This is a genomic window from Streptomyces sp. WZ-12 (assembly GCF_028898845.1).
Classification (GTDB): domain Bacteria; phylum Actinomycetota; class Actinomycetes; order Streptomycetales; family Streptomycetaceae; genus Streptomyces.
In genome coordinates this window covers 3,376,560-3,433,314 of sequence record NZ_CP118574.1, presented here as the reverse complement: position 1 = coordinate 3,433,314, position 56,755 = coordinate 3,376,560, and the positions used below count along the sequence as shown (strand labels likewise).

At 74.0% G+C, this 56,755-nt stretch carries 53 protein-coding genes (2 of these 53 only partly in view); 34 read left to right on the top strand and 19 right to left on the bottom strand.

What is annotated here, in order from left to right; translation table 11 throughout:
• Positions 1-215, top strand: partial view of a succinyldiaminopimelate transaminase gene (gene dapC, locus PV796_RS14390; RefSeq protein WP_274913492.1) — the end only. Its footprint begins 904 nt before the window's first position; only the last 215 of its 1,119 coding nucleotides appear in the window; its start codon lies beyond the left edge, outside the window; it ends in the stop codon at positions 213-215.
• Positions 216-303: 88 nt separating this feature from the next.
• Here the strand turns inward: dapC and PV796_RS14385 are convergent, their stop codons facing one another.
• Together PV796_RS14385 and PV796_RS14380 are read right to left on the bottom strand one after the other, a co-directional pair.
• The gene (locus tag PV796_RS14385) at positions 304-765 is read right to left on the bottom strand and encodes an ATP-binding protein (protein ID WP_274913490.1); all 462 of its coding nucleotides are present in this window, start codon (positions 763-765) and stop codon (positions 304-306) included.
• A gap of 307 nt (positions 766-1,072) precedes the next feature.
• Entirely contained in the window at positions 1,073-2,008 is a 936-nt protein-coding gene (locus PV796_RS14380) for a heavy metal transporter (protein ID WP_274913488.1), read from the bottom strand.
• A gap of 41 nt (positions 2,009-2,049) precedes the next feature.
• Here PV796_RS14380 and dapE point away from each other — a divergent pair, with 41 nt between their 5' ends.
• Positions 2,050-3,150: a succinyl-diaminopimelate desuccinylase gene (dapE, locus tag PV796_RS14375; RefSeq protein ID WP_274913487.1), complete on the top strand. Its 1,101-nt coding sequence runs from the start codon at positions 2,050-2,052 to the stop codon at positions 3,148-3,150.
• 153 nt (positions 3,151-3,303) lie between these two features.
• Positions 3,304-4,056, top strand: a complete 753-nt coding sequence (locus tag PV796_RS14370) for an LOG family protein (RefSeq protein ID WP_274913485.1) — start codon at positions 3,304-3,306, stop codon at positions 4,054-4,056.
• A gap of 166 nt (positions 4,057-4,222) precedes the next feature.
• Here PV796_RS14370 and folP read toward each other — a convergent pair whose 3' ends face one another.
• Positions 4,223-5,083: a dihydropteroate synthase gene (gene folP, locus PV796_RS14365; RefSeq protein WP_274913483.1), complete on the bottom strand. Its 861-nt coding sequence runs from the start codon at positions 5,081-5,083 to the stop codon at positions 4,223-4,225.
• Positions 5,084-5,177: 94 nt separating this feature from the next.
• Here folP and PV796_RS14360 point away from each other — a divergent pair, with 94 nt between their 5' ends.
• Both PV796_RS14360 and PV796_RS14355 read left to right on the top strand, forming a co-directional pair.
• Positions 5,178-5,669, top strand: coding sequence for a DivIVA domain-containing protein (locus PV796_RS14360; protein WP_274913481.1), 492 nt, complete (start codon positions 5,178-5,180; stop codon positions 5,667-5,669).
• The gene (locus PV796_RS14355) at positions 5,666-6,271 is read left to right on the top strand and encodes a DNA-3-methyladenine glycosylase I (protein ID WP_274913480.1); all 606 of its coding nucleotides are present in this window, start codon (positions 5,666-5,668) and stop codon (positions 6,269-6,271) included. The genes PV796_RS14360 and PV796_RS14355 overlap by 4 nt, the downstream gene beginning before the upstream one ends.
• Positions 6,272-6,314: 43 nt before the next feature.
• Here the strand turns inward: PV796_RS14355 and chcB are convergent, their stop codons facing one another.
• Entirely contained in the window at positions 6,315-7,115 is an 801-nt protein-coding gene (gene chcB, locus PV796_RS14350) for a 2-cyclohexenylcarbonyl CoA isomerase (RefSeq protein WP_274913479.1), read from the bottom strand.
• Positions 7,116-7,440: 325 nt separating this feature from the next.
• On the opposite strand from chcB, the gene PV796_RS14345 reads away from it, so the two are divergent.
• Entirely contained in the window at positions 7,441-7,608 is a 168-nt protein-coding gene (locus tag PV796_RS14345) for a DUF3117 domain-containing protein (protein ID WP_003985072.1), read from the top strand.
• A gap of 169 nt (positions 7,609-7,777) precedes the next feature.
• Here PV796_RS14345 and PV796_RS14340 read toward each other — a convergent pair whose 3' ends face one another.
• Entirely contained in the window at positions 7,778-8,461 is a 684-nt protein-coding gene (locus tag PV796_RS14340) for an O-methyltransferase (RefSeq protein WP_274913477.1), read from the bottom strand.
• Positions 8,462-8,760: 299 nt separating this feature from the next.
• Here PV796_RS14340 and sigE point away from each other — a divergent pair, with 299 nt between their 5' ends.
• The 5 genes from sigE (at position 8,761) to PV796_RS14315 (ending at position 14,100) form a co-directional block, all read left to right on the top strand.
• Positions 8,761-9,459 (top strand): RNA polymerase sigma factor SigE, encoded by a 699-nt coding sequence (sigE, locus tag PV796_RS14335; RefSeq protein WP_376568931.1) that lies wholly within the window; start codon positions 8,761-8,763, stop codon positions 9,457-9,459.
• On the top strand, positions 9,456-10,400 hold the full coding sequence (locus PV796_RS14330; RefSeq protein ID WP_274913475.1) for a zf-HC2 domain-containing protein: 945 nt from the start codon (positions 9,456-9,458) through the stop codon (positions 10,398-10,400). Before sigE ends, PV796_RS14330 begins: the two co-directional genes overlap by 4 nt.
• A 143-nt stretch (positions 10,401-10,543) precedes the next feature.
• Complete coding sequence (locus PV796_RS14325; protein ID WP_274913474.1) at positions 10,544-12,721, top strand: S1C family serine protease; 2,178 nt, start codon at positions 10,544-10,546, stop codon at positions 12,719-12,721.
• Between the two features lie 116 nt (positions 12,722-12,837).
• The gene (locus PV796_RS14320) at positions 12,838-13,326 is read left to right on the top strand and encodes a sec-independent translocase (RefSeq protein ID WP_274913473.1); all 489 of its coding nucleotides are present in this window, start codon (positions 12,838-12,840) and stop codon (positions 13,324-13,326) included.
• Positions 13,327-13,443: 117 nt separating this feature from the next.
• A complete protein-coding gene (locus PV796_RS14315) occupies positions 13,444-14,100 on the top strand; it encodes a hypothetical protein (protein WP_274913472.1) in 657 nt (218 codons plus the stop codon).
• 137 nt (positions 14,101-14,237) lie between these two features.
• On the opposite strand, the gene PV796_RS14310 is transcribed toward PV796_RS14315, so the two are convergent.
• From PV796_RS14310 to PV796_RS14300, 3 genes are all read right to left on the bottom strand, one after another.
• Complete coding sequence (locus tag PV796_RS14310; RefSeq protein WP_274913471.1) at positions 14,238-15,404, bottom strand: Mrp/NBP35 family ATP-binding protein; 1,167 nt, start codon at positions 15,402-15,404, stop codon at positions 14,238-14,240.
• 110 nt (positions 15,405-15,514) lie between these two features.
• Positions 15,515-16,126, bottom strand: coding sequence for a DUF1003 domain-containing protein (locus PV796_RS14305; RefSeq protein ID WP_274913470.1), 612 nt, complete (start codon positions 16,124-16,126; stop codon positions 15,515-15,517).
• Complete coding sequence (locus tag PV796_RS14300) at positions 16,116-17,423, bottom strand: magnesium transporter MgtE N-terminal domain-containing protein (protein ID WP_274913468.1); 1,308 nt, start codon at positions 17,421-17,423, stop codon at positions 16,116-16,118. Before PV796_RS14300 ends, PV796_RS14305 begins: the two co-directional genes overlap by 11 nt.
• A 216-nt stretch (positions 17,424-17,639) precedes the next feature.
• Here PV796_RS14300 and PV796_RS14295 point away from each other — a divergent pair, with 216 nt between their 5' ends.
• Positions 17,640-18,407, top strand: coding sequence for a hypothetical protein (locus PV796_RS14295; RefSeq protein ID WP_274913466.1), 768 nt, complete (start codon positions 17,640-17,642; stop codon positions 18,405-18,407).
• Positions 18,408-18,425: 18 nt separating this feature from the next.
• On the opposite strand, the gene PV796_RS14290 is transcribed toward PV796_RS14295, so the two are convergent.
• On the bottom strand, positions 18,426-18,989 hold the full coding sequence (locus PV796_RS14290; RefSeq protein WP_274913465.1) for a hypothetical protein: 564 nt from the start codon (positions 18,987-18,989) through the stop codon (positions 18,426-18,428).
• 44 nt (positions 18,990-19,033) lie between these two features.
• Positions 19,034-20,161 (bottom strand): magnesium and cobalt transport protein CorA, encoded by a 1,128-nt coding sequence (locus PV796_RS14285; protein ID WP_274913464.1) that lies wholly within the window; start codon positions 20,159-20,161, stop codon positions 19,034-19,036.
• A 516-nt stretch (positions 20,162-20,677) separates the two neighbouring features.
• Between PV796_RS14285 and PV796_RS14280 the strand changes: the two genes are divergently transcribed.
• Positions 20,678-21,280, top strand: coding sequence for a suppressor of fused domain protein (locus PV796_RS14280; RefSeq protein WP_274913462.1), 603 nt, complete (start codon positions 20,678-20,680; stop codon positions 21,278-21,280).
• A 65-nt stretch (positions 21,281-21,345) separates the two neighbouring features.
• Here PV796_RS14280 and PV796_RS14275 read toward each other — a convergent pair whose 3' ends face one another.
• Complete coding sequence (locus PV796_RS14275; RefSeq protein ID WP_274913460.1) at positions 21,346-22,605, bottom strand: MFS transporter; 1,260 nt, start codon at positions 22,603-22,605, stop codon at positions 21,346-21,348.
• 222 nt (positions 22,606-22,827) lie between these two features.
• Between PV796_RS14275 and PV796_RS14270 the strand changes: the two genes are divergently transcribed.
• The 3 genes from PV796_RS14270 to PV796_RS14260 all read left to right on the top strand — a co-directional run bounded on the left by PV796_RS14270 (position 22,828) and on the right by PV796_RS14260 (position 25,303).
• Positions 22,828-23,466 (top strand): DUF6758 family protein, encoded by a 639-nt coding sequence (locus PV796_RS14270; RefSeq protein WP_274913459.1) that lies wholly within the window; start codon positions 22,828-22,830, stop codon positions 23,464-23,466.
• A gap of 199 nt (positions 23,467-23,665) precedes the next feature.
• Positions 23,666-24,520, top strand: a complete 855-nt coding sequence (locus tag PV796_RS14265) for a PHP domain-containing protein (protein WP_274913457.1) — start codon at positions 23,666-23,668, stop codon at positions 24,518-24,520.
• Positions 24,521-24,697: 177 nt separating this feature from the next.
• On the top strand, positions 24,698-25,303 hold the full coding sequence (locus PV796_RS14260; protein ID WP_274913455.1) for a MarC family protein: 606 nt from the start codon (positions 24,698-24,700) through the stop codon (positions 25,301-25,303).
• A gap of 111 nt (positions 25,304-25,414) precedes the next feature.
• Here the strand turns inward: PV796_RS14260 and PV796_RS14255 are convergent, their stop codons facing one another.
• Positions 25,415-25,570, bottom strand: coding sequence for a hypothetical protein (locus PV796_RS14255; RefSeq protein WP_274913454.1), 156 nt, complete (start codon positions 25,568-25,570; stop codon positions 25,415-25,417).
• Positions 25,571-25,789: 219 nt separating this feature from the next.
• Between PV796_RS14255 and PV796_RS14250 the strand changes: the two genes are divergently transcribed.
• Positions 25,790-26,719: an NYN domain-containing protein gene (locus tag PV796_RS14250; RefSeq protein ID WP_274913452.1), complete on the top strand. Its 930-nt coding sequence runs from the start codon at positions 25,790-25,792 to the stop codon at positions 26,717-26,719.
• Between the two features lie 21 nt (positions 26,720-26,740).
• Here the strand turns inward: PV796_RS14250 and PV796_RS14245 are convergent, their stop codons facing one another.
• Both PV796_RS14245 and PV796_RS14240 read right to left on the bottom strand, forming a co-directional pair.
• Positions 26,741-27,637 (bottom strand): alpha/beta fold hydrolase, encoded by an 897-nt coding sequence (locus PV796_RS14245; protein ID WP_274913451.1) that lies wholly within the window; start codon positions 27,635-27,637, stop codon positions 26,741-26,743.
• Positions 27,638-27,783: 146 nt separating this feature from the next.
• Positions 27,784-30,123, bottom strand: a complete 2,340-nt coding sequence (locus PV796_RS14240) for a DEAD/DEAH box helicase (protein WP_446750594.1) — start codon at positions 30,121-30,123, stop codon at positions 27,784-27,786.
• Positions 30,124-30,437: 314 nt separating this feature from the next.
• Here PV796_RS14240 and PV796_RS14235 point away from each other — a divergent pair, with 314 nt between their 5' ends.
• A complete protein-coding gene (locus PV796_RS14235; protein ID WP_274913450.1) occupies positions 30,438-31,175 on the top strand; it encodes a ferritin-like fold-containing protein in 738 nt (245 codons plus the stop codon).
• Positions 31,176-31,203: 28 nt separating this feature from the next.
• On the opposite strand, the gene PV796_RS14230 is transcribed toward PV796_RS14235, so the two are convergent.
• The 4 genes from PV796_RS14230 to PV796_RS14215 form a co-directional block, all read right to left on the bottom strand.
• The gene (locus tag PV796_RS14230) at positions 31,204-31,497 is read right to left on the bottom strand and encodes a hypothetical protein (protein ID WP_274913449.1); all 294 of its coding nucleotides are present in this window, start codon (positions 31,495-31,497) and stop codon (positions 31,204-31,206) included.
• Positions 31,498-31,749: 252 nt separating this feature from the next.
• The gene (locus PV796_RS14225; protein WP_274913448.1) at positions 31,750-31,977 is read right to left on the bottom strand and encodes a DUF3107 domain-containing protein; all 228 of its coding nucleotides are present in this window, start codon (positions 31,975-31,977) and stop codon (positions 31,750-31,752) included.
• Between the two features lie 142 nt (positions 31,978-32,119).
• Positions 32,120-32,761, bottom strand: coding sequence for a TetR/AcrR family transcriptional regulator (locus tag PV796_RS14220; protein ID WP_274913447.1), 642 nt, complete (start codon positions 32,759-32,761; stop codon positions 32,120-32,122).
• A 148-nt stretch (positions 32,762-32,909) separates the two neighbouring features.
• Positions 32,910-33,134, bottom strand: coding sequence for a hypothetical protein (locus tag PV796_RS14215; RefSeq protein WP_274913446.1), 225 nt, complete (start codon positions 33,132-33,134; stop codon positions 32,910-32,912).
• A gap of 149 nt (positions 33,135-33,283) precedes the next feature.
• Between PV796_RS14215 and PV796_RS14210 the strand changes: the two genes are divergently transcribed.
• The 13 genes from PV796_RS14210 (at position 33,284) to moeZ (ending at position 48,256) form a co-directional block, all read left to right on the top strand.
• Entirely contained in the window at positions 33,284-34,294 is a 1,011-nt protein-coding gene (locus tag PV796_RS14210) for an alpha/beta fold hydrolase (RefSeq protein ID WP_274913445.1), read from the top strand.
• 7 nt (positions 34,295-34,301) lie between these two features.
• Positions 34,302-35,597: a DUF3152 domain-containing protein gene (locus PV796_RS14205; protein WP_274913444.1), complete on the top strand. Its 1,296-nt coding sequence runs from the start codon at positions 34,302-34,304 to the stop codon at positions 35,595-35,597.
• A gap of 84 nt (positions 35,598-35,681) precedes the next feature.
• Positions 35,682-35,774 carry an Ms4533A family Cys-rich leader peptide gene (locus tag PV796_RS42055; protein ID WP_342456910.1) on the top strand — a complete coding sequence of 31 codons (93 nt, stop codon included), beginning with the start codon at positions 35,682-35,684 and terminating at the stop codon, positions 35,772-35,774.
• 182 nt (positions 35,775-35,956) lie between these two features.
• Positions 35,957-37,696 (top strand): ABC transporter substrate-binding protein, encoded by a 1,740-nt coding sequence (locus tag PV796_RS14200; protein WP_274913442.1) that lies wholly within the window; start codon positions 35,957-35,959, stop codon positions 37,694-37,696.
• Positions 37,693-38,652 (top strand): ABC transporter permease, encoded by a 960-nt coding sequence (locus PV796_RS14195; RefSeq protein WP_274913441.1) that lies wholly within the window; start codon positions 37,693-37,695, stop codon positions 38,650-38,652. The genes PV796_RS14200 and PV796_RS14195 overlap by 4 nt, the downstream gene beginning before the upstream one ends.
• A complete protein-coding gene (locus tag PV796_RS14190) occupies positions 38,649-39,638 on the top strand; it encodes an ABC transporter permease (protein WP_274913439.1) in 990 nt (329 codons plus the stop codon). Before PV796_RS14195 ends, PV796_RS14190 begins: the two co-directional genes overlap by 4 nt.
• On the top strand, positions 39,635-41,320 hold the full coding sequence (locus PV796_RS14185) for an ABC transporter ATP-binding protein (RefSeq protein ID WP_342456909.1): 1,686 nt from the start codon (positions 39,635-39,637) through the stop codon (positions 41,318-41,320). Before PV796_RS14190 ends, PV796_RS14185 begins: the two co-directional genes overlap by 4 nt.
• A 217-nt stretch (positions 41,321-41,537) precedes the next feature.
• Positions 41,538-43,292: a DUF3492 domain-containing protein gene (locus PV796_RS14175; protein WP_274913438.1), complete on the top strand. Its 1,755-nt coding sequence runs from the start codon at positions 41,538-41,540 to the stop codon at positions 43,290-43,292.
• A 17-nt stretch (positions 43,293-43,309) separates the two neighbouring features.
• A complete protein-coding gene (locus PV796_RS14170) occupies positions 43,310-43,525 on the top strand; it encodes a hypothetical protein (protein ID WP_274913437.1) in 216 nt (71 codons plus the stop codon).
• Positions 43,522-44,901 carry a hypothetical protein gene (locus PV796_RS14165; protein WP_274913435.1) on the top strand — a complete coding sequence of 460 codons (1,380 nt, stop codon included), beginning with the start codon at positions 43,522-43,524 and terminating at the stop codon, positions 44,899-44,901. Before PV796_RS14170 ends, PV796_RS14165 begins: the two co-directional genes overlap by 4 nt.
• A 250-nt stretch (positions 44,902-45,151) precedes the next feature.
• Positions 45,152-46,111 (top strand): NAD-dependent epimerase/dehydratase family protein, encoded by a 960-nt coding sequence (locus PV796_RS14160; protein WP_274913434.1) that lies wholly within the window; start codon positions 45,152-45,154, stop codon positions 46,109-46,111.
• Positions 46,099-46,980 carry a spherulation-specific family 4 protein gene (locus PV796_RS14155; protein ID WP_274913432.1) on the top strand — a complete coding sequence of 294 codons (882 nt, stop codon included), beginning with the start codon at positions 46,099-46,101 and terminating at the stop codon, positions 46,978-46,980. Before PV796_RS14160 ends, PV796_RS14155 begins: the two co-directional genes overlap by 13 nt.
• 97 nt (positions 46,981-47,077) lie before the next feature.
• Positions 47,078-48,256, top strand: coding sequence for an adenylyltransferase/sulfurtransferase MoeZ (gene moeZ, locus PV796_RS14150; RefSeq protein ID WP_274913431.1), 1,179 nt, complete (start codon positions 47,078-47,080; stop codon positions 48,254-48,256).
• Between the two features lie 96 nt (positions 48,257-48,352).
• Here the strand turns inward: moeZ and PV796_RS14145 are convergent, their stop codons facing one another.
• Positions 48,353-51,370 carry a lysylphosphatidylglycerol synthase transmembrane domain-containing protein gene (locus PV796_RS14145; protein ID WP_274913430.1) on the bottom strand — a complete coding sequence of 1,006 codons (3,018 nt, stop codon included), beginning with the start codon at positions 51,368-51,370 and terminating at the stop codon, positions 48,353-48,355.
• 186 nt (positions 51,371-51,556) lie between these two features.
• Here PV796_RS14145 and PV796_RS14140 point away from each other — a divergent pair, with 186 nt between their 5' ends.
• The 3 genes from PV796_RS14140 to PV796_RS14130 form a co-directional block, all read left to right on the top strand.
• Positions 51,557-51,985, top strand: a complete 429-nt coding sequence (locus tag PV796_RS14140) for an MGMT family protein (protein ID WP_274913428.1) — start codon at positions 51,557-51,559, stop codon at positions 51,983-51,985.
• 184 nt (positions 51,986-52,169) lie between these two features.
• A complete protein-coding gene (locus tag PV796_RS14135; protein WP_274913426.1) occupies positions 52,170-55,592 on the top strand; it encodes an ATP-dependent helicase in 3,423 nt (1,140 codons plus the stop codon).
• Positions 55,593-55,681: 89 nt separating this feature from the next.
• Positions 55,682-56,755 carry the start of an ATP-dependent DNA helicase gene (locus PV796_RS14130; protein WP_274913424.1) on the top strand. It continues 2,535 nt past the right edge of the window, so only the first 1,074 of its 3,609 coding nucleotides appear in the window; its start codon is at positions 55,682-55,684; the stop codon falls past the right edge of the window.

Genomic DNA, 56,755 nt, shown 5'->3' with positions numbered 1-56,755 from the left:
CGGGCTTCCGCATCGAGCACAGCGAGGCGTCGCTCTACCTCTGGGCGACCCGCGACGAGCCCTGCTGGGACACCGTCGGCGACCTCGCCAAGCGCGGCATCCTGGTCGCCCCCGGCGAGTTCTACGGCGCCGCGGGCGGGCGCTTCGTCCGGATCGCCTTCACCGCCACCGACGAGCGCGTGGCGGCCGCGGTGCGCCGGCTGTCCGGGAGTTGAGCCGGTGACGCGCTGAACGCACGGGGGCCCGGGGAGGCGTTCTCCCCGGGCCCCCGCGGCGTCGCGCGGTGTGTGGTGGAGCGATTGCTCACCGGCCGCCGAGCGGCAGCCCGCCGAGCAGGCCGGCGGCCGGCTTGAGCAGCCCGTCGGGCGAGTCCAGCAGACGCTTGGCCACCTCGGCGGCGAGCGCGTCGGTCGAGACCCCGTCCCTCACGACCGGGCGGGCCACGTCCCCCGCCTTGTGGGCGGTGTCCTTGGTGACCGGGGCGGCCTGCTCGACGACCGGACCCAGGGTCTTCACCAGCGCCGGCGCGAGGGTGCGCGCGGCCTCGTTGCCCGTCGCGTTGACCACGCCGACGCCGGTCCGGGCGGTGTTGTCCAGAGTCTTGCTGGTGTTCGCGGAGTCCAGCGTGCTCAGTCCGCCCAGCTCGTTGCCCTTGGGCGGCAGGTCCACGGCGCTCGCGGATCCGGCCGCAGTGACCACGGGAGCGGCGCCCGCTGCGACCAGCAGGGCGGCTCGGGCGATCCGACGCGTAACGGGGAGGGACATGGTGCTCCTTTTACGGAGAAGGACTCGTACTTCTGACAGATGTGCCATGTCCGCAGGGCGGACGGACGCCCTGATTACCGCGTCAGGTGCCCGAAGGTTGCGGCGAACACCGGTAAAGAGTTGGCAACGTGTCACATAATCCGCCCTCGTTAAAGAGCGGCAATATGCATGCGTGCCGATGCCGTGCGGAAACGTCACGGACCGTAAAACGCACGGGAATTGGCTGGGGATACGGTCGCGGGCAGGTGAAATTCCGTGCGGGGAAAAAGGATTGCCGGTCGAGCCCGTGCGACCGGGCCCAACACCCCTAGCGCGCGGTGACGATCCGCACCGACTCCGCCGCGCCGTCGGGCGCCGCCGGGCCCTGCCAGCCCTTGCCCGAGTCGGCCGCCGTCCACGTCCGCCCGGCATAGGAGATCTGCTCGATGTGCAGGTCGGTGGCGTGCGCCAGCGCCCAGTTCGCCAACTGCCAGCCGCGCTGCACGGTGTCGCCCTCGGCCGCCGTGCGGAACCCGTCGGGCTGCACCGGCACCGTCACGCTCCGCCCCGACGTCGCGGACCGCCCACCGGCGCCCACCGTCCGCGGCAGCACCTCGGGCCCGAATTCCCGCACCAGCTTCTCCCTGACCTTCGCCGCGCCGTCCGGCCCCGGGCTGTCCACGGGGTGGCTCACCGTGCAGCTCAGCGCGTCCGCACTGCGGCCGGTCAACGCCCCGGTGAGCAGCGTGGCATTCGCCTCGTGCTTGGCGTACGCCTGCGGATAACCGCTGCGCTGCACCTTCTGCGCGGCGACGGTCAGCGGCAGCCGGGAATACCCCGGCACCTTCGCCAGATGACGGTAGAACTCCCCGGACGCATAGACCGGGTCCATGATCTGTTTCACGGTGCCCCAGTCCTGGGACGGCCGCTGCTGGAAAAGCCCCACCGAATCCCGGTCGCCGAAATTGATGTTGCGCAGCCCGGACTCCTGCATCGCGGTCGCCAGTGCGATCGTCACCGCCCGCTCGGGAAGCCCGCGCGAGGCCGCCACCGCGGAGATCGTCGCGGCGTTCGCGGCCTGCTCGGGCGTGAGCTCGTAGGGATCCCCGCCACCCTGGACGCGCACCGTGCAGTGCGGCGCCCCGGGGCCGCTGGTGAGGTACTGCACCAGGAGATACGCGACCACCCCGAGGAGGACGACAAAGGCCGCGGCGGTGCGCCACAGACGGGTGCGACGGGCGGGGGAAACGGGCTGGGCGGACACGCAGCACAACGTACCGGAGGGCTGCCGATAGGGTCGGCCCCATGGAGCGCTCTACTCACACCGGCCTTGACCTGTCGTTGGACGCCGCCGCGTTGACCGCCCGGCTCGTCGACTTCCCGTCCGTGAGCGGCACCGAGAAGGACCTCGCCGACGCCGTGGAAGACGCCCTGCGCGCCCTGCCGCACCTGACCGTCGACCGGTACGGCAACAACGTCGTCGCCCGCACACAGCTCGGCCGCGCGGAGCGGGTGGTGCTCGCCGGGCACCTCGACACCGTGCCGATCGCCGACAACGTCCCCTCCCACCTGGACGACCAGGGTGTCCTGTGGGGCTGCGGCACCTCCGACATGAAGTCCGGGGTCGCCGTCCAACTCCGGTTGGCCGCCACCGTCCCCGCGCCCAACCGGGACCTCACCTTCGTCTTCTACGACAACGAGGAGGTCGCCGCGCACCTCAACGGCCTGGGCAAGGTCGCCGAGGCCCATCCCGACTGGCTGGCCGGCGACTTCGCCGTCCTCCTGGAGCCCACCGACGGCGAGGTGGAGGGCGGCTGCCAGGGCACCCTGCGGGTGCTGCTGCGCACCCGGGGGGAGCGCGCCCACTCCGCGCGCGCCTGGATGGGCGCCAATGCGGTGCACGCCGCCGCCCCGATCCTGGCGAAGCTGGCCGCCTACGAGCCGCGCCGCCCGGTCATCGACGGCCTGGAATACCGGGAGGGCCTCAACGCCGTCGGCATCCAGGGCGCGGTGGCCACCAACGTCATCCCGGACGAGTGCACCGTCACCGTCAACTACCGCTACGCGCCCGACCGCAGCGCCGAGGAGGCGGTGGCCCACGTACGCGAGGTCTTCGCCGACTGCCCCGTGGACGAGTTCATCGTCGACGACCACTCCCCGGGGGCGCTGCCCGGGCTGTCGCACCCGGCGGCCGAGGCGTTCATGACCGCGGTCGGCGGCGCCGCGCGGCCCAAGTTCGGCTGGACCGACGTCTCCCGCTTCAGCGCCCTCGGCGTCCCGGCCGTCAACTACGGGCCCGGCAACCCGCTGCTGGCCCACAAGAAGGACGAGCGGGTCGCGGTCGACCACATCCTGCACTGCGAGGAGCGGCTGCGCGCCTGGCTGACCGGCGGCCCGGCGGCCTGACGGACGCGGCAGGTCAGCGGCTGATCAACGGGGCCGTCCGGGAGCGGACGGCCCCGTTGCCGTCCGCTCGCATACCAGTCGAATTCCCCTCCCGGTCACACCGGCCGATCTACGCTGAAGTGGCAAACGATCTGTCAGCGGAGGGAGCACGTCATGGCCAACCCCGAGGGAGCCCCCGTCCCCGAGGAGCAGCGGCTGGGTCCCGTACTGCGCCGGCACGACCAGGTGCAGACCGGTACGACGACGGACCAGCGACTGCTGGACTCCGAAGGTCCTTCCGAGTGGGTGCACACCGATCCCTGGCGCGTGATGCGGATCCAGTCGGAGTTCGTCGAGGGCTTCGGCGCGCTGGCCGAGCTGGGGCCGGCGGTGAGCGTCTTCGGCTCGGCCCGCACGCCGCGCGGCACGGCCGAGTACGAGGCCGGGGTGCGGATCGGCGCCGCGCTCGTGGCGGCCGGCTTCTCGGTGATCACCGGCGGCGGCCCGGGGGCCATGGAGGCCGCCAACAAGGGCGCCTTCGAGGCCGGCGGCACCTCCGTCGGGCTCGGCATCGAGCTCCCCTTCGAGCAGGGCATGAACCGGTACGTGAACCTCGGCGTCGACTTCCGCTACTTCTTCGTCCGGAAGACCTGCTTCGTGAAGTACGCCCGCGGGTTCGTCGTGCTCCCCGGTGGACTGGGCACCCTCGACGAGCTCTTCGAGGCGCTGACCCTCGTCCAGACCCGCAAGGTCACCCGCTTCCCGATCGTGCTGTTCGGCTCGGAGTACTGGGGCGGGCTGGTCTCCTGGCTGCGCGAGACCCTGGTGGCCCAGGGCAAGGCGTCGCCGCACGACCTGGAGCTGTTCCACCTCAGCGACGACGTGGACGAGGCGATCGCCCTGGTCACCAAGGAGGTCGGGATCTAGCGCCGGCCCGAGGGGCCATGGCTGGGGGCGGGTGGCCGCCCGCCCCCAGCGGGAATACCGCCCACCCCCGGCCCGTTGTGGCCCCGCAGGGGGCGCGGCCATCCCCTACGGGATCCGTTCGCACGCCCCCTAGTGCAGCCCCCGAGGGCTCCCAGGGGCGCGCCCTTCAGGCCAGCCCGCGCCGGGCCACCGCCGGTTCCCGGTGACCGGCGATCGAGGCCACCATGTCCAACACCTGCCGGGTCTCGGCGACTTCGTGGACGCGGTAGACCTGGGCGCCGAGCCAGGCGGAGACCGCGGTGGTCGCCAGGGTGCCCAACACCCGTTCCTTGACCGGCTTGTCCAGCGTCTCGCCGACGAAGTCCTTGTTGGACAGCGACACCAGCACCGGCCAGCCCGTCTCCACCATCTCCCCGAGCCGCCGGGTCGCCTCCAGGCTGTGCCGGGTGTTCTTCCCGAAGTCGTGCCCCGGGTCGATCAGGATCCCGTCCCGTCGCACGCCCAACTCCCGGGCCCGCTCGGCCAGTCCGAGCGTCACCCGCAGCACGTCGGCCATCACGTCGTGGTACACCACCCGGTGCGGCCGGGTGCGCGGCTCGACGCCGCCCGCGTGGGTGCACACCAGGCCCACGTCGTACCGGGCGGCGACCTCGGCCAGTCGCGGATCGACCCCGCCCCAGGCGTCGTTGAGCAGATCCGCGCCGGCCTCGCACACCGCCTCGGCGACCTCGTGCCGCCAGGTGTCGACGCTGATCACCACGTCGGGGTGGCGGCTGCGCACCTCGGCCACGAACCCGACCGTGCGGCGGGCCTCCTCCTCGGCGTCGACCTCCTCGCCGGGGCCGGCCTTGACGCCGCCGATGTCGATGATCGCGGCGCCGTCGTCGATCGCCTGCGCCACGCGGTCCAGCGCGGGCTCGTCATGGAAGGTCGCCCCCTGGTCGTAGAAGGAGTCCGGCGTCCGGTTGACGATCGCCATGATCACCGGCTCATGCGCTCCGAACTCGCGTTTTCCCAGCCGCAGCATTTCCTGACTCCCTCTCCATGGTCCGGCAGCGACCCTAACTGTCAGACCCGCATGGCACGATCGGTGCAGGCACTTGAAGTCCGGGGAGATGGTCGTGTTCTGGTTCATGCTGATCGCGATGGTCGTGGTGGTGGCCGCGGTCACGCTCGTCGTCGTGGGCGGGGGCGACGCCGGCGGCGAGGGGGGCGGGCTGCGCGACGCCGAGCCCACGGCGCTGTACGACCCGCTGCCCCAGGACCGCCCGCTGGCCCGGGCCGATGTGGAGGCCGTCCGACTGCCGGTGGCCGTCCGCGGCTACCGCATGGACGACGTCGACGACGTCCTGGACCGCGTCGGCGCCGAGCTCGCCGAGCGGGACGCCCGGATCGCCGAGCTGGAGGCCGCGCTGGCCGGCGCCCATGCCGCGGCCATGGGCGGACCGGGTCTCATAGAGGGCGCGCCGCCCGTGCCCGCCGAGGAGCCAGGGCGACCCGGGGCCGACGAGGCGCCGGGCGGTGCGACGAGGAGCGACGGACCGGAAACCCCCGGCCGCGCGGAGCACGGAGACGGTCGCGCCGAGGGCGCGGAAGGGGAGGGTCAGCAATGAGCGGAGTGGTGACGGCGCCGGACGGCGTCCCGCGCTGCCCGTGGGGGATGGAGTCGGAGCAGATGGCCGACTACAGGCTCTATCACGACACGGAGTGGGGCCGGCCGATCCACGGCGACGACGCGCTCTTCGAGCGGATGAGCCTGGAGGCGTTCCAGTCCGGGCTGTCCTGGATCACCATCCTGCGGCGCCGCGAGGGGTTCCGGGCCGCGTTCGCCGGCTTCCGCATCGCGGAGGTGGCCCGCTTCACCGACGCGGACGCCGAGCGGCTCCTGGTCGACCGGGCCATCATCCGCAACCGTGCCAAGATCGCCGCGACGATCGCCAACGCCAAGGTCGCCGTCGAGCTGGGCCCCGGCGAGCTCGACGCCCTGATCTGGTCCCACGCCCCGACCCGCGCCGGCCGCCCGGTGCCGCACACCGTCGGCGACGTGCAGCCGACGACCCCGGAGTCCGCCGCGCTCGCCAAGGACCTCAAGAAGCGCGGCTTCCGGTTCGTCGGCCCCACCACCGCCTACGCGATGATGCAGGCGTGCGGCCTGGTCAACGACCACCTCGCGGACTGCCATGTGCGCGCGGAGGTGGAGGCGGCGGCCGGCTGAGCGCCGGCCCGGCCCGCCGTCCACCGGGAGCGGCGGGCCCCGGTCAGCGCCCGACGAAGACCGGCTTCTCCTTCTTGACGAACGCCTCCACCGCGCGGTGGTGGTCCTCCGAGGCCCCGGCCCGGACCTGGAGTTTGTCCTCCTTCTCCAGGGTCTCGGTGAGCGAGTGGCCGGCGCCGTAGGCCAGCGACTCCTTGAGCGCGGCGTAGGCGGCGGTCGGCCCCTCGGCCAGCCGGCGGGCCACCGCGGCCGCCTCCGCCGCCAGTTCGTCGGCGGGCACCACCTTGTTGGCGATGCCCAGTTCGTAGGCTTCCTGGGCGGGGATCGAGCGCGGGAAGAGCAGCAGGTCGGCGGCGCGGCCGTGGCCGATCAGCCGCGGCAGCGTCCAGGACACCCCGGAGTCCGCGGTCAGCGCCACGCCCGCGAACGAGGTGTTGAACGAGGCGGTGTCGGCGACGACTCGGTAGTCGGCGGCCAGCGCGAAGCCCGCGCCGGCGCCCGCGGCGACCCCGTTGACCCCGGCCACCACCGGCTTGGGCATCCCCGCCAGCGCCGTGACGATGGGGTTGTAGTGCTCCCGCACGGTGTTCATGGTGCGCCCGCCGCCGCTCTTGCGGTCCTCGGCCAGCAGCCCGATGTGCTCCTTGAGGTCCTGTCCGACGCAGAAGGCGCGCCCGGTGGCGGTGAGCAGCACCGCCCGCACCGCCGGGTCGGCGGCGGCCTCGGCAAGGACGTCGCGGAGCGCGACCTTCGCCTCCGTGTTCAGCGCGTTCATGGCGTCGGGGCGGTTGAGGGTGACCGTCGCCAGTCCCTCGGTCACGTCGTAGAGCACGGTGTCGGCCATAGTTGGGAGTCCCCTCCGTCGTGGCTCGGTGCTGCCCGGCAGCGGCAGTCAGCGCTCAGGATGCCGGAGATCATCCGCCCTCGACATGTGACGTACGTCAAAGAATGCGGGCGTGCCGGGTGGTGAAGAGCGGCGAAGTATCGCAGCCGGCTCCCCGAATTGGGTGGGTTTGCGGGAGCGCGTTGCCAAAGGGATGCCCCCTGATGTTGGTCATCGGGTCGTTCGATGCGGGATAATGGCCTAGAAGCAATGTGTTCGACGCCGGTGACACGCGCCTATCAAGGCCGTCGGCTGAGATGAGCTGGTTTCAGGAAGGGGAACGAGCATGGCGGCCATGAAGCCGCGGACGGGCGACGGCCCGCTCGAGGTGACCAAGGAGGGGCGGGGCATCGTCATGCGCGTTCCGCTCGAAGGCGGCGGTCGACTCGTCGTCGAGCTGACCCCCGACGAGGCCAAGGCCCTGGGTGAGGCCCTGGAGAAGGTCACCGTCTGACGCGGGCGGTACCACCGCTGCGGCTCTTCGGGACATCCCGGTAGCTCCAGCCGGACACCCCGGCCCCGGCACGCGGCGCGCCACACTACGGCGCGCCGCGTGCCGGGGCCGTTTCGTATGCCGGAACGCCGCCCCGGGCGGCGGTGCGGGCGGGCGCGCGGACGGTCGGCTAGCCGCGCTTGACCGCGCAGAGCAGCCCGTCGCCGACCGGCAGCAGCGCCGGCACCAGCGTGGTGCTCTCCCGTACGGCCCGCAGCAGTTCGCGGACCCGCAGTACCTCGTCGGGCTGCTCCGCCGAGTCGACCGTCCGGCCGTCGGCGAAGACGCCCTGGAAACAGACGAGGCCGCCGGACCGCAGCAGCCGCAACGATTCAGCGAGGTACTCCAGGTACTCCATGGGGTCGCCGTCGCAGAAGACGAGGTCGTAGCCGCCGTCCGCCAGGCGCGGCAGGACGTCCAGCGCCCGGCCGGGGATGAAGCGCGCGCGGTTGCCGGCGAAGCCCGCGGCGCGGAACGCCTGCTTGGCGAACGCCTGCCGCTCCGGTTCGAGGTCCACGGTGGTCAGCACGCCGTCGGGGCGCATGCCGTGCAGGAGGTAGATGCCCGACACCCCCGTGCCGGTGCCGATCTCGGCGACCGCCTTGGCGTCCGCGGTGGCGGCGAGCAGCCGCAGGGCGGCGCCGGCGCCGGCGGTCACGGTGCGGACGCCGACCTCACGGGCGCGGTCGCGGCACCAGAGCAGGGCGGTGTGGGCGTCGTCGTCGAGGGTCCCGGCGCCGTACGCCTCGGCGAATGCCAAGCTCGTCTGCCGGTTGCCGGTAATGGCCCTCTCCTGTCCCCGTAGTTGACGCAACCGTGACTGTATCCGCTGCGCGCGGGAACCCGCAGATGGGACCGGGCGTTAGGAGGGGGCAGGGGGAAGAACGGGGGGACGCACCGGTGGATACCGCGCAAGAGGCCGGGCGAGAGCCGCGGCAGGACGAGAAGCCACACCAAATGCTGGTCAAAACTGCTTATCCGGAGCTAACGGGCGAGGTGGATATGGTAGGGGCTCTACTGGACACCACCAGAGCCACCAGGGGAGGTGCGGCTGCGGCGGGTGACCGAAGGGTGCGCAGGCGCTTGCGACGGTCGTTCGCCGGGCCGAAATCCGTGACCAACACCGCTGACCGTTTCCGCCCTCACGGCCCCAGGGCCAGGGGAGGGGCCCCCATCGCCGACGCGCCCACCGCGACCTTCGCCGCCGACGCGGACGCGCAGGCGTGGTCTCCGCCCACCTGGGAGGAGATCGTCAGTACCCACAGTGCCCGGGTGTACCGCCTCGCCTACCGCCTCAGCGGCAATCAGCACGACGCCGAGGACCTCACGCAGGAGGTGTTCGTCCGCGTCTTCCGCTCGCTGTCGTCGTACACCCCCGGCACCTTCGAGGGCTGGCTGCACCGCATCACGACCAACCTCTTCTTGGACATGGTCCGTCGCCGTCAGCGCATCCGCTTCGACGCGCTGGGTGACGACGCCGCCGAGAAGCTCCCCAGTCGTGAGCCGGCGCCGCAGCAGCAGTTCGACGACACCCACTTCGACGCGGACGTCCAGCACGCGCTGGACACCCTCGCGCCGGAGTTCCGGGCCGCCGTGGTGCTCTGCGACATCGAGGGCCTGTCGTACGAGGAGATCGCCGCGACCCTCGGCGTCAAGTTGGGCACGGTCCGCAGCCGGATCCACCGGGGCCGCTCCCATCTGCGCAAGGCGCTCAAGCACCGTTCGCCCGAGGCGCGGGCGGAGGAGCGTGAGGAGCGCGACGAGCGGCGTGCCCTGGCCGTGGTGCCCAGTAGGGAGGTCGGAATCGCGTGAGCGGCAGTGGCGGTCCGTCCCCCGCCGAGCAACATCTCGGCGACCGCCTGGCAGCCCTGGTCGACGGTGAACTGGGGCACGACGCACGAGAACGGGTGCTGGCGCACCTGGCGACGTGCGGGAAGTGCAAGGCGGAGGCCGATGCGCAGCGTCGGCTGAAAAACGTGTTCGCGCAGGCGCTGTCCCCCGGGCCCTCCGAGGGACTGCTGGCGCGCCTTCAGCAGTTGCCCGGCGGTGAGCCGGGCGGTCCGGGCAGCCGGCTCGGCAACGGCACCTTCGGCCGGGGCGAATTCGCCCGCGGCGACGGTGCGTTCGGCTACGTCCCGTCGGAGCGGCACCTCGGTCCCGCGATGGCGGCCGTCTCCGCACAGCCCCGGGCGCGCGGCTTCCGGGTGCACGAGCCGGAGCGCGGCACCCCGCAGCGGCGCCGGCTCGCGTTCGCGGCGGCCGGCGCGGTGTCGCTGGCGGCGTTCGCGCTCGGTGGTGCCCTCCCGTTGGAGGCGGCCGTCGACGTCCCGGGCCCGCGCGCCGAGGGCAACGGCACCGCCGTCACCCCGCTCAACGCCAACCCCGCGGCCGGCGCCGTGCCGTTCGTCGGCGACGAGGGGCCGCTGGCCACGGACGAGCCCCGGCCCGGTTCCTGGCCCGCCGCCAGCGATCCGACCGGCGCCCCCGCGCCGAGCCCGATGTCGCTGTTCGCACCCTCCGCGGGCCGTCCCACGGACGCCGTGCCGGCGTTCGGCCCGCTGCCGGGCCGCTTCGGGATCTCGCCGCTGATCGCCGCCACCGCCCCGCCGACGGAGGACCGCTTCGCCCAGCTCTCGGTCAGCGCCGAGGTCCCGATCCACCACGTCCCGTCGCCGCTGCCGCCGTTGGCGCCGATGCGGCCGGCGCTCGGCTCCGACGGCGGCAGCAGCCAGGCGGCCTCCGGCCCGCACTGACCGGACCGCGCACGTCACCGCCCGGAACTGGTTGAATCCCTTCTCGGGTGGCGCGTCCCTGCCCGGGGCGCGTGCCGCGGGGCCCGTCGTCGGACGGGCCGTAGGTGGCCGCGCTGGGGCGCGGGTGAAGTGTTGGGGAGAGCATGGACGACGCGAAGGGCGCCGGGCCCAAGCTGAAGTGGTGGAGCCGGCCGGAGCCGGTTCCGGGGCCGGGACAGCCCGTCGGGGGCGGGGCCGGGGAGCCGGCGGACGGTGCCTCCGGCGCGGAGCCGTCGGGCGATTGGGTCGTCGGCCCGCCGCGGCCCACGACGGCGCCCATGGCGGCGGGGCCGGCGACGGACGCGCCCCCGCCCGCCGAGGCCGCCCGGGACGCCCGCGGTGCCCAGACCGACGGCGCCGATGCCGTCGACACCGCCAGGACCGCCGAAGTGGCCGAAGCCGGCGGCGAGTTGACGGCCCCGGCGGCGGAGGCATCCGGATCGGCTCCCGCAGGGGAGCGCACGGCGTCGGGCACTCCGGGCGAGCGGGAGCGGGTAACGGGCGACGCGGCCGAGGGTCGTCCGACCGAGGTGCGTCTGGCCAAGGACCGTCCGGCCGAAGGCCGTTCGACCGAGAACGCCCCCGCCACCCCCGAGCGCCCCGCCGCGACCGTGGTGCTCGGCGCGGTGCCCGCCCACGTCCCCGAGCAGCGCGGGCCGGCTCAGGGCACCGAGCCCGCGGTCGACGGCTCCCGCCCCAACCCGCGCCCCGTGCCCGCGGCCGGTTCCGCGGAGCCGCCCACCGGTGCCGCCCCTGTTGACGCCCCGGCCGCCGCCCCCCGGCAGCAGCCGCTGCACCCCGAGGACCCCTACGGGACGCCCCCGTACGGCGGTCCCGGACCGTGGGCGCCCGCGCCGCTCGTCCAGCGGCCGACGCCGGCGCACGGCACCGCGGTGCCCAGCGGAGTGGCGCCGGCCCCCGTCACCTCGCGCGAGGCCGAACTCCCGCCCGAGGCAGGGGCCGTGGCGCCGAAGCCGGCGTACGCCCCCGGCACGGCCGCCGAGCCCGCCGCCGGTGGCTTCGTCCCGCACCCCGGCGATGGCGGCCCCCGCCCCGCGCCCCCGACCGCGCCCGGCGCGTGGCAGCACTACGACCCCTGGAGCGCGCCCCGCCCCGGTGGCCCGATGGTGGCACCGGGCGCCCCGGACCCGCGGGCGCCGCGGCGGCGCGGCCGACGAGCCCGACTGGCGGCCGCCGCCGTGGCGTTGGCGCTGCTCGCGGGCGGCGTCGGTGGGGTCGCCGGCGCGTACGTCGAGCGGTACGGCGGCCTCGACGACCTCAAGCTGCCGCAGGCGGCCGGGGACGCGGGCGGCCGCAGCCCGGAGAGCGTCGCGGGGATCGCCAGGGCGGCGCTGCCCGGCGTGGTCACCCTGCACGTCCGCGGCAACGCCGAACAGGGCACCGGCACCGGCTTCGTGCTCGATCGACAGGGCCACATCCTCACCAACAACCACGTCGTCGAGCCGGCCGGGACCGGTGGCGAGATATCGGTGACGTTCAGCGGCGGACAGACCGCGAAGGCCAAGGTCATCGGGCGGGACGGCGGCTACGACCTCGCGGTGGTGCAGGTCCGCGGCGTCACCGGGCTGCACCCGCTCGCCCTCGGCGACTCCGACGCGGCGCAGGTCGGCGACCCGGTGGTGGCCATCGGCGCGCCCTACGACCTCGCCAACACCGTGACGTCCGGGATCATCAGCGCCAAGCAGCGCCCGATCACCGCGGGCGGCAAGAAGCCGGACGGCAGCGATGTGTCGTACGTCGACGCGCTGCAGACCGACGCCCCCATCAACCCGGGTAATTCGGGCGGCCCGTTGGTGGATGCCAAGGCCCGGGTGATCGGGATCAACAGCGCGATCCGGGCGGCCGACAGCGGCACCGGCGGGCTGGACGGCGGCGGCCAGGGCGGCAGCATCGGCCTGGGCTTCGCCATACCGATCAACCAGGCCAAGCGCGTCGCCGAGGAGCTGGTCAACACCGGCCGGGCCACCCACCCGGTGCTCGGGGTCACGCTGGCGATGGAGTACGCCGGCGACGGCGCCCGGGTCAGCGAGGACGGCAAGGGCGGTGCGCCGGCGGTCGCCCCCGGCGGCCCCGGCGCCAAGGCCGGCCTTCAGCCGGGCGACGTGATCACCGAGGTGGACGGGGCGCCGGTGCACAGCGGCGAGGAGCTGATCATCAAGGTCCGCAGCCACCGGCCCGGCGACGTGCTGACGCTGACGGTCCAGCGGGGCGACGCGCAGCGGTCCGTCCGGCTGACACTGGGTTCCGCCACGCAGGGTTGATCGTTTGTACGGTGTTGGGACGGGCGACTCCCGTCCGACGCCGGGGGCCAGGTACCGTGAGAGGCGGCCTGGCCCAAAGGCCCCCGAAGGCCGCGGATAACCCAAGGAGCTGCAAGGTGTTCTTCGACATAGGACCCCTAGAGCTGATTGCGATCGTCGTCCTCGCGGTGCTTCTGTTCGGGCCGGACAAGCTGCCCAAGCTCATCCAGGACGCGACCGGTTTCATCCGGAAGGTCCGGGAGTTCTCCGACAGCGCCAAGCAGGACATCCGCGACGAGCTCGGTCCGGAGTTCAAGGACTTCGAGTTCGAGGACCTCAAGCCGAAGAACTTCGTCCGCAAGCACGTCCTGGAGAAGGACGAGTACGGGCTGAAGGAGCTCGCCGAGCTGCGCGAGGGCTTCGACCTGAAGAAGGAGATGACCGACGTCACCGACGCGGTCCGGGAGTCCACCGCGCCCCGCTCCGCGGCCGCCGCCGCGGCCGGCTCCTCGGTGAACCTTTCGAAGGAGCCGACGGCCTCCTCCGCCGGCCGTCCGGACATGTTCACCAAGAGCGCGGACGCCTCCCGTCGCGAGCCGCCGCCGTTCGACGCCGACGCGACCTGAGAATCTCGTATGCCCGGCTGTGTTGACCCCACTGGCTATGCTCCCGGTGTCCGGGGTGAGGTCGCCTGAGGGGGGCGGGCCGCCCACGACGCAGGGCAACGAGGAGGCTCCGCGCAGATGGAGACGACGAGTCGGACAGTCACCCACGAGGTGCCCGCCGATACCGGCCGGAAGGCCGACGGCTATCTGCTGGCCGCGTTCCCGTGGTACGGCCTCGATGAGGCGTTCACCGGGCCGCGGTGGTTGATGCAGGTTGGCACGGCCGCGGACGGCACCGTCGAGCACGGCGCGACCGGCCACGGCGCGGAGCCCAGCATAAAGGTGGAGTGCCAGGACGACGAGCGGTTCGCGGTGGTGGTGACGGTTGCCAGCCGGCCCGTGCGGCGCAGCGCGGACGGCACCGGTGTCCTGGAGGCCACCTCGGTCTCGACGGCGGCCTGGCTGGCCGGCTCCGGCCTCCTCGCCCACACCTGGCCGACGCAGATGGACCGCACGCTGCGCCAGGACTGGCTGGACCAGCAGACCATGCTGGCCTGGGAGTTGGCCGACGACCTCGGCGGGGACGGCTGGAGCGAGCTGATGCTCCCGGTGGACGGGGTGTCGACGCCGTTCTGCTACCGGGAGTCCGAGTACGGCTGGGTGCTTGCCGGGACGTCCGGTGAGGACGGTCCGGAGGGCGCCGACGGGGTGCACCTCGGCGCCTACGGGCGCGGGATGAGCGCGTACGGGCTGGGCTTCTCGGTGATCCAGGACCTGAGCGCGTACGAGGGCTGAGCACCCGCGCGCAGGGGGGCGTGCGCGAGGCGTCGCGCGCCCCTTTGTGCGGCGCGCGCGGCGCACACGAAAGGGCGGACCGTCGAGGGTCCGCCCTTTCCCGTGCCGTACGCGACCGGCGCGCGGCCGCGCGCGGGTCAGAACTTGTTGCGCGGAGTGATCCCCAGCGACATCCCGGACAGGCCGCGCTGGCGGCCGCCCAGCTTGCCGGCGATGGCGCGGATCGCGGAGCCGGCCGGGGAGTCGGGGTCGGTGAGCACCACCGGCTTGCCCTCGTCGCCGCCCTCGCGCAGCCGGACGTCGATCGGGATGGCGCCGAGCACCGGGACCTGCGCGCCGGTGGTCCGCGTCAGGCCCTCGGCGACCCGCTCGCCGCCGCCGGTGCCGAACACGTCGACCATCTCGTCGCAGTGCGGGCAGGGCAGCCCGGACATGTTCTCCACCACGCCGACGATCTTCTGGTGGGTCTGCACGGCGATCGAACCGGCCCGCTCGGCGACCTCGGCGGCGGCCTGCTGCGGGGTGGTGACGACGAGGATCTCGGCGTTGGGGACGAGCTGGGCCACGGAGATGGCGATGTCGCCGGTGCCGGGGGGCAGGTCCAGCAGCAGGACGTCGAGGTCGCCCCAGTAGACGTCGGCGAGGAACTGCTGGAGGGCGCGGTGCAGCATCGGGCCGCGCCAGACGACCGGGGCGTTGCCCGGGGTGAACATCCCGATCGAGATGACCTTCACGCCGTTCGCCGACGGGGGCATGATCATGTTCTCGACCTGGGTGGGCCGGCCGTCCGCGCCGAGCATCCGGGGCACCGAGTGGCCGTAGATGTCGGCGTCCACGACGCCGACCTTGAGGCCGTCGGCGGCCATCGCGGCGGCGAGGTTGACCGTGACCGAGGACTTGCCGACGCCGCCCTTGCCGGAGGCGACCGCGTAGACCCGGGTCAGCGAGCCGGGCTTGGCGAACGGGACCTCGCGCTCGGCGGTGCCGCCGCGCAGCGACGTCGCCAGCTCCCGCCGCTGCTCGTCGCTCATCACCTCCAGCTCGACCCCGGCGCGGGTGACGCCGGGCACCCGCTCCACGGCCTCGCGGACGCTGCTGATGATCGTCTCCCGCATCGGGCAACCGGAGACGGTGAGGTAGACCACGACCGCCACCGAGCCGTCCGCGGCGACATCCACCGATTTGACCATCCCCAGTTCGGTGATGGGGCGGTGGATCTCGGGGTCGTTGACCGTCGCGAGCGCTTCGCGGATCGCGTCCTCGCTCGGCGCGGAGCCGTTGGGCTGGGGCGTGTCTGTTGCCATGCACAGATAGTACGGCTGCACGAAGGGCGTCCCCAAGGGCCTCCCGAAGGGGTGGTGGTCGCCAGACGGGAGGGCGGTACGACGGTCGAGGGCGCCTCCGGAAAAGGTCCTCAACGGTCGCGTTCGGCACGCTCCGGGAACTCGCCGTCGGTGGTCTGCCGCGTCTCCAGTTCCCGCAGCAGCTCTTCGAGTTCGGAGCGCATCCAGTCGCGGGTGGCGACCTCGCCGAGGCCCAGCCGCAGCGCCGCGATCTCCCGGGTCAGGTACTCGGTGTCGGCGATGGAGCGCTCGTTCTGCTTGCGGTCCTGTTCGTGGGTGATCCGGTCGCGGTTGTCCTGGCGGTTCTGCGCCAGCAGGATCAGCGGCGCCGCGTAGGACGCCTGGAGGGAGAGCGCCAGGGTCAGGAAGATGAACGGGTAGGTGTCGAACCGCAGGTTGCCGGGGACGGTGACGTTCCAGCCGATCCACAGGATGATGGTGACCGTCATCCAGACGATGAAGCGGCCGGTCCCCAGGAAGCGGGCGATCTTCTCGGAGAGCCGCCCGAACGCCTCCGGGTCGTACTCGGGGAAGAAGGTGCGGCGCGGCACCCGCGGTTGGTCCAGCCGCGCCCGCGGCCGGGGCTCCGGCCCCCGGTGCCGCTCTCCGGCGCCGCCCCGGCGCACCGCCGAGGCGCCGTGCAGCCGCCGCTCCTTGGCGTTCTCCCGGTCCTCAGCGCCCATCGGCACCCTCTCCGCGCGCCCGGACGGTGCCGCCGTGGGCCTGCGGGCGGCCGTGCAGCCCGGCCTCCCGCCAGTCGTCCGGCAGCAGGTGGTCCAGCACGTCGTCGACGGTGACCGCGCCCAGCAGCGCCCCGCCCTCGTCCACCACCGGCGCCGCGACCATGTTGTACGCGGCCAGGTAGCTGGTCACCTCGGGCAGCGGGGTGTCCGGCCGCAGGGCCGGCAGGTCGGTGTCCACGATGAAGCTGACGAGGGTGAACGGCGGGTCGCGCAGCAGCCGTTGGAAGTGGACCAGGCCCAGGTACTTGCCGGTGGGGGTCTCGTCCGGCGGCCGGCAGACGTAGACCTGGGCGGCGAGCGCGGGGGAGAGGTCCGGGTCGCGCACCCGGGCCAGCGCGTCCGCGACGGTGGCGTCCGGGCGCAGCACGATCGGCTCGGTGGTCATCAGGCCGCCGGCGGTGCGCTCCTCGTAGGACATCAGCCGCCGGACGTCCGCGGCCTCCTCCGGGCGCATCAGGGTCAGCAGGCGCTCCTTCTCCTCCTCGGGCAGCTCGGAGAGTAGGTCGGCGGCGTCGTCCGGGTCCATCGCCTCCAGGACGTCGGCGGCCCGCTCGTCCTTCAGTTTGCCGATGATCTCGACCTGGTCGACCTCGGGGAGCTCCTCCAGGACGTCGGCCAGCCGGTCGTCGTCGAGCGCCGCGGCGACCTCGCCGCGGCGCTTGGGGGAGAGGTGGTGCAGCACGCCGGCCAGGTCGGCGGGGCGAAGCTGCTCGAAGGTGGCCAACAGGCTCTCCGCGCCCTGCCCGTGCTCCTCCAGGGAGAAGCCGGTCACCGCCGACCACTCGACGGTCAGCACCTCGCCCTTGCGGCGCAGTGGGCCGCCCTTGCCGCGCCGGACGAAGACCTTGTCGATCTCCCAGTCGCGGCGGGCCGGGAGTTGGGTGATGCCGATGTCGAGCACGGTGACCTCCTCGTCGGTCCCGACCATCCGCACCCGTCGGTCCAGCAGTTCGCCGAAGACCAGCGTCTCGGAGGCCCGCTGCTCGAAGCGGCGCATGTTGACCACGCCGGTGGTGACGATCTGGCCGGACTCGACGCCCGTCACCCGGGTCATCGGCACGAAGATCCGGCGCCGGCTGACCACCTCGACGACCAGCCCCAGCAGCCGCGGTGGGCGGTCGCCGACCCGGAGCAGTACGACCAGGTCGCGCAGGCGGCCGACCTGATCGCCGTTGGGGTCGAACACGGCCACGCCGGAGAGGTGGGAGACGAAGATCCGGGGAGTGACCACCGCCATGGAGAGCGCCGCCCTTCTCCCTTTCCGTCCTGATTGCTCCGCTGTTGATCAGAAAACAACGCCTTGGTTCGGGTTCAGGCTAACCCGTCGGGGTGGGCCGCGCCCCGGCGGGAACGGCCGTATGGTGGCCGGCCGGAAGCGGGCCTGGGGGCCGTCGCCCCCCGGGTACGCTGCCGTGAGCTGTCGAGGTCACCCGCATCAGGAGGCAGAGCCGACGTGAGCGCCATCCCCCCGGACACCACCCGCCGACCGCCGGCCGGATCCCGACGGCCCGGGCTGGTCGCGCGGGTGGCGGCGGCGTGCGCGGCGCTGACCGCGACGGTGGCCGGCTGCGCGGAGGACCCGGACGCCGGCACCAACGGGGTCGGCAAGCTGCCCGCCGCGCAGATCGCGGCCAAGGCGAAGGCCGCCGCCGCCAAGGCCGACACCGTCCACCTCTCCGGAAAGGTCGTCAGCCAGGGCAGCACCTACACCCTGGACATGCGGCTGGCCGGGGACGGCGCCCGGGGTGAAGTGGCCACCCAGGCCGCCTCGTTCCAACTGCTGCGGGTCGGCAACGCGCTCTACCTGAAGGCCGATGCCTCCTTCTGGGCCGGGGAGAAGGCCGGCGCGGGCGGCGGCAGCGCGGCCAAGCTGGGCGACAAGTACGTCAAGGTGCCCGCCGCCGACCCGGTCCACCAGCGCTTCAGCGGCTTCACCGACAAGGACACCCTGCTCGCCGGGTTGCTCGGGCTGCACGGCGAGTTGACGGCCGGCAACCGCGGGACGGTGGACGGGCACCGCACCGTCCAGGTGGCTGCCGGCGCCGGCTCCGGCGGCACTCTCGACGTCTCCCTGGAGGGCACCCCCTACCCGCTGCGGCTCCAGCGCGCCGGCGGCGCGGGCGAGCTGAAGCTCTCCGACTGGGGCAAGGGCGTGGACCTCAAGGCCCCCGACAAGGAGCAGGTCGTCGACTACGGCCGGAAGATCGCCGGCGCCAACTGACCGGCCGCGGCCGGGCCGTCAGCCCTTGCGGCCCCGGCGCAGCAGCTTCGGCAGCGCGGCCGGCACCGGCCGGCGGGTGAGCGCGGGCGAGGCCAGCGGCGGCTCGGCGTGCGGGCCGTCCGGCATCCGGCCCGGGCGCTGCACCGCCTCGCCGGCCGGGACCAGCCGCAGCACCCGGCACTCCCGGGCCCAACGCGCAACGAGCGTGTCGGAGTCCGGGGCGTTGAGCCGCTTGCCCTTCAACTCCTCGACGGTGGCCCGCCACTCCTCGCTGTCGGGCGCCAGCTCGCGGACCGCGGCCGGCCAGGCGACGAGCCGGCCGCCCTTGTCCTTGCTGCGCACGGTGACCGTCGCGGTGCCGCCGTCGGCGAGCCCGAGACCGGCCAGCGGCTGCTCGGCCCCGACGCGCTCCCGGCCGGCGTCCTCGGCGGCGCCCACCAGGCAGACCGCCCCGTCGTGCCAGACGTGCCACAGCGCCCGCGCCGGGCCGCTCGCCCCGCGCACCCAGACCAGGCCGGACTTCTTGGTGGCCTCCTCGATGAGGGCCTGATCCAGCAGGGTCTGCGACACCGTCTCCGTCATGGTCCGTAGCCTAATCGGCCGACTGGAAGGGCAGCCCGCCGGCGCTACAGCCAGCCGTTGCGCTTGAAGCCGCGGTGGATGCCCAGGCAGATGCCGACGGTGACCAGCAGCACCGTCGGGTAGCCGTACTTCCACTCCAGCTCCGGCATGTACTTGAAGTTCATGCCGTAGACGCCGGCGATCATCGTCGGGACGGCGAAGATCGCCGCCCAGGCGGTGATCTTGCGCATGTCCTCGTTCTGCGCCACGGCGGCCTGCGCGAGGTTGGCCTGGAGAATGGAGTTCAGCAGGTCGTCGAAGGACAGCACCTGCTCGTTGACCCGCGCCAGGTGGTCGGCGACGTCCCGGAAGTACTTCTGGATGTCGCTGTCCACCAGCCGCATCGGCCGCTCGCTCAGCAGCTGCATCGGCCGCAGTAGCGGGGAGACCGCGCGCTTGAACTCCAGTACCTCGCGCTTGAGTTGGTAGATCCGCCCGGCGTCGCCGCCCTTCGCGGCCCCCTTGCCGCCGCTGCCCCTGCCGGTGGTGCCCGAGCTGAAGACGTCGATCTCCACCTCGTCGATGTCGTCCTGCACCGCGCCGGCCACCGCCATGTAGCCGTCCACGACCTGGTCGGCGACGGCGTGCAACACCGCGGACGGGCCCTTGGCGAGCCGCTCCGGGTCCTCCTGGAGGCGGTGCCGCAGCGCGCGCAGCGAGCCCTGGCCGCCGTGCCGGACGGTGACGATGAAGTTCGGCCCGGTGAAGCACATCACCTCGCCGGTCTCCACCACCTCGCTGGTGGAGGTCAACTCGGCGTGCTCGACGTAGTGCACGGTCTTGAAGACGGTGAACAGGGTGTCGTCGTAGCGCTCCAGCTTGGGCCGCTGATGGGCGTGGACGGCGTCCTCCACGGCGAGCGGATGCAGCCCGAACTCCCGGGCGATGCCGGCGAATTCGGCCTCGGTCGGCTCGTGCAGGCCGATCCAGACGAAGCCCCCGTCGTCGCGGACGCCGGCGATCGCCTCAGCCGGGGTGGGGTGTCCGGCGACCCGCTGACCGTCGCGGTAGATGCCGCAGTCGACGACCGCGCTGTTGGGGCAGGCCGCGGCGGCGGAGGCACCGCGGTAGGGGGAGTCGTCGCGGCGCCGGGCGGGACGGACGGCGGCGCGCAGGTCGCGAATCATCGACATGGCAGGCTCCTTCGGGCCGGCCGTCAGCGGCGAGCGCAGGCGCAACGCGGCCCGGAACGAGGACGTACGCGGCGACAAGCAGCCATACGTCCGCAAAGCGGGCGGCGCTCGGTGCGGTGCTACCGACGGCAGTTCGCTGACAACACGGAAGTAAGAGTCGAGGGCGCTCTTCCGTCATCTGCGTCCGGAGCAAAAGAACTTCAAGCGTTTCGCCGCTGTGCGGCGGGGTACGGAAGCTCTCGGATCAGAAGGCTCGCCTGGCGAGCGGGACGACGGGAGAACTATCGGTACTGCACGGTCGACTCGGATCCACCGCAGCCCCACCTCCTCCGGCCGGTCCCCGTTGGGGGACGTTCGTCTTTCCCTGACCAGACGGCAAGGCTATCAGCCGCCCGAAGCGCTGTGACGCCCCTTTGCCCGTTCCATAACGAACCGCTCCCCGGCATGTGACGGGGGTCTCTCCGGCGGCCGTTGGGCGGCGCGGCCGGCCCCGGGCCCGACGCCTATGCTCGCCGCATGTCTGACGTTCTTGAGTTGGTCGAGGCCCGGTTGCGCACGGCGCTGGGCGAACCGGACGCGCGCGCCGCCATCACCTTCCTCGGCACCGACCGCATCGAGGTGCTCCGCTTCGTCGACGGCGACGTGCTCCGCTACGCCACGCTCGGGATGTCCGCCCACCCCATGAACGACCCTGCGGCGGTCCTGGCCGATCCGCACCGCGGCCCCCGGGCCGAACTCCTGCTCTCGGTGCGGGGCGGTCGCGCGGACACCGACAAGGTCCTCCGCCCGCTCGCCGTTCTCGCCGCGTCGCCGCAGGTCGAGGGCGTGATCGTGGCCCCCGGGGCGTCGCTGGACGTGGGCGAGCCGCTGTGGCCGGGGGCGCCGTTCACCTCGGTGCTGGTGGGCGCGGCCGGTGGCCTCGTCGAGGACCTGGAGCTGGGCGAGACGGGGCCGCACGGCGCGGCGCTGGACCCGGTGCGGTTCCTGCCGCTGCTGCCGATGACGCCCAACGAGGCCGCCTGGAAGCGGGTGCACGGCGCCGAGGCGCTGCAGGCCCGTTGGCTGGAGCGGGGCACCGATCTGCGCGATGCGCTGCGGGCGGGCGTGGCCCTGGACTGAACGGGCCCGGCCCCGCCCACCGCGCCTGCCGCGCGTCGGACGGGGCGTCAGTTCCCTTCCCCTGCCTACTGGTTGGCGAAGACCGCGGCGCCGTCCTCGGTCGCGTGCCGGGGTGCGAGCTCCTCGGTCCGCAGCGTCAGTGACCGGCGGCGGACCGCGACGATGCCGGCGCCGATCGCCGCGGCCAACGCCGCGACCACGAACGGGACATGGAGATCGGTCCACTCCGCGATCTTCGGGGCGAGGAACGGCGCGGCCGCCGCCGCGAACCACCGCACGAAGTTGTACCCGGCGCTGGCCACCGGCCGCGGCGCATCCGAGACCCCGAGCGCCAACTCGGTGAAGACGGTGTTGTTCAGGCCGATGAAGGCGCCGGAGAGGACGGTGCAGACCACCGCGGTGGTGTGGTCGCCGTAGCCGAGGACGACCAGGTCGACGGCGAGCAGTAGCAGTGAGCCGCCCAGCACCCGCAGCGAGCCGAAACGCCTCTGGAGCCGGGGCGCCAGCACCACCGAGAACAGCGCCAGCAGCACGCCCCAGGCGAAGAACACCCCACCCGACCTGTACGGCGAGAGGTTCAGCACGAACGGGGTGAACGCCAGCACGGTGAAGAACGCGTAGTTGTAGAAGAACGCGGAGACCGCGGCCGAGGCCAACCCGCCGTGGCCGAGCGCCCGGACGGGGTCCAACAGCGAGGTCCTGCGGGCGGGTCGGGGCTGCTCCTTGAGGAAGACGGTGATGGCGAGGAACCCGATGGCCATCAGGGCCGCGGTGCCGAAGAAGGGGTAGCGCCACCTCATGTTGCCCAACACCGCGCCCAGCAGCGGGCCGCAGGCCATCCCGAGCCCGAGCGCGGACTCGTAGAGCAGGATCGCCGCCGCGCTGCCCCCGGCCGCGGCTCCCACGATCACCGCCAACGCGGTGGAGACGAAGAGCGCGTTGCCCAGGCCCCAACCGGCGCGGAAGCCGACCAGTTCGCCGACCGAGGACGAGGTGCCGGACAGCGCGGCGAAGAGCACCACCAGGGCCAGCCCGGCGAGCAGCGTCTTGCGGCCGCCGATGCGACTGGAGACGAAGCCGGTGACCAGCATCGCCACCGCGGTGATCAGGAAGTAGGAGGTGAACAGGAGGGAGACCTGGCTGTTCGAGGCGTTCAGGCCCTTGGCGATGGACGGGAGGATCGGGTCCACCAGTCCGATGCCCATGAAGGCGACGACCGAGGCGCCCGCGGTGGCCCAGACCGCCATGGGCTGCCGGAGGAGCGAGGCGCCGCCGCCCCCCTTCAAGGGATCGCGGGTGTCACCGCCGTGACCGCTCTGCTGCATGCCGGGGTTCCCCTTCCTGTCTCCACGCTCACCGAAATCGTTGCTAATTACACACGATAGGTTAGATGGTCTAAAGAATGCAATCTGCAACTAGTTTTCCGGGGGTGGGGATTCGCGCGTCACGGAAACCGGCCAAGTGTGCGGTGCGGTACGTGAGGAGGGGCACACTGGTCGAGTGATCGTCCTTGACGGGGCGGCGGCTCAGGAGGACCGTTGGTCCTTATGAGGGGCGAACCCAGTTGCCCGAAGTGCGGAGGACGGGTAAGGGCGCCCGGTCTCTTTTCCGATACCTGGCAGTGTGCCGCCCATGGCACCGTGCACCCACTCCAGCCGGTCGTTCCGCCGAGCGTCGAGGCGCTCGGCGTCGTCGTGCACCGGGCGCAGGTGCCCGTGTGGATGCCCTGGCCGCTGCCGGTCGGTTGGCTCTTCACCGGCGTGGCCTGCGCCGGCGACGACCGCAGCGGCGGTCGGGCGACCGCGGTGGCCTGCTCCGGGCCCGGCCCGCTGGGCGGACCCGGTGAACTCCTGCTGGTCGCCGAGGAATTGGGTGTGGGGCTCGGCTCCCGATATGCCGGTATCGACGGCCCCGACCCCGGCCCGCACCTGCGCGTCGACCGGCCGCCGCACGTCAAGGTGCTCGCCGCCGGCCGCCCGACCCCGATGTGGCAGGTTCATGGCGCGCCCGCCGACCGTGCGGTCTTCGCCGGCGAGGCCCGGGGGCTGTGGCTGTGGGCCGTCGCCTGGCCCGAGCAGTCCGGGCTGCTGATGTACGACGAGCTGGTGCTCACGGATCTGCGGGAGGCCGGCGCCGAGGTGGATCTGCTGCCCTGCGGGGCGCTCTCGCCGAGGATCCTGAGCTGACGAAGCCGGCACGGCTACGGATCATCGGGCGGGGCGTCGGGCCGGAGGCGGGGCCGACTGGCGGGGGCGGGTCCGGCCGACCGGTATCCTTCTGTAGTCCGTGGTAGTGCCCCGCAGTCCTTACGGGGTGGTTCCCGGTGCGGTGTCCGCTTTGCGGCCCGCCGCCGTATCCGTCCCGCAGCAGTCTGGAGAACGTGCCGTGCGTATCGATCTGCACACCCACTCCACGGCCTCCGACGGCACGGACACCCCCGCCGAGCTGGTGCGCAACGCCGTCGCCGCGGGCCTGGACGTGGTCGCGCTGACCGACCACGACACCGTCGGCGGCCACGCCGAGGCGCGCGCCGCGCTCCCCGAGGGGCTGACGCTGGTCACCGGCGCCGAGCTGTCCTGCCGGCTCGACGGGATCAGCCTGCACATGCTCGCCTACCTCTTCGACCCCGACGAGCCGGAGCTGGCCCGCGAGCGGGAGTTGGTCCGCGACGACCGGGTGCCGCGCGCCCGGGCCATGGTCGGCAAGCTGCGCGAGCTGGGTGTGCCCATCACCTGGGAGCAGGTGGCGCGGATCGCCGGCGACGGCGCCGTGGGCCGCCCGCACATCGCCACCGCCATGGTCGAGTTGGGCGTGATCGACTCGGTCTCCGACGCCTTCACCTCCGAGTGGCTGGCCAACGACGGCCGGGCGTACGTCGAGAAGCACGAGCTCGATCCGTTCGACGCGATCCGGTTGGTCAAGGCGGCCGGCGGGGTCACGGTCTTCGCCCACCCGCTCGCCGTCAAGCGCGCCGAGTGCCTCCCGGAGAGCGCGATCGGGAAGCTGGCCGAGGCGGGGCTGGACGGCGTCGAGGTCGACCACATGGAACACGACGCCCCGACCCGGGCCCGGCTGCGCGGACTCGCCGCCGAACTCGGCCTGTTGACCACCGGCTCCAGTGACTACCACGGCAGCCGCAAGACCTGTCGCCTCGGCGAATACACCACCGACCCGGAGATCTACGGGGAGATCGTGCGCCGGGCCACCGGCGCCTTCCCCGTCCCCGGCGCGGGCGGCTGAGCCCCGCCGGCACCGGCCGCCCGGCCGTCCGCCGTACCGCGCGCCCGCGCCTGAGCCGGGCGTGCCGCGGCGCGCCTTCCTCCCCTTCTTCTTTCTCACGGGGCCGTTCGTCGGCCGCGCCGCATCCGGTCCCGTGCGTCCCCCTCCGTTCGCCCGTACCACCGCAAGGCCAGCACTGTGTTCGACGTCGCCGTCTTCAGTACCCTCTTCGTCACGCTATTCGTGATCATGGACCCCCCAGGGATCACCCCGATCTTCTTGGCCCTGACCTCCGGCCGGCCGGCCAAGGTGCAGCGCAAGATGGCCTGGCAGGCCGCCACCGTCGCGTTCTGCGTGATCGCCGTCTTCGGCCTCTTCGGCAAGCAGATCCTCGGGCGGTTGCACATCTCCACGCCCGCGTTGATGATCGCCGGCGGGCTGCTGCTCCTGCTTGTCGCGCTGAACCTGCTGACCGGCAAGTCCGAGGAGCCGACCCAGACCAAGGACGTCAACGTCGCGCTGGTGCCGCTGGGCATGCCGCTGTTGGCCGGGCCCGGCGCGATCGTCTCGGTGATCCTCGCGGTGGACCACGCGCACAGTGTCGCCTCCCAGGTCGCGGTCTGGTCGGCGATCGCGGCGATCCACGTGGTGCTGTATCTGGCGATGCGGTTCTCACTGATGATCATCCGCGTGATCAAGGACGGCGGGGTGGTCCTGGTGACCCGGCTGGCCGGGATGATGCTCTCCGCGCTCGCCGTGCAGCAGATCATCAACGGCGTGACGCAGGTGATCCAGGGGACCTGAACCCCTCCCGGACACCGCGAAGCCCCCGTACGGCAGGTCCGTGCGGGGGCTTCGTGCGTCGTCGGCACCGCGCGTTACGTCATCGTCCGGGGCGCGGTCGGCGGCCGGCGGTCAGCGCGCGGCGGCGGTGTCAGCAGGGCGGATGTAGATCCGCTGTCCAATGGCGGCGGCCTGCTGCACGATCTTGTTGACGGAGGCGGCGTCCACGACGGTGCTGTCCACGGCGGCGCCGTCGGCATCGTCCAGGCGCATGATCTCGAAGCGCATACGGGCTTCTCCCTTCGTCTGATCCTCCTGTGGAGATCTCTTCGAGCGGATCGCCCGGCATCGTCGTCGGGCGTTCCGTACGGGTACAACGAGCCTAGAGCTGAAATGATTCCCTACGCTAAGGAAATTTTTTCATGGGCTAAGGAATCTGGCACGGGAACCGCTGTGGAACTGCTGTGGTTGTGCCTGTCCAGCGCCCGCCCGGACAATGGGTCCGCAATGAACGACCGCCAGCCCACGGGCACCACCGACCTCGCGTCGCTCGCCGCCGGCATCGAGCGCACCAACGAGCTGCTCGCCCGGGTCCTCGCGGAGGTCGCCACCACACCGTCCACCCACGCGGTCTTCGCCGACGCCGGCTACGTCTACGCCGCGGCCGGGCGGCTGGTCGCCGGCACCGAGGACCGCAAGGCGTTCGGGCTGGACGCCGAGGGGCTCATCGAGGCGTTCATCGACAAGGCGCGCACGATCTTCCCGGACAGCCGGCTGCTGCGGGTCTACTGGTACGACGGCGCCCGCCGTCGGATCCACACCCCGGAACAGCAGCGGATCGCCGAGCTCCCCGACGTCAAGGTCCGGCTCGGCAACCTCAACGCCCACAACCAGCAGAAGGGCGTGGACTCGCTGATCCGCAGTGATCTGGAGTCGCTGGCCCGGCACCGGGCGATCAGCGACGCGGTGCTGATCGGCGGCGACGAGGACCTGGTCTCCGCGGTGGAGGCGGCCCAGGGGTACGGCGCCCGGGTCCACCTGTGGGGCATCGAGGCCGCCCCGGGCGGCCGCAACCAGGCCGAGCCGCTGATGTGGGAGGTGGACAGCGCCCGCACCTTCGACCTGGACTTCTGCAAGCCCTATGTGACCCGGCGGACGGCCGGCGAGGGCGCGGAGGCGGGGGCCGGCGAGGGGCCGGTGCCGTCCCGCGAGGAGGTCCGGTTCGTGGGGGCGCGGGTCGCCGCGCAGTGGCTGTCCGAGCGCGGCCCGGCGTGGGTGGCCGAGCTGCTGCCCGGCCACCCGTATCTGCCCGGCACCGTCGACCAGGAGCTGCTCACCGCGGCGGAGGCGCTGCTCAACCACTCGCTGCGCGGCCACGCCGACCTGCGGCGGGTGCTGCGCGACGGGTTCTGGGACCACGTCCACGGGCGCTTCTAGCCGTCGCGGACGCGGCGGCGGTCAGCCGACCGCGCGCCAGAAGTCCGCCAGCGCCGTCGCGGTCCGCTCCGGCCGTTCGGCGTTGGGGGAGTGTTCGGCGCCCTCGATGACGGTGCGGTGGGCGCGGAGCCGGCGGGCCATCGCGTCCATCAGCGGCACCGGCCAGGCGTAGTCGACGGCCCCGGAGACGACGTGCACCGGCAGCCCGGTGCGGGCCAGCTCGTCGACCCGGTCCGGCTCGGTGAGCATCTGCCGGCCGGTCGCGATCAGCTGCTCGGGGACGGTGTTCAGCCAACGTTGCCGCAGGAACGCGGCGATCTCGGGCGCCTGCGCCTCCGGGGGCGACCCCGCCGCGGTGGTCCCGGCGGCGTCGGTCGGCGCGGGGTCCAGGGCCCGCATCGCCTCCCACACCCGCTCCATGGTCATCGTTCCGAGCGCGTCGATCAGCATCCGCACCCGGTGCTGCTGGGCCGGATCGATGGCCGCCGGCCCGGAACTGAGGACCGTGAGCGAACGGAACGCCGCCGGCTCGCGCAGCGCGGCGGCTCGGGAGACCAGTCCGCCCAGGGAGTGCCCCAGCAGGTGCGGCGGGTCGCCGTCGGGCGTCCGTACGGCCCGCGCCTGGGCCAGCACGTCGAGCGCCAACTCCCGCTGTTCGTAGGCCCGTTGGTCGCGGGGGCTGGGGGACTCGTGCTGTCCGCGGCCGTCCACCGCGACCGCCCGGAACCCGGCCGCGGCCAGCGGCGCCAGCAGGGCGATGAAGTCCTCCTTGCTGCCGGTGAACCCGGGCACCAGGAGGGCGGTGCCGACAGGGGTGCCGTCGGGGCGGGCGTCGTGCACGGCGAACCCACCGCGCTCGGTGTCGAGCCGGTGCGCGCGGGCGCACGACGGCAGGGTGAGGGTGGGCGGCGTGCTCATGGGGTGAGGTTATCGGGCGCTGACCGGCGCAAACGCGTTCGGGAGGGCGGCGCGGCCCGGCCCGGCGAGCGCCCCCGGAACGCCGGCGACCCGGCGCCCGCGCGAGGCGGGGCCGGGTCGTCAACTGCCGTTGGTGGAGCGGGAGATCAGCCCTCGGCGGGGGCCTCGGCAGCGGCCGTCTTCTTGGCGGTGGTCCGCTTGCGGGTGCGCTTGGGCTTGGCCTCCGCGCCGTCCACTGCCTCCGGGGCGTCCGCGGCGACCTTCGCGGCCGCGGTCTTACGGGTCCGCTTCGGCTTGGCGGGGGCCTCCTCGGCACCCTCGACGACGGCCGGCTCGGCGGCAACGGCCTTGGCCGCGGCCGTCTTTCGGGTCCGCTTCGGCTTCGCCGGCGCGGCGTCGGCGCCCTCGGCGGTCTCCACCGCGGCCTCGGCCGCGGGCTTGGTGGCCGCCGCCTTACGGGTCCGGGTGCGCTTGGGCTTGGCCGGCGCCTCCGCCTCCGCGACGTCGGTGCCCTCGGCGGTCGCCACGGCGGCCTCGGCGGCCTCCGCGGGGGCCGTCTTCTTGGCGGCCGTCCGCTTACGGGTGCGCTTGGGCTTCTCCGGAGCGACCTCGGCCACGGTCTCCTGCGCCGCCTCGGCCACGGCCGCCGGGGCCTCCGCCGCCTCGCTCACCGTCTCCGCGGCGGCCTTGGCGGCACTGCGGGTACGGCGCCGGCGCGGCTTGGCCGGCTCGGCGTCCGGCTCGGCCGCGGGGGCCGGCACCGCGGCCGCGGCGACGGCGTCGCCGGCGTCGGTGTCCGCGGGCTCGATGACCGCGGACTCGCCGGTCGTGGCCTGGGTCGCGTCGGCCGTCACCGCGCCGCGGGTACGGCGCCGACGCCGGGGCGTCCGCCGGGCCGGTGCCTCGGTGTCCTCGGCGGTGCTCACCGCGGTGTCCGCGGCATCCGTCGCCTGCGGCGCGGCCGCCGACTCCTCGACCAGTGCCCCGCCGCGCGTCCGGCGCCGCTGGCGCGGCGTCCGGGTGCGCCGGGGCTCCTCCTGGACGTCCCGCTCGGCGCGGCCGCCGGGCCGACGGCCGCGTCCGCGGCCCCCGGTCTCGCCCAGGTCCTCGACCTCTTCGGCGGCCAGCCCGGCCCGGGTCCGCTCGGCGCGCGGCAGCACGCCCTTGGTGCCCTCGGGGATGTTCAGCTGCGCGTAGAGGTGCGGCGAGGTGGAGTAGGTCTCCTCCGGCTCGTCGAACGACAGCTCCAGCGCCTTGTTGATCAGCTTCCAGCGCGGGATGTCGTCCCAGTCGACGAGGGTGACCGCGGTGCCCTTGGCGCCCGCCCGGCCGGTGCGGCCGATGCGGTGCAGATAGGTCTTCTCGTCCTCGGGGGACTGGTAGTTGATGACGTGCGTCACGCCCTCGACGTCGATGCCGCGGGCGGCGACGTCGGTGCAGACCAGGACGTCGACCTTGCCGTTGCGGAAGGCGCGCAGCGCCTGCTCGCGGGCGCCCTGGCCGAGGTCGCCGTGGACCGCGCCGGACGCGAAGCCGCGGCGGGACAACTGGTCGGCGATGTCGGCGGCGGTCCGCTTGGTGCGGCAGAACACCATCGCCAGCCCGCGGCCCTCGGCCTGGAGGATGCGCGCGACCATCTCCGGCTTGTCCATGGAGTGCGCGCGGTAGACGTGCTGGGTGATGTTGGCGACCGTCGCGCCCTGGTCGTCCGGGGCGGTGGCACGGATGTGCGTCGGCTGCGACATGTAGCGGCGGGCCAGCGAGATGACCTGGCCGGGCATGGTCGCGGAGAACAGCATGGTCTGCCGCTTGGCCGGCAGAAGCTGGATGATCTTCTCGACGTCGGGCAGGAAGCCCAGGTCGAGCATCTCGTCGGCCTCGTCCAGGACGAGGGAGCGCACCCGCGACAGGTTCAGCTTCTTCTGGCCGGCGAGGTCGAGCAGTCGGCCGGGCGTGCCGACGACCACGTCGACGCCCTTCTGGAGCGCCTCGACCTGCGGCTCGTACGCGCGGCCACCGTAGATCGCCAGCACCCGGACGTTGCGGACCTTGCCCGCGGTCAGCAGGTCGTTGGTGACCTGCTGGCACAGCTCACGGGTGGGCACCACGACGAGGGCCTGCGGCGCCTCGGTGAGCTGCTCGGGGGCGGCCCGGCCGGCCTCGACGTCGGCGGGGACGGTGACCCGCTCCAGCAGCGGCAGGCCGAAGCCCAGCGTCTTGCCGGTGCCGGTCTTGGCCTGGCCGATGACGTCATTGCCGGAGAGGGCGACGGGGAGCGTCAGCTCCTGGATGGGAAAGGGGGAAACGATGCCGACGGCTTCCAGGGCCTCGGCGGTCTCGGGGAAGATCCCGAGTTCTCGAAACGTCGTAGACAGAGTCTTGCCTCTTCTGTGAGACGCGGAGAGAGGCGGCGGAGGGGGTCGTACCGCACCGTCGTACGGGTTCGTACGGCGCCGGCCCGAGGGGGCCGGACGGGGCGGGACCACTGCCGTCGCTCAGGCGCTCTCGCCGCGAGCGGTGTCCCTCCTGCCGCGCGTACGTGGACACGCGCCGCGCGAAGGGCGGTCGGTTGGAGCCGATCGGGCCACCGACCGGGCATCCGCTTTCGTGGAACGACCCACCGATACTCGGCGGGTCCTTTAGCACTGTACCCCGGAAATCGCCTGTGAATCCGAAGGCGTGTATGGCTGAGGAATTCATCACGGCACGCCGGAGCGGTGTCGACGATCACACGTACGGGTGGCCGAGCCGTGGCTGACCAGGGCCTTCCATGGCCCGTCAAGCGGGCTATTGTGCGGTCATGGAGACGCCTGACAACGCCGCTGCTGACGCGCAGGAACACACCGGAATCGCCGCCCAGGACTGGGCACGGGCATCCGCGGACCCGCAGTACCGGGCCGCCGTGATCGATCTGCTCGGCGCGCTCGCGTACGGCGAGCTGTCCGCCTTCGAGCGCCTGGCGGAGGACGCCAAGCTGGCCCCCACGATGGACGACAAGGCCGAACTGGCCAAGATGGCCTCGGCGGAATTCCACCACTTCGAGCGGCTGCGGGACCGGCTCTCGGAGATCGAGGCGGAGCCCAACGAGGCGATGGAGCCGTTCGCCGCGGCGCTGGACGAGTTCCACCGCCAGACCGCGCCGTCGGACTGGCTGGAGGGCCTGGTCAAGGCGTACGTCGGCGACTCGATCGCGAGCGACTTCTACCGGGAGGTCGCCGCCCGGCTGGACGCCGACACCCGGGACCTGGTGCTCGCGGTGCTGGACGACACCGGGCACGCCACCTTCGCGGTGGAGAAGGTCCGGGCGGCCATCGACGCCGATCCGCGGGTCGGCGGGCGGCTGGCGCTGTGGGCCCGCCGGCTGATGGGCGAGGCGCTCTCGCAGGCCCAGCGGGTGGTCGCGGACCGTGACGCGCTCTCCACGATGCTGGTCGGCGGCGTCGCCGACGGCTTCGACCTCGCGGAGGTGGGCCGGATGTTCTCCCGGATCACCGAGGCGCACACCAAGCGGATGTCGGCGCTGGGCCTGGCGGCCTGAAGGCACACCGGCGACGGACACCGGACGGTCAACAGGCCGTCCGGTGACGCTTGAGCGGGGCGGACGGGCGGCGGGGCCGGCGGCGCGGCGGGCGCACCAGGACCGACAGCAGCGCCGCGCCCACCGCGACCGCGGCGACCATCACCTGCCACGGGTGGTCCGGGCCCAGGATCGAGCGGGTCAGCAGCGCGCCGAGCAGCGCGGCGACGGGGCCCGTGGCCAGCGTCAGGGTCGGGTCGGGAAACCGCTCCGGCAGCCAGCGCCGGGCGGACAGGGCGATGGCGTATCCGACGATCACGGCGCCGAGCGCTTCCCAGATCATGGCGTTCCCTCCCGCTGACGAGGCCGATCGGTCGAACAAATCGGTCGTAGGCGGTCGTACCCAAGGGCCGCCGGCGACAACCCTCCGGCGGGGCCCGCTTGTCCGGCCAGCGTGCGCCCTCGTCCGGCCATCGGGCAAGGGATTTCGGCCGCGCGCTGACGACGACATGGGGCGGCGGCCCGGAGAGAAGTGTCTCCGGGCCGCCGCCCCATGCCCCTACTCAGCGCCGTCGGCGCCGACGTGGCCCGCCGCTCAGGGCGCGCCGAAGCCGACCTTGCGGGTCGACGGCTCGCCGATCTCCACGTAGGCCACCCGGTCCGCCGCTACGAGGACCTTGCGACCGTGGTCGTCCACGAGGGCCAGCAGCTCCGCCTTGCCGGACAGCGCCTCGCTCACTGCGCGCTCGACCTCTTCGGCAGACTGCCCGCTCTCCAGAACGATCTCGCGGGGCGCGTGCTGCACGCCGATCTTGACCTCCACGGCTTCTGTCCCTCCGAATGCTCTGGGGTTCCCCCAGCGTCGGCTGGGGAAGGTGCGCGGCCAACCGCGCGGTACGCAGCACACATTAGCCCGGTACGGGGACGGAGAACGCCGCCGTCGCCCACGCCAGCAGCGAACACGCTCAGTGTGTGTCGCTGCCGTGCAGCGGGAATCCGGCGATGCCCTTCCAGGCGAGCGAGGTCAGCAACTGCACCGCGGTGCTCCGCGGGACGGTGCTCTCCGAGGACAGCCAGTAGCGGGCCACCACCTGGGAGACCCCGCCCAGGCCCACGGCCAGCAGCATCGACTCGTCCCGGGAGAGCCCGGTGTCCTCCGCGATCACCGCGCTTATCGCCTCGGCGCACTCCAGGGACACCTTGTCCACCCGCTCACGCACGGCCGGCTCGTTGGTCAGGTCCGACTCGAAGACCAGCCGGAAGGCGCCGCCGGGGTCCTCCACGTACGCGAAGTAGGCGTCCATCGTGGCCGCCACCCGCTGCTTGTTGTCGTTGGTCGACTCAAGCGCCGCGCGCACCGACTGCAGCAGGGCGTCGCAGTGCTGGTCGAGCAGGGCCAGGTACAGCTCCAGCTTCCCGGGGAAGTGCTGGTAGAGCACCGGCTTGCTGACGCCCGCCCGCTCGGCGATGTCGTCCATCGCGGCCGCGTGGTAGCCCTGCGCGACGAAGACTTCCTGGGCCGCGCCCAGGAGTTGGTTCCGTCGGGCTCGGCGTGGCAGGCGTGTGCCTCGCGGGCGCGCGGCCTCGGTCTGCTCGATGGCGCTCACGCTGCCTCCCAGTGATCGTTCCGTTCGCGGTCCGTACAAGGTGGTGAACCGCGGCCGTCATCGTACTTTTGGGTAACGGGACTGTGCGCGGTACGCGGCGAGAAATTCTGCCCGGCCCCGTTCCTCGATGCCGACATAACGCCCCAGGTCATCGGTATTCGTCTTCGTTGAGCTCGACGACCCGGGCCTGTTCGGCGCGGTCCGCCTCGTTCGCCGAGTAGTCCCCGCCGGTCATGGTGTCGTCGCGCTGAGGTGCGAGATCGGCGTGCTGCTCGGCGGCGTCGGCCTCCGGGGCCTCCACGTCGAACGGGCCGGCCGCCGGGGCCTCGGCCGCTTCCTCGAAGGTGTCGGGATCTGTCGGGTCGACGCGCATGGTGGCTCCCTTTCCGGTGCTTTCCGGGGCGTGGCCCGTCGTGGGCGTTCGCCCTGATACGAGCCTAGGAGAGCGGTTGCGGCGGCGCGATGCGGTGTGTGACCGCGAACACACAATCGGGGGCGTGATCGTCTCGTAACATCGACAGTATGTCTTCGACCGAGTCGCCGGACACCGCGACAGCCGCCGCCCTCCCGGTGCCGCCGGCCGGAGCGGGCGCCCCGGACGAACTGGTCGACTGGGTCGCGTTGGCCTCGCCGCCGCGGCTGACGCTGGCCGTGCGCAGCCCGGCCGACCGCCCGGAGACGCAGGCGGGCGCCGCCGCGCCGGACCGCGAGCCCGCGCTCTTCGTCCACGGCCTCGGCGGCTCGTCCCAGAACTGGTCGGAGCTGATGTCCCTGCTCGCCGACCGGCTGGACGGCGTGGCGCTCGACCTCCCCGGCTTCGGCGAGTCGCCGCCGCCGGACGACGGCAACTACGCGGTCTGCGCGCAGGCCCGGGCGGTCATCCGCTACCTCGACGCGACCGGCCGCGGACCCGTCCACCTCCTCGGCAACTCCATGGGCGGCGCCGCCGTGACCCGGGTCGCGGCCGTCCGCCCCGATCTGGTCCGCACCCTCACCCTGATCTCGCCCGCGCTGCCGGAACTCCCGCCGCAGCGCACGGCGCTGCCCACCGCGCTGCTGGCGATCCCCGGCGTGGCCCGGCTGTTCGCCCGACTCACTCGCGAGTGGACGCCCGAGCAGCGCACCCGCGAGGTGCTGGCGCTCTGCTACGGCGACCCGGCCCGGATCACCCCCGAGGGCTTCGGCGCCGCCGCCGAGGAGTACGCTCGACGGCTTCAACTCCCCTATTTCTGGGAGGCGATGGAGCGCGCGACGCGCGGTCTGGTCAACGCCTACACGCTCGGCGGCCAGCACGGCCTGTGGCGACAGGCCGAACGGGTCCTGGCGCCCACGCTCCTCGTCTACGGTGGGCGCGACCGCCTGGTCTCCTCCCGGATGGCGCGGCGGGCGGCCGCGGCGTTCCGCGGCTCACGGTTGCTGACCCTTCCGGAGGCGGGGCACGTGGCGATGATGGAGTATCCCGAGGCCGTGGCGCGGGCGGTGCGCGAACTGATCGATGCGGCGGGCGCCCGGCCCGCCGCGGACGGGGGCTGACCGGCCCGTGGGACGACACAGCCGCCGGGGCGGGCCGCAGGGCCCGTCCGGCGAAGCGGCCAAGAGCGCCGGCAACACTCCCGGCATCCCGGGGACGGGACGCCGGCGTCGGACGCCCGGCCCGGCCGGAGACGCCCCCAACGACCCCGCGGCGCGCGGCGGCCACCCCGAGCAGCGCGGGACGGGCGGCGGCCGGGGCGCCGCGGGGATGCCGCCCGGCGTGCGGATTCCCCGGCCCCGGGCCGGCGAGCCCGGCGCGGGCGCTTCCGGTGCGCCCGGTGACGGGACGCCCCCGTTCGGCGTGCCGGCGGGGGAGCGGGGGAGCGTGCCGGGTCCGCGGCGCGCGTATCTGGAGGCGTTCGACGCGCCGGTGGGGCGCGACACGGCGGAGGCCGGGCCCGGGCCCCGTCCGGAGCGTCCCGTGGACGGCGACGAGGGGTCGGCGCCCGCCGATGCCGAACGGGTGCCGGCCGGGGCCGGTGCGCGCGGGGCCCGGAAGGGGCACCGGGCGCGGACGTTGACCGGTGCGGCCGCGGCCGCGGTGACCACCGCGCTCGCCGTCGTCATCGCGGGCCAGGTCGCCGAGCAGCGCCAGGACGGCGCCGGCGGTCCGTCGCCCCGCACCGGCGACGACCGGGCCGACGGCGGCGACGAGGCGTCGCGCTCCCAGGCGCGGCCCGGCCAGGACGCCAAGGCCGCCGACTACGCCACCCAGATGGCGCGGGTCTTCCCGTTGGACCCGCAGTTGACCGCCAGCGGCCGGTTCCGGCCGGCCGGCGGCGACGCGAAGGCGCCCGGCCACGGCAAGGTGCTGCGCTACCGGGTCGACGTCGAGGAGGGACTGCCCCTGGACGGCGAGCTGTTCGCCGAGGCGGTGCACAAGACCCTCAACGACGACCGGAGTTGGGCGCACGGCGGCCGGCGGACCTTTCAGCGGGTGGGGTCCGGTGACGCGGACTTCGTGATCTCGTTGGCGAGCCCCGGCACCACCGCGAAGTGGTGTGCCAAGTCGGGCCTGGACACCACCGAGGACAACGTCTCCTGCGACTCGGCGGTCACCGAGCGCGTGATGATCAACGCCTACCGGTGGGCCCAGGGCGCCAAGACCTACGGCGCCGACAAGATGCTGGCCTACCGGCAGATGCTGATCAACCACGAGGTCGGGCACCGGCTCGGCCACAACCACGAATCCTGCACCCGGCAGGGCGCGTTGGCCCCGGTGATGATGCAGCAGACCAAGTTCCTCACCACGGACGGGGTGACCTGCCGGCCCAACTCCTGGCCCTACCCGACCGGGAGTTGAGCCGGGCGCCCTCGACATGAGACGACTTGTCTCTCATGGTGAGACGCCTTGCCAGGAACCGAACCCCCGTTCCATCATCTGCGCATGACGCACCGTCACGCCACCGACCTCGCCGCCCTCAAGCTGGCGCTGATCGGCGTGTCCGTGCAGAGCGTGGCCGACATCGCGTGTCGCTGAGGCCCGCCCGGTCCCGTTGAGGCGCGCCTGCCTCCCGGACCGGGGTGTTCCCCCTCGCGCAGCCACGTACTCCGTTTCGTTCTCCCGCCGTTGACGTGTCCGCAGGGGGCGGCCCCCGTGCGCCGTCGCGCCCCCGAGCCGCCCCGTGCGGGTGCTTCCCGCTGTGAAAGGCACCCGTTCCCATGGCCGAGCAGGTCCCCTCCCGCCCCCCGTCCCGCACCGTGACCCGGGTGGCCGCCGCCGTGGTCGCCGCCGTCCTCGCCGGGGGCGCGGCGGCCTGCGGCCCCAAGGACGCCGGTGCCGCCGGCGGCGCGGGCGCCGCGCCCAAGAAGGGCGGCACCCTCACCGTCCTCAACTCCGAACCGCAGACCAACTTCGACCCGGCCCGGCTCTACACCTCCGGCGGCGGCAAGGTGCCCACCCTGGTCTTCCGCACCCTGACCACCCGCAAGCGGGCCGACGGCGCGGCCGGCACCCAGGTCGTCCCGGACCTCGCCACCGACACCGGACGGCCCAGCAAGAACGCCACGGTGTGGACCTACACCCTCAAGAGCGGCCTGGCATTCGAGGACGGCACGCCGATCACCAGCGCCGACGTCAAATACGGCATCGAGCGCTCCTTCGCCCCCGAACTCTCCGGCGGCGCACCCTATTTGCGGGACTGGCTGGTCGGCGGGGACAGCTATCAGGGCCCGTACAAGGACACCGCCAAGGCCGGCCTGAGATCCATCGAGACCCCGGACGAGAGGACCCTGGTCTTCCATCTGCGCAAGCCGGAAGGGCAATTCCCGCTCCTGGCCACGCAGACCCAATTCGCCCCCGTGCCGCGGGCGAAGGACACCGGCACGAAATACGAGGAACACCCGGTCTCCTCGGGCCCGTACAAGGTCGTCTCCAATACCGGGGACGGCGAACGCCTCGTTCTCGCCCGCAATCCGCACTGGTCGGAGAAGAGCGACGACCAGCGGCACGCCTATCCCGACACCGTCAACGTGGTCTCCGGGCTGGACCCCGCGGTCATCAACCAGCGACTGGCCACCGGCGCGGGCGCCGACGCCGCCGCGGTCACCACCGACACCAACCTCGGCCCCGCCGAACTCGCCCGGATCGCCGGCGATCCCGAGCTCAAGAAGCGGGTCGGCACCGGCCGCTTCGGCTACACCACTTACCTCGCCTTCAACCCGAAGGTGAAGCCCTTCGACGACCCGAAGGTGCGGCAGGCCATCGCCTACGCGGTGAATCGGCAGAGCGTGGTCAACGCGGCCGGCGGTTCCTCGCTCGCCGACCCCGCGACCACCTTCCTGCCGAACCAGAAGGTCTTCGGCTACACCCCCGACGACCCCTTTCCGGCCGGAAAGACCGGGAATCCGGAAAAGGCCAGGGAACTGCTGAGGGAGGCCGGCCACGGCGACGGGCTGACGATCACCCTCACCCATTCCACCGCCAAGAACTTCTCCACCAGCCCGGAAGTGGCCACCGCCGTCCAGGAGGCCCTGAAGAAGGCCGGAATCACCGTGAAACTGGCCGGACTTGAGGACAACGCCTACAAGGAGAAGGTGCACGGCCTCAAGGACGAGCCGGGGCTGTTCCTCGGCGGGTGGGGCGCCGACTGGCCCTCCGGCGGACCGTTCCTCGCGCCCGTCTTCGACGGCCGACAGATCGTCAAGGACGCCGCCAACTTCAACCACGCCCAGCTCGACGACCCCGCCGTCAACCACGAGATCGACGCGATCAACCAGCTCACCGACCTCACCGCGGCGGCCGAGCGCTGGGGCGCCCTGGACCGCACGATCGGGCGGCGGGCGCTGTCCGTGCCGCTCTTCCACCCGGTCTACAAGCGGCTCTACGGCAAGGACGTCAAAAACGTCGTGATCAGCGACTGGGACGGCGTGCTCGACATCTCGCAGGTCGCGGTCAAGTGACAACACGTCACGACGGCGCTCTCAGGCGGCGGTTGCGGCAGCGGCCGGGGGCCGCGGTGGCCGCCGCCGGACTCGCGCTCCTCGCCCTGCTCGCCCTCGCCGCGCCCCTCCTTTCGGCCCTGGAGGGCCAGGACCCCACGACGTACCACGACGACCTGATCGACTCGGCCCGCGGCGGGGTGCCGCTCGGGCCGTACGGCGGGATCAGCGCCGACCACTGGCTGGGCGTCGAACCGGGCACCGGGCGGGACCTGTTCGCCCGGTTGCTGTACGGCGCCCGGATCTCCCTGATGGTCGCCCTGGGGGCCACCGTCGTCCAGGTGCTCATCGGGGTGACGGTGGGGCTGGCCGCCGCGCTCGGCGGCCGGTTCGCCGACACCGTGCTCTCCCGCCTCACCGACGTGCTGGTGGCGCTGCCGATGCTGGTGTGCGGGGTGGCCCTGACCGCCGTCGTCCCGGCCGACTTCCCCCGGCCGCTGCTGCTGGTCGCCCTGATCGGGCTGCTCAACTGGGGCGGCACGTCACGGATCGTACGGGCCCACACCCTCACGCTGACCACGCTGGACCACGTGGCCGCGGCCCGGCTCGGCGGGTCCGGGCCCTGGCGGGTGGCCCGTCGGGAGCTGCTGCCCGCGCTCGCCGCGCCGGTGCTCACCTACGCCGCGCTGCTGGTCCCCACCAACATCGTCATCGAGGCGTCGCTGTCCTTCCTGGGCATCGGCGTCAAACCGCCCACCTCCTCCTGGGGACAGATGCTGTCCACCGCCACCACCTGGTTCCGCGCCGACCCGCTCTACGTCCTGCTGCCGGCCGCCTGCCTGTTCGTCACCGTCCTCGCGTTGACCGCCCTCGGGGACGCGGTGCGCGCGGCGCTCGACCCGCGGGAGCGGTCCCGGCTGCGGGTCGGCGCCCCGACCGGCCGACGGGCCCGCCCGGAACGGAGCGCCACCGTATGACCGGCTACCTCCTGCGCCGGCTCGGCGGCGCCCTGATCGTCCTGTTCCTGCTCTCCGTCCTGGTCTACCTGCTCTTCTACGTCGCCCCCGGCGACCCCGCCAAGCTGGCCTGCGGCCCCCGCTGCGACCCCGGCCAGCTCCGCCAGGTGCGCGACCAACTCGGGCTGAACGAGGGCCTGTTGACGCAGTACCTGCACTTCCTCAAGGCCCTCGTCGTCGGCCGCGACTACTCCACCGGGACCGGCGTGCTGCACTGTCCGGCGCCCTGCCTCGGCCTCTCGTACCAGAACGGGCAGCCGGTCACCGCGCTGCTCGCCCAGCGGCTGCCGGTCACCGCCTCGCTCGCGTTCGGCGCGATGGTGCTGTGGCTGCTGCTCGGCGTCGGCACCGGACTGCTCTCCGCGCTGCGCCGCGGCGGGCCGACCGAGCGGCTGCTGACCGTGCTCACCCTCGCCGGCACCGCCACCCCGGTCTTCATCACCGGTCTCCTGCTGCTGATGCTGTTCTGCGCCGCCCTGGGGTGGCTGACGTTCCCGACCTACGTCCCGCTGACCGAGGACCCCGAGCAGTGGGCCTGGAACCTGCTGTTGCCCTGGGTGTCGCTGGCCCTGCTGGAATCCGCCAAGTACGCCCGGCTGACCCGCTCCGCCACCCTGGAGACCCTCGCCGAGGACCACATCCGCACCTTCCGCGCCTACGGGCTCCGCGAGCGCACGGTGATCGGCCGGCACGCGCTGCGCGGCGCCCTGCCGCCGGTGATCGCGCTGAGCGCCATCGACCTCGGCACGATGCTCGGCGGTGCGGTCCTCACCGAGACGCTCTTCGGGCTGCCGGGCCTGGGCCAGTTGCTGGTCCACTCGGTCCGCACCGTGGACCTGCCGGTCGTGGTCGGCACGGTGTTGGGCGTCGGCGCCGCCGTGGTCGCCGCCAACGCCGTCGCCGACGTCCTGTACGCGCTCGCCGACCGAAGGGTGGCCCTGCGATGACCGAGCCAGCGACCGACACCCTGGTCGAGGTCGCCGACCTGACCGTCGACTTCCCGGCCGCCGAGGGCCCCGTCCGCGCCGTCGACGGGCTCTCCTTCCGCCTGGCGGCCGGCCGCGCGCTGGGCCTGGTCGGGGAGTCCGGGTCGGGCAAGTCCACCGTCGCCGCGGCCCTGTTGGACCTGCACCGCGGCACCGGCGCGCGGGTGGCCGGCACGGTCCGGGTCGACGGGCTGGACGTGCTCGCCGCCCCCGACGCCGCGCTGCGTCGGCTGCGCGGCGGCACCGCGGCGATGGTCTTCCAGGACCCGCTGTCCGCCCTGGACCCCTACCACGCGATCGGCGACCAGATCGCCGAGGTGCACCGCGTCCACCGGCCGGGCACCTCCCGGCGGGCCGCCCGGGCCCGGGCCGTCGAGGTGCTGGACCGGGTCGGCATCGCGGACGCGGCCCGGCAGTCCCGCGCCCGTCCGCACGAGTTCTCCGGCGGGATGCGGCAGCGCGCCCTGCTGGCGATGGCGCTGGCCTGCGAGCCGCGGCTGTTGATCGCCGACGAGCCGACCACCGCGCTGGACGTCACCGTCCAGGCGCAGATCCTCGACCTGCTCCACGAGCTGCGCGCGGAGCGCGGGTTGGGCCTGATCCTGGTCACCCACGACCTCGCGGTGGCCGCCGGCAGCGTGGACGAGCTGCTGGTGCTGCGCGACGGGCGGGCGGTGGAACACGGGCCGGTCGCCGAGGTGTTGGGCACCCCGCGCGCCCCGTACACCAAGGAGCTGCTGGCGGCGGTGCCCCGGGTGGACGCCGTGCGGGGCCCGGCGGCAACGGGCGGGAGGGCCGTGCCGGAGCCCGATCCGGGCGCGCCGCTGCTCCAAGCCACCGACCTGCGACGGGAGTTCGGCCGCGGCCGGGCCCGCACCACCGCCGTGGACGGGGTCTCGCTGACCGTCTCCGCCGGCGAGGTCCTCGGCCTGGTCGGCGAGTCCGGCAGCGGCAAGACCACCCTGGGCCGGATGCTGATCCGGCTGTCCGAGCCGACCGCCGGGAGCCTGCGCTACCGCGGCCGGGAGATCGGCCGCCTCCCGGAGCGGGAGCTGCGGCCGCTGCGCCGGGAGGTGCAGATGGTCTTCCAGGACCCGACCTCCTCGCTCAACCCGCGCCGCACCATCGGCGAGTCGGTGGCCGATCCGCTGCGCGCCACGGGGGAGTTGGATGACCGCGAGATCGTCCGGCGGGCGCAGGAGCTGCTGGCGCGGGTCGGCCTGGACCCGGCCTGGTACCACCGCTACCCGCACGAGTTCAGCGGTGGCCAGCGGCAGCGCGTCGGGATCGCCCGGGCCCTGGCGCCCGCGCCCCGGCTGCTGGTCTGCGACGAGCCGGTCTCCGCGCTGGACGTCACCACCCAGGCGCAGATCGTGGCGCTGCTCGCCGAGCTCCGCGGGGAGTTGGGCCTGGCGCTGGTCTTCATCGCGCACGACCTGGCGGTGGTCCGGGCGGTCAGCGACCGGGTCGCGGTGATGCGGGCCGGCCGGATCGTCGAGGAGGGGCCCGTCGACCGGGTGTACGACGACCCCCAACACCCCTACACCCAGGGGCTGCTGGCGGCCGTCCCCGTACTGGACCCGCAGATCGCGGCCGGGAAGCGGGCGCTGCGGGCGAGCGCCCTAGACCCTGTCCGGCCCTGATCCGCCGGACAGGTCCTACCACCGGGCGCTCCCGGCCAACGACCCCATAGCGCGCAGAAACGCCCCCAGGGGTGGAAAGTCACGCGCGTTCACCCCTTCCGGTGGCGCGATGGACAACCGTCCATCGCGCCACCGGCCCCTTTGCGTAGCTTCTTCCTGCAGGTGGCGGGGGATGTACCGCGCCAGGACGCCGATATGGGAGGACGGGGGTGCCGTCGTGCGCATTGGACTGCTCACCGAGGGTGGCTATCCCTATGCGTCCGGTGAGGCGCACGCGTGGTGCGAGCGGCTCGTGCGCGGGCTCGCCGGCCATGACTTCGCGCTCTACGCGCTGACCACGACCGCCCGCCAGGAGGCCCGCGGCCCGGTCGCGTTGCCGGTCAACGCGGAGCTCAGGGGGCGGGCGCCGCTGTGGGGGGAGAGCTCCGTGGCGTTTCGGCGGGGCGGCGAACGGGGCGCCGGGCGGCGCGTCCGGCGGCGCTTCGTCGAGCACTTCGGCGACCTGGTGGCGGGCTGCGCCGCCCCGCCGGCCGGCGAGCGGCCCGCCGCCGAGGACGGTCAGGCGGACCGTTTCGCCAGGGGGCTCTACGGGCTCGCCGACCTCGCCCGCGACGGCGCCCCGTTGCCCGCCCTGCTCCGCTCCGAGAGTGCCGTACGCGTGCTGGAGGCGGTCTGCCACGGCCCGGGCGCGCCGCCCGCCGCCCAGGGCGCCCAGGTCGCCGATCTCCTGGCGCTGGCCGCGGAGTTGGAGTCGGCGCTGCGCCCGCTCTCCCTGGACTGGTACGGCGACGCCGACCTCGCCCGGGTCGATCTCTGCCACGCCGCCTCGGCCGGCTCCGCCGCGCTCCCGGGATTGCTGGGCAAACGCTTCTTCGGGACCCCGCTCCTGGTCACCGAGCACGGCGTGCGGCTGCGCGAGCACTACCTCGCGCACCCCGATGCACCCCGCTCCGCCCCGGTCCGCGCGCTGCTCGCCGCCTTCCGGCGCGCCCTGGCCGTCGAGACCTACGCCCAAGCCGCGCTGCTCACCCCCGGCTCCACCCGGGCCCGCCGCTGGCAGCAGCACTGCGGTGCGGACCCGACGCGGCTGCGCACGGTCTACCCGGGCATGGCCGCGGGCCCGTTCGCCGCGGTGCCGGACGCCGCGCCGGACGACTCCGCGACCCTGGTGTGGACCGGCGCCATCACCCCCGACAAGGACCTCATCGGGCTGCTGCACGCCTTCGCCGACCTGCGCCGGGCGGTGCCGACCGCCACCCTGCGGATCATCGGCGGCCTCGGCGACGACCCGGAGGCCGCCGGCTACCGCGCCCAGTGCCGGGCGCTGGCCGCCCAACTCTTCCCCGACGAGGCCGCCGACGCGCTGACCGCCGGCGAGAACCCGGTCCGCTTCGAGGAGATCGGCGACCCCACCGCGCCCACCCTGGCCGACGCCTACGCCTCCGCGACGCTGGTGGTGCTCTCCAGCGCGGTCGAGGGGTTCCCGCGCTCCCTGGTGGAGGCGATGTTCTGCGGCCGCGCCACCGTCTCCACCGACACCGGCGCGGTCTGCGAGGTGATCGGCGGCACCGGCCTGGTCGTCCCGCCGCGCAACCCCCGCGCGCTGGCCGACGCCTGCCGGGCGCTGCTCGCCGACCCGGAGCGGCGGGCCCGATTGGGCGCCGCCGCCCGCGCCCGGGCCCTCGAACTGTTCACCGTCGAGCAGAACATCGCGGCATTTCGTGGCATCTACCTGGAGCTGATCGCGCACGCCCCGGCCCGTCCGGTCGGGCGCACGGCCGCGGCCGGGGGCGCCGCGCCGCGGCCCTTCGCCCGGCCCGCCGAGTCGCAGCTGCCCGGCGGGCCGGCCCCGGTCGGCGCCGTCCGCACCCCGAGCTGGGCGCGGGCCGAGGGGGCCGACCGGGCGGGCGGCCGGCCCCGGCGCACGCGGTACGGAGCGGCCGGCGGGCGGGCCGCCGGACAGGTGTGGTGAGGGTGAGGGAGACGGTAATGGTGACAGTGGTGCTGGATGTGCTCTGCGCGATGGGCGTGGTGGGCGCGGCCCTGGTGACGGGGATGGCGGACGTGGCGCACGAGGGGAGTTGGGGGAGCCCGGGCGGCGCCCGGCGGCCCGACCGCCCGGGTACCGGCCGCGGGCTGCCCGTCCCCGGTGGGCGCGGCCCCGACCCCTATGCCCGGCAGCGGGGGAGGGGAACCGGCGCATGACCGCACCCGAGAGCGACACCGCGGTCCGGCCCGCGCGGCCGGCACCCCGGTTCGGCCCCGCCGACCCGGTCAAGATCCTGATGCACCGTCATCGCGCCTTGTGCGAACGGGCCGTTGACCCCCTGGAGATCGCCGCCGGGCTGGAGGCGCACGGCGTCACCGACCGCACCGCGGCCCGCTTCCGGCACCGTGATGTCTTCTCGCTGGCCGAGGAGCTCTACGCCCGGGTCCCGCGCGCCGATACGCCGGAGCCGGAGGAACCGGCCGGGCCGCCGGACGAACCCCGGGACGCACCGGCGGACGACCCCGGCCCGGCCGTCGGGACCGCGGCCCCCGCCCCCGGCCCCCGTTTCGCCCGCGGCGCGGTGCAACTGCTGCCCGGCGCGGTCGGCCTGGCCACGCTCGCCGCGCACGCCTCCGTCGCGCCCACAACGCCGCACGCCAGGGCGGCCGTTGACGCGGCCGGGCTGCTGCTCACCCTGCTCGCGCTGCGGCTGGCGCTGCGCAACGGGCCGCTGCGCCCCCGCCGTGGCCCCGGCTCCCGTACGGCCGCGCTGTGCACCGCCTGGACCCTGGGGTACGCGGTCTACGGCGACTGGCTGCTGACCCAGGCGCTGTCCGGCGGGCCCGATGTGCCGGGCCCGCACCCCCGGGCGGCCGTCGCGACCGCCGTCGCGCTGGTCTGCGCCGTCGCCCCGGCCGCCGCCTGCGCCGCCGCCTTCGCCCGGCGCGCCCGGCGCGGCCTGGCCGCCAGCCGCGCGCTCTGCGAACTCGCCGCGCGGGTCCGGCCGTTGCTGCTCGGTGTCACCCTGCTCTTCCTGGCCGTCGCGGGCGCGCTGGCCGTCGGCGCCGCGCTGCTCCTCGGCGCCGACGGGAGCCCCGGCGGCCGGTGCGCCGTCCCGGCGGCGACCGCGCTGGCGGTGCTGCTCTTCCTCGCCCGGCTGCTCACCGTGCACGGCTTCCCGGTCGCCGCGGCGGCCGGCACCGGCCTCGCCGCCGCCCTCGAAGCCACGGCCCTGGGCCTGGCCCTCGCCGCCCGGCTCCCCGAACTCGCCCCGCTCGGCGCCCCGGTGACGGCCCTGGTCACCGCCGCCGGCCCGGCCGCGGTCCCGGCGCTGGCCTGCGCGCCCGCGGCCCTGGCCCTCCTGGTGCACGGACTGCGGGCGCTCACCGGCGCCTGCGCCCACCCGCCCTTCCCCAAGCTCTCGACTCCTCCCCCAAGCTCTCGGCTTCGTTCGAGCAGGGGGCGCCCACCTGCGCAGGGGAGGCTCCAACCGCCGCAACGACGGGCTGCGCGCGGCCCCTTGACGTCCCCCGTGCCCGACCGGCGTGGGGCCGCCCCCCTCACCGACGCGGCGGAGGGACACCGGCCATGACCCGTCCCACCCGCCCGTCCGGGCCCCCGTGCCCCACACACCCCGCGGCGCGGCGCTTCGGTGCCGCCGCTCCGCACCCCCCGGCCCCCGCGCCGCGGACCGCACCCCCCACCTGGCCCCCGCCCCCAGGGGCGGGCGCCGAAGCCGCGGCCGGAACCGGCGGAACCCACCCGCTTCCCTCGATCCGCAGGAGGAGTCGACACATGAACGTCCACCCGACCACACGGCACGCGCGCAGGGGGGACGCACGATGAGGGTGCTGCTCATCGGCGCCAACGGCTACCTCGGCCGCTATGTCGCCGACCGCCTGCTCGCCGACCCCGCCGTCCAACTCACCGCACTCGGTCGGGGGGACGACGCCGACGTCCGCTTCGACCTCGCCACCGGCAGCCCCGGGGCGCTCACCCGCTTCCTCGACGCGGTCCACCCCGGCGTCGTCGTCAACTGCGCGGGCACCACCCGCGGCGGCGCCCGGGAGCTGACCCGGCACAACACCGTCGCGGTCGCCACCATCTGCGAGTCGCTGCGCCGCAGCGGCTGCGGCGCGCGCCTGGTCCACCTGGGCTGCGCCTCCGAGTACGGGCCCTCGCAGCCCGGCTCGTCCACCGCCGAGGACGCGGTGCCGCGCCCCGGAGGCCCCTACGGCGTCAGCAAGTTGGCCGCCACCGAGCTGGTCCTGGGCTCCGGGCTGGACGCCGTGGTGCTGCGGGTCTTCTCGCCGGTCGGCCCCGGCACCCCGGCCGGCTCCCCGCTGGGCCGGCTCGCCGAGGCGATGCGCCGCGCCATGCAATCCGGCGACACCGAGCTGAAGTTGGGCGGCCTGGGCGTCCAACGGGACTTCGTCGACGTCCGGGACGTCGCCCGGGCGGTGCACGCGGCCTCGCTCTCCGCCGCGCAGGGCGTGGTCAACATCGGGACGGGGCGGGCGGTGCGGCTGCGGGAGGCGGCCGCGGTGCTCGCCCGGGTCGCCGGGTTCGGCGGCTCGCTGCACGAACTCGACTCCCCGCCGGCCCGGTTGGTGATCCCGGCCCCCGCCTCCGAGGGGCACCCGGCGGGCGGGCAGCCCACCGCCTACCCGTACCCGGACGGCTGCGGCACCTGGCAGCAGGCCGATGTGCGCACCGCCCGCGACCGGCTCGGCTGGCGCCCGCGGATCGGCCTGGAGGAGTCCCTCGCCGACATCTGGATGGAGGCCGCGTGTCGCATCTGAGCGCTCCCGTGGACAGCGCCCGCGCCCCCACCGGGTTCGGGCCGCTCGGGGTGGGGGTGCCGGGCTTCGCGCACCCCCTGCTGGCCCCCGCCGAGTGGGCGGAACTGCTGCGCGCCGCCCGCGGGTTCGTGCTGCCCCCGGAGCCCGACGGGGTGGGCGCCGGTCCCGGCTACCGGCGGGTGACGCCGGTGCACTGGGCGGTGCTCAACGTCTGCAACGGGCCCGGCAGCCGCCCCGACCCGCACTGCCTCCCGGCCGCCGCCCGCCTCCGCGAGGCGGGCGGCCGCGCGCAGCGTGTCGGTGAGGGGTGGTGGTCGGGTGGCGGGAGGGCGGGTGTCCGCCTGTTGGGACATCTGGACCTCGGGCGCGGCGCCCGCCCGTTCGCCGAGCTGATCGCCGACGCCCACCGCTACCGCGAGTGGTACAAGGTCGACGGCTTCTGGCTGGACCGCTGTCCCACCGACCGGACGCTGCTGCCCGCCACCCGGCGGCTGGCCGGCGCCCTGCGGGCCCTGGGGGACGACGGCTACCTGGTCTTCTCGCACGGCGCCCACCCGCACCCCGGGTACGCCGAATCCGCCGACCAGTTGGTCACCTTCGCCGGCTCCTGGACGGACTACCGCTGGTCACAGGTGGCCGAGTGGACCGCGGACTACCCGCCGGACCGCTTCTGCCACCTCGTCCACGGCGTCCCGCGCACGCACCTGGACGAGGCGTTGCGGATCGCCCGCTGGCAGGGTGCCGGCACTGTGTACTTCACCGACCGCCGGGCCGCTGGCGCGGCGGACGCCGCGGCCGTCGCCTGGGAGTCGCTGCCCGGCTACTGGGACACCTTTGTCTCGCGCATCGGACCAGGTGTCTCGGAATGAAGAAGGGCGTGGCAGTGTTACGGGAAGAGTCAACTCCGCCGTCCCCGGTTCCGGCCGGGGCGGAGGAGCCCCATCGAGACCGACCAACGGAGTCCCCGTGTCGCTGCCACCCCTGGTCGAGCCCGCTCCGGAGCTCACCGTCGACGAGGTCCGCAGGTACTCCCGCCACCTGATCATCCCCGACGTCGGGATGGACGGGCAGAAGCGGCTGAAGAACGCCAAGGTGCTGTGCGTCGGCGCCGGCGGCCTGGGCTCGCCCGCGCTGATGTACCTGGCCGCGGCCGGCGTCGGCACCCTGGGCATCGTCGAGTTCGACGAGGTCGACGAGTCGAACCTGCAGCGCCAGATCATCCACAGCCAGGCGGACATCGGCCGCTCCAAGGCCGCCTCCGCCAAGGACACGGTCCTCGGCATCAACCCGTACGTCACGGTCAACCTCCACGAAGAGCGCCTCGACTCCAGCAACGTCATGGAGCTCTTCGCCCAGTACGACCTGATCGTCGACGGCACGGACAACTTCGCCACCCGCTATCTCGTCAACGACGCCTGCGTGCTGCTGAACAAGCCGTACGTCTGGGGTTCCATCTACCGCTTCGACGGCCAGGCGTCGGTGTTCTGGTCCGAGCACGGCCCCTGCTACCGCTGCCTGTACCCGGAGCCCCCGCCGCCCGGCATGGTGCCGTCCTGCGCCGAGGGCGGCGTGCTCGGCGTGCTCTGCGCCTCCATCGGCTCGATCCAGGTCAACGAGGCCATCAAGCTGCTCGCCGGCATCGGCGACCCGCTGGTCGGCCGGCTGATGATCTACGACGCGCTGGAGATGACGTACCGCCAGGTCAAGGTCCGCAAGGACCCCAACTGCGCGGTCTGCGGCGAGAATCCGACCGTCACCGAGCTGATCGACTACGAGGCGTTCTGCGGCGTGGTCTCCGAGGAGGCCCAGCAGGCGGCGGCCGGTTCCACGATCACTCCGCAGCAGCTCAAGGAGTGGATCGACAACGACGAGAAGATCGACATCATCGACGTCCGGGAGCCCAACGAGTACGAGATCGTCTCGATCCCCGGCGCGCGGCTGATCCCGAAGAACGAGTTCCTGATGGGCACCGCCCTCCAGGACCTCCCGCAGGACAAGAAGATCGTCCTGCACTGCAAGACCGGCGTCCGCTCCGCCGAGGTCCTCGCGGTCCTGAAGTCCGCGGGCTTCGCCGACGCGGTGCACGTCGGCGGCGGCGTCATCGGCTGGGTCAACACCGTCGAACCGGAGAAGCCGGTCTACTGATCCGCCGCTCCACCCCCCGCGCGCAAGGCGCCGGTCCGTTCGGTACGGACCGGCGCCTTCGGTGTGTCCGCGGGGCGGAATTCCCGGCTCCGTCGCTCAGATCTCGCCCCGGCGGGACAGGAAGGTGAAGGCGATCCACCCCGGCAGCACCGGGAGCCAGAACGTCATCAGGCGGAACAGCAGCACCGCGGGCAGGGCCGTGTCGGCGGCCAGTCCCGAGAACGTCAGCGCGCCCCACAGCGCACCCTCGACGGCGCCCACACCGCCCGGTGTCGGGGCCGCCGAGCCCAGCGCGTTGCCGGCGAGGAAGGCGACCGCGATGGTCGCGTAGCTGAGCTGATCGCCGCCGAACGCCCGGATCGAGGCGTCCAGGCACATCACGTTCGCCGCTGTCAGCAGCAGCATCCCGCCGATGCCGGTGACCAGCTTCCGCGGTCGCTGGAGGATGTCCAGCATCCGCGGCACCACACCGGCGAACAGCGACCGCACCCGCGTGACCACGAACTTCCGCAGCACCGGCACGGCCGTCACGATCAGCACCAGCACGGCGACCGTCAGCAGGCCGGCGATGACCGTACGGGACGGCGAGATGTCCTGGGTCTGCTCGGTGCCGGTCAGATAGCCGAACGCCAGCAGCAGCATGATGTGGCTGCCCAGCCCGAACAGTTGGGACGCGCCGACGCTGGCCACCGCCAACCCGGGGCGCACCCCGGCCCGTTGGAGGAAGCGGGTGTTCAGCGCCACGCCGCCGATCGCCGCGGGCGCCACCAGCTTCACGAAGTTGCCGGCGATCTGCGCGATGACCGTCTTGACGAACGGCACCTTCTCCGTGACGAACCCCAACAGGCTCATCGCGGCCGCGGGGTAGGTCAGCGCCGAGAAGACCATCGCGACCACGACCCACACCCACCGGGCCTTGCTGATCACGTCGTTCAGGTCGAAGTTGCTCAGCTGGGACAACAGCAGATAGGCCGCGAACGCGCCGGCGATCCAGCTGATCAGGATGCGCGGGCTGAGCCGCTCCAGCTTCGCCGGCTCGATGACCGCGGTCGGTCGGATCAGCAGCACCTGGCGGCGGATCTGGGCCAGCAGGTCCTCCTCCCTGACCTCCTCCGACGCCTCCTCCAGGGCCCGCTTCTCGGCGTTCTTCTCCGCGTTCCGCTCGGCCCGCAGCGCCTTGCGGTCCTTGGGGGCCTCGGCGGCGTGGGCCTCCCGGGCCTCCTTCGCGGCCTGCGAGGCGGCCAGCACCGCCTCCCGCTCCCGTTGGGCCCGCTCCCGGGCCCGTTGGCGCAGCGTGGCACGGGTGGTGCGGCTGAGCGCGATCGGCTGGAGCAGCGGCAGGCTGTCGGCCACCGCGTCCGGGCCGAGCACCTCGACGGCCGCGGCGACCGCCCGCTCGGCGCCGACCCGCAGTCCGCAGGTGGCCAGCAGTTGGGCGATGTCCATCCGCAGCACCAGATCACCGGCGGCGATCTCGCCGCCGCGCAGGTCGGTGAGCACGATGCTGCCGGAACGATCCACCAGCAGGGCGTCCCCGACCAGCCGCCGGTGCGCGATCCGCCGCGACTGGAGCGCGGCCACCTGGCGCCAGGCGCTGTGCATCAGCTCGTCGGTGATCTCCTCGTCCGCGAGCTGGTCGAAGCGGCGGCCCTCGATGTGCTCGTAGACCAGCATCACCGCGTCCGGGCCCAGCTCGGAGGTGGCGATCAGCTTGGGCGCCTGGGCCCCGGCCGCGATCGCCGCGTACGCCAGCAGCGCCTCCTGCTCCAGTGCCTGGCGCAGCGACTGGAGGCTGCGGCGCTGGTTGATCCCGCGCAGCGACAGCCGCCGCCACACCCGGTAGAAGAAGCCCTGCGCCTGCTGCTCGCGGTCCACGACGGTGACGTCGATCGGTGCGCCGTCCTCCAGGGCGACGAGGTAGCGCCGGCCCCGGTCAGCGTGGTCGGGGCTGCCGTCCTCCGCGCGCATCGCGCTGACCGGCCGGAAGCCGACCCGCCGCAGACCGGCCAGGAGGTTCTGGCCCGTGGGGCGGACGTTGGGGGAGCCGACGGCGTAGAGGGTGCCGAACGCGACGGTCCAGCCGATGAGGATGGTGACCACGATCGCGAACGGGGTGGTGTACCGCCCGATGAGCACCGCGAACGCGTCCAGCAGCAGGACGCACCACATCGCCACCCGCCAACGGGGCCGCCGGGACATCCCCACCGCCGTCATATAGGCGATCACCGGCGCCAGATAGCTGTGCACCGGCGCGGAGAGCGACCCGTTGGCCAGCGGCTGGGTGAGCGCGCTGCGGATCGAGGCGGGGGCGGCCTCGGCCACCCACAGGTCGGTGGCGAGCGACACCCCGTGCGCCAGTACGGCGGCCAGCACGCCGTCCGCGATCCGCAGCCCGTCCCGCTTGATCAGGCGCTCCACGGCGTAGGCCACCGGCACGATCAGAACCAGGACGCTGGAGGCCAGCCCCGCGAGGTTGATCAGCAGCGGCGGCGCCGCTCCGGCGCCCTGCCCGATGTCGTTCTTCAAGCCCTGGGTGGTGCCGTGCGCGAACGTCGCCAGCGCCAGCACCAGCGCGATCCCGGCGATGCCAAGCAGCAGCCGGAGCAGGTCGGCGGGGCGGTGCACCCGGGCGGGCAGCAGCGGCTCGTCCACCGCGAGCCGGTCGACGTGGAACTCGCCGCTGTCCTCGGGGCCGCCCTCGGCACGGTGCGCGCCCGTACGGGGCGGTGGCCCGCCCCGGGGGGTGTCGTCCGCGGCCTTGTGGTGCTCGGACCGCTCGTCCGGCTGCGCAGCGCCCTGGCCCTCCTCCTCCGTCCGCCGGTCGGGCTCGTGCCGCTCGGGTGGCTCGGGCGCCGTGGGCCGTCCTGGCCTCGCGGACGCCTCGGGTCGTTCGGCCTTCTCGATCGTGCTCGCCTTTTCGGTAGCGGGAGCCGTCGCCGGCTCTCGTTGCTGCGTCCCCGGGGTCGCCGCCCGCGGCCCCTGCGGCTGCGCGGTCCCTGCGGTCGGTTCCGGGGTGGTGCCGGTGTCGCCGACGGCCAGCGCATCAGGGGCGCCCGCCTCCCGTGGAGGCGCCGCACCCTGCTGCTCGGCCGTCTCTTCTTGATCTCGTATCACCAGTCACCGTCCGGAAGATGGTGGCACGGCCGTCCGGTCCGGGGAGGCATCAGGGTGCATTTGGGGGCCACGGAAAGCGGAACCGCGGCCACCGCACCGGGGCCCCGCCGCCCTCCGGGCCTCTCCGGCCGGCGCGGGACCAGGCGTCCAAGCCCATTGTCGGTGCTGTGCGGCAGGATGGGCCGAATGAAGGGGACCGGAGACATGGACAGCGCCGGCGCCGTCGGCGACCGGGCCGCGCCGGAGGCCCTGCCGGACTACGCGGAGCGGGTCCTCGGCGTCGCCGAGGAGATCCCGCCCGGCAGGGTCATGACCTACGGGGACGTCGCGGAGTGGCTCAAGGACGAGGACCATCCCGAGGGCCCGGCGCCGGGCGGCCCGCGCCAGGTGGGGCGGGTGATGGCCCTCTACGGCAGCGCGGTGCCCTGGTGGCGGGTGGTCCGCGCGGACGGCGTGCTGCTCCCCGGCCACGAACTGCGCGCCCTGGCCCACTACCGGGACGAGGGCACGCCCCTCAAGGGAGCCTCGGCGGCCACCGAGGGCCACATACCGCGGATCGACATGCGGCGGGCGCGGTGGGACGGCGACACCGCGTCCGGGGACGAGGGGCGCTAGGACGCTTCTGCGGATCAGGGGCGGACGGGCCCCAGGGCACGTGCTCAGGGGCCGGCCTCCCGACCCGGTACGGTCGAGGGGGTCGCCGTCCCGGCCGCGTCCCGCCGCGGGCGCCCGGACGGGCCCGGCGCACCGGCGGCACCGTCCGCACCCCGACCAACACCCCCCAGGACCGGCGATCAAGTTGAGCCCCTCCCTTCCGGCCGTTCCGCCGGCGCAGCCCCGCGAGGCCGCGCGGCGGGGCGCCCCCGGCGCGTACCGCCTGGTGCGCACCCCGCCGGAGCGGACCGCGCCGCCGACCCTGGACGCCGCCCAGCGCGCCGTGGTGGAGCACCGGCAGGGGCCACTGCTGGTCCTCGCCGGGCCGGGGACGGGCAAGACCACGACGCTGGTGGAGTCCGTGGTGCGCCGCGTCCGGGCGGGGACGGACCCCGAGCGGATCCTCGTCCTGACCTTCAGCCGGAAGGCCGCGGTCGCCCTCCGGGACCGGCTGGCCGCCCGGCTGGCCGACGAGGGGGGCGGGCCGTCCGCCGCCCGCCGGCCCGACGCCCCCCAGGCCACCACCTTCCACTCCTTCTGCTACGCCCTGGTCCGCGGTCACCAGGACGCCGACCTCTTCGCCGACCCGTTGCGGCTGCTGTCCGGCCCCGAGCAGGACCTGGTCGTCCGCGAGCTCCTGGAGGGCCAGGCGGAGCTGGCCGGTGACGGCCGCGCCAGGGTGGGCTGGCCGGACGAGCTGCGGGCCTGCCTGACCACCCGGGGCTTCGCCGACGAGGTCCGCGCGGTGCTGGCCCGCAGTCGCGAACTGGGCCTGGGCCCGGACGCGTTGGGCGACTTCGCCCGCCGCACTGGCCGCCCCGACTGGCGGGCCGCGGCTGCCTTCCTCGCCGAGTACCTCGACGTCCTGGACGCCCAAGGGGTGCTGGACTACGCCGAGTTGGTGCACCGCGCGGTGCTGCTGGCCGAGCGCCCCGAGGTCGCCGCCCAACTGGCTGGCGCCTACGACGCGGTCTACGTGGACGAGTACCAGGACACCGACGCCGCCCAGGTGCGGCTGCTGCGGGCGCTCGCCGGCCACCAGGGCGCGCTGGCCGCCCCCGGTTCCGCGGGCCGCACGCTGCTGGCCTTCGGCGACCCGGACCAGTCGATCTACGCCTTCCGGGGCGCCGACGTCAACGGCATCCTCGACTTCCCGGAGACCTTCCGGCGCGCCGACGGGGCCCCCGCCCCGGTGGCCGTGCTGTGCACCTCCCGGCGCGCCGGCGCCACGCTGCTGGCCGCCACCCGCCTGCTCACCCGCCGGATGCCGCTCACCCGGCTCCCGGCCGACGCGGTCCGCGCCCACCGGGAGCCCACCCCCGTCCGGGACGGCGGCCGGGTCGAGGTGTTCACCTACCCGACCCCCGGGGCCGAGCTCGACAACATCGCCGACCTGTTGCGCCGCGCCCACCTCGAACGGGGCGTGCCCTGGCGCGAGATGGCCGTCCTGGTGCGCGCCGGGGGGCGCTCGATCCCCGCCGTGCGCCGCGCGCTCACCGCCGCCGGGATCCCGCTCGACATCGACGGCGACGACCTCCCGCTCCGCCACGAACCGGCCGTCGCGCCGCTGTTGACGGCGCTGCGGGTGGCGGCCGGCGTACCGGGCGGGCCCGCGTCCGCCGCCCCGTTGGACGCGGCACCGCAGGCCCCGGACACCGAGGACGCCGCAGCGGAGCGGACGGCCGCCCTCCGCATCGATCCCGAGACCGCCATCGACCTGCTGAGCTCCCCGTTGGGCGGGATGGACGCGGCCGACCTGCGGCGGCTGGGCCGGGCGCTGCGCGAGGAGGAGCGGGCCGCCGGCCACCCGGTGCCGCCGCCCTCCGACGAGCTCATCGCCCGCGCGCTGGCCGAGCCCGAGCGGCTGGTGGCCCACGACCCCGGCCACGCCCGCGGCGCCCGGCGGCTCGGCCTGCTGCTGCGCGAGGCCCGGGAGCTGCTCGCCGGCGGCGGGACGGCCGAGGAGGCGCTGTGGGAGCTGTGGAACGGCACCCCCTGGCCGGCCCGGCTGGAGCGGGCCGCCCGGCGCGGCGGGGCCGCCGGGCGCAACGCCGACCGCGATCTGGACGCGGTGGTCGCCCTGTTCGAGACCGCGGCCCGCGCCGAGGAGCGCACCGGCGGCCGCGGCGCCCGGAACTTCCTGGAGGAGCTGGCCGCCCAGGACATCGCCGCGGACACCCTCACCCGCCGTACGGTCCGCCCGGACGCCGTCCGCCTGATGACCGCGCACCGCGCCAAGGGCCTGGAATGGCGGCTCGTGGTGGTGGCCGGGGTCCAGGAGGGCCTCTGGCCCGACCTGCGCCGCCGCGGCTCCCTCCTGGAGGCGGACCGGATCGGCCGGGACGGCCTGGCCGAACCGCTCACCCCGGGCGCCCTGCTCGCCGAGGAGCGCCGGCTGTTCTACGTGGCCGCGACCCGGGCCCGCGAGCGCCTGGTGGTCACCGCCGTCAAGGCCGCGGCCGAGGACGGCGACCAGCCGTCCCGGTTCCTGACCGAACTCGGCGTCACCCCCCAGGACGTCACCGGCCGCCCCCGCCGCCCGTTGACCGTCGCCGCGCTCGTCGCCGAACTGCGCGCCACCACCGTCGACCCGGACGCCGGCCCCGCGCTGCGCGACGCCGCCGCCCAACGGCTGGCCCGGCTGGCCGCGTTGCGCGACGACGAGGGCCACCCCTTGGTGCCGGCCGCGCACCCGGACAGTTGGTGGGGCCTGGAAGAGCCCACCGACAACTCCGTCCCGTTGCGCGACCGCGACCGCCCCGTGGTGCTCTCCGGCAGCGCCCTCGACCAACTGGCCAACACCTGCGCCCTCCAGTGGTTCCTGGGGCGCGAGGTGAAGGCCGACGCCCCGGCCACCGCCGCCCAGGGCTTCGGCAACGTCGTCCACGTCCTCGCCGACGAGGTCGCCTCCGGGCGCACCCCGGCCGACCTGACCGTCCTGATGGCACGCCTGGACTCCGTCTGGGACGCGCTCGCCTTCGACGCCCCCTGGAAGTCCCGCCAGGAGAAGGACCAGGCCCGCGCCGCCCTGGAGCGCTTCCTGCGCTGGCACGTCATGGAGCGCGAGAGCCTCGGCCGGGACACCGTGGCCACCGAGCACGGCTTCGACGTCACCCTCGCCGCCGGCGCCTACGAGGTCCGCATCCGCGGCAGCATGGACCACGTCGCGCGCGACGCCGAGGGCCGTGCCTACGTCGTCGACTTCAAGACGGGCAAGCAGAAGCCGACCGGCCCCGAGGTCGCCCGCCACCCGCAGCTCGCCGTCTACCAACTCGCGGTCCGCGAGGGCGCCCTCGACGACGCCTTCGACGGACAGCGGCCGGAGTCCGGCGGCGCCGAGCTGGTCCACCTGCGGCTGGGCGCGCCCCGCAAGGAGGGCGGCGAGGCGTTCCCGGCCGTCCAGGCGCAGCCGCCGCCGGAGGGCGACTGGGTCGGCGAGCTGCTCGCCACCGCCGCCGGCCGCGTCCTGGAGGAGCGCTTCACGCCGACCACCGGCGCGCACTGCACGCACTGCGCCTTCCGGGCCTCCTGCAGCGCGCGCCCCGAGGGCCGGCAGATCGTCGAGTGAGCCGCCCCACACCCGCCGTCGCACCGCGCTGACCTGCGTCGATGTCGGCCGGGGCGGGACTGTCAGCGGCGGCCGTTACGGTGTCCGATGTGTCAGCTCACCTCACCGACCCCGAGCAGCTCAAGGAGCTGCTGGGCATCCCGTTCACCCCGGAGCAGACGGCGTGCATCACGGCGCCGCCCGCCCCGCAGGTCATCGTGGCCGGGGCCGGTTCGGGCAAGACCACGGTGATGGCCGCGCGGGTGGTGTGGCTGGTCGGCACCGGCCAGGTCGCCCCCGAGCAGGTCCTCGGGCTGACGTTCACCAACAAGGCGGCGGGCGAGCTGGCCGAGCGGGTCCGCGCGGCCCTCCTGGCGGCCGGCGTCACCGACCCCGACCCCCTCCCGGGCGCGGCCGCCGGCGCCGAGCCCCCCGGGGAGCCGCGGATCTCCACGTACCACGCCTTCGCCGGCCAGCTCCTGAAGGACCACGGCCTGCGCATCGGCCTGGAGCCCAGCGCCCGCCTGCTCGCCGACGCCACCCGCTTCCAGCTCGCCGCCCGCACCCTGCGCGCCGCCCCCGGCCCGTATCCCTCGCTCACCACCTCGCTGCCCACCCTCGTGGAGGACCTCCTCGCCCTCGACGGCGAGCTGTCCGAGCACCTGGTGGACCCGCCCACTCTGCACGCCCACGACACCGCGCTGCTCGCCGAGTTGGAGCACGCCAAGCTCAGCAACGCCGACCTGCGCAAGGTCCCCGAGGCCGCCCGCGGCCGCCTGGAGCTGCTCGACCTCGTCGGCGCCTACCGCCGCGAGAAGCGCCGCCGCGACCTGCTGGACTTCGGCGACCAGATCGCCCTCGCGGCGACGCTGGCCACCACCCGCCCGGAGGTCGGCGCGCTGCTGCGCGAGGAGTTCCGCGTCGTCCTCCTCGACGAGTACCAGGACACCTCCGTCGCCCAACGGCTGCTGCTCGCCGGCCTGTTCGGCGCCGGCGCCGGCTCCGCCACCGGGCACGCGGTCACCGCCGTCGGCGACCCCTGCCAGGCCATCTACGGCTGGCGCGGCGCCTCCGTCGCCAATCTCGACGACTTCCCCGCCCACTTCCCGTTCGCCGACGGCACCCCGGCCCGTCGCTTCGCGCTCAGCGAGAACCGCCGCAGCGGCGGCCGCCTCCTGGACCTC

Bases quoted from the DNA above. Each gene is read 5' to 3' on its own strand.
- PV796_RS42055 (WP_342456910.1), top strand. From the start codon at position 35,682: ATGACGCACCGTCACGCCACCGACCTCGCCGCCCTCAAGCTGGCGCTG.
- PV796_RS14210 (WP_274913445.1), top strand. From the start codon at position 33,284: ATGTCTTCGACCGAGTCGCCGGACACCGCGACAGCCGCCGCCCTCCCG.
- dapE (WP_274913487.1), top strand. From the start codon at position 2,050: ATGGAGCGCTCTACTCACACCGGCCTTGACCTGTCGTTGGACGCCGCC.
- PV796_RS14275 (WP_274913460.1), bottom strand. From the start codon at position 22,605: ATGCAGCAGAGCGGTCACGGCGGTGACACCCGCGATCCCTTGAAGGGG.
- PV796_RS14255 (WP_274913454.1), bottom strand. From the start codon at position 25,570: ATGCGCTTCGAGATCATGCGCCTGGACGATGCCGACGGCGCCGCCGTG.
- PV796_RS14310 (WP_274913471.1), bottom strand. From the start codon at position 15,404: ATGGCAACAGACACGCCCCAGCCCAACGGCTCCGCGCCGAGCGAGGAC.
- PV796_RS14385 (WP_274913490.1), bottom strand. From the start codon at position 765: ATGTCCCTCCCCGTTACGCGTCGGATCGCCCGAGCCGCCCTGCTGGTC.
- PV796_RS14250 (WP_274913452.1), top strand. From the start codon at position 25,790: ATGAACGACCGCCAGCCCACGGGCACCACCGACCTCGCGTCGCTCGCC.
- PV796_RS14280 (WP_274913462.1), top strand. From the start codon at position 20,678: ATGTCTGACGTTCTTGAGTTGGTCGAGGCCCGGTTGCGCACGGCGCTG.
- PV796_RS14345 (WP_003985072.1), top strand. From the start codon at position 7,441: ATGGCGGCCATGAAGCCGCGGACGGGCGACGGCCCGCTCGAGGTGACC.
- PV796_RS14270 (WP_274913459.1), top strand. From the start codon at position 22,828: ATGAGGGGCGAACCCAGTTGCCCGAAGTGCGGAGGACGGGTAAGGGCG.
- PV796_RS14200 (WP_274913442.1), top strand. From the start codon at position 35,957: ATGGCCGAGCAGGTCCCCTCCCGCCCCCCGTCCCGCACCGTGACCCGG.
- PV796_RS14325 (WP_274913474.1), top strand. From the start codon at position 10,544: ATGGACGACGCGAAGGGCGCCGGGCCCAAGCTGAAGTGGTGGAGCCGG.
- PV796_RS14185 (WP_342456909.1), top strand. From the start codon at position 39,635: ATGACCGAGCCAGCGACCGACACCCTGGTCGAGGTCGCCGACCTGACC.
- PV796_RS14235 (WP_274913450.1), top strand. From the start codon at position 30,438: ATGGAGACGCCTGACAACGCCGCTGCTGACGCGCAGGAACACACCGGA.
- PV796_RS14215 (WP_274913446.1), bottom strand. From the start codon at position 33,134: ATGCGCGTCGACCCGACAGATCCCGACACCTTCGAGGAAGCGGCCGAG.
- PV796_RS14140 (WP_274913428.1), top strand. From the start codon at position 51,557: ATGAAGGGGACCGGAGACATGGACAGCGCCGGCGCCGTCGGCGACCGG.
- PV796_RS14355 (WP_274913480.1), top strand. From the start codon at position 5,666: ATGAGCGGAGTGGTGACGGCGCCGGACGGCGTCCCGCGCTGCCCGTGG.
- PV796_RS14160 (WP_274913434.1), top strand. From the start codon at position 45,152: ATGAGGGTGCTGCTCATCGGCGCCAACGGCTACCTCGGCCGCTATGTC.
- PV796_RS14315 (WP_274913472.1), top strand. From the start codon at position 13,444: ATGGAGACGACGAGTCGGACAGTCACCCACGAGGTGCCCGCCGATACC.
- PV796_RS14165 (WP_274913435.1), top strand. From the start codon at position 43,522: ATGACCGCACCCGAGAGCGACACCGCGGTCCGGCCCGCGCGGCCGGCA.
- folP (WP_274913483.1), bottom strand. From the start codon at position 5,083: ATGCTGCGGCTGGGAAAACGCGAGTTCGGAGCGCATGAGCCGGTGATC.
- PV796_RS14190 (WP_274913439.1), top strand. From the start codon at position 38,649: ATGACCGGCTACCTCCTGCGCCGGCTCGGCGGCGCCCTGATCGTCCTG.
- PV796_RS14305 (WP_274913470.1), bottom strand. From the start codon at position 16,126: ATGGGCGCTGAGGACCGGGAGAACGCCAAGGAGCGGCGGCTGCACGGC.
- PV796_RS14300 (WP_274913468.1), bottom strand. From the start codon at position 17,423: ATGGCGGTGGTCACTCCCCGGATCTTCGTCTCCCACCTCTCCGGCGTG.
- PV796_RS14245 (WP_274913451.1), bottom strand. From the start codon at position 27,637: ATGAGCACGCCGCCCACCCTCACCCTGCCGTCGTGCGCCCGCGCGCAC.
- PV796_RS14230 (WP_274913449.1), bottom strand. From the start codon at position 31,497: ATGATCTGGGAAGCGCTCGGCGCCGTGATCGTCGGATACGCCATCGCC.
- PV796_RS14170 (WP_274913437.1), top strand. From the start codon at position 43,310: ATGGTGACAGTGGTGCTGGATGTGCTCTGCGCGATGGGCGTGGTGGGC.
- PV796_RS14285 (WP_274913464.1), bottom strand. From the start codon at position 20,161: ATGTCGATGATTCGCGACCTGCGCGCCGCCGTCCGTCCCGCCCGGCGC.
- PV796_RS14370 (WP_274913485.1), top strand. From the start codon at position 3,304: ATGGCCAACCCCGAGGGAGCCCCCGTCCCCGAGGAGCAGCGGCTGGGT.
- chcB (WP_274913479.1), bottom strand. From the start codon at position 7,115: ATGGCCGACACCGTGCTCTACGACGTGACCGAGGGACTGGCGACGGTC.
- PV796_RS14290 (WP_274913465.1), bottom strand. From the start codon at position 18,989: ATGACGGAGACGGTGTCGCAGACCCTGCTGGATCAGGCCCTCATCGAG.